This window comes from Kutzneria sp. NPDC052558 (genome assembly GCF_044547355.1).
In the GTDB taxonomy this organism is placed as follows: Bacteria; Actinomycetota; Actinomycetes; order Mycobacteriales; family Pseudonocardiaceae; genus Kutzneria.
This window is the reverse complement of record NZ_JBIUAG010000007.1, coordinates 341434-395933: the sequence shown is the minus strand read 5'-3', so window position 1 is coordinate 395933 and position 54500 is coordinate 341434. Positions and strand designations below refer to the sequence as shown.

The window sequence follows — 54500 nt, the reverse complement described above, 5'->3', positions numbered from 1 at the left end:
CGTCGGGGTCGCGGGAGCGCAGGGCGTCCACCAGGGCCGCGTGGTCGGCGACAACCTGGCGGTGCCACTCGGGATCGGCGGTGTAGACCCGGGCCGGGATGTGGCGGCTGGCCATGTCGAGGAAGCGGGCCAGCTTGCGGGAGCCGGCAGTCTTGTTGATCAGACGGTGGAACTCGAACTCCAGCGCGCTGATCTCCTGGTGCCCGCGGGCGGCGGCGAGCTCGGCGGCGACCTGCTCGGCGTGCCGCAGCTGCTCGGGGCTGATCAGCTCGGTGGCCCGGGCGGCCAGCTCGGCGGCCAGGTCGGCCTGGAGGCCGAACATGTCCTCGACGTCCCGGCGGGACAGGGGACTGACCACGAAGCCGCGGCGGGGCTCGAGCTCGACCATGTCCTCGCCGCGCAGGGCCAGCAGGGCCTCGCGGACCGGCGTGACGCTGACGCCCAGCTCGGCGGCCACGGCGTCGAGACGGACGAACTGCCCGGGCCGCAGCGCGCCGGACATGATCGCCTCGCGGAGGTGCGCGGCGACCTCGTCGGACAGCTGCGGGCGGGAGGTCAACGGTCTGGCCATAAGATATATTATATGTCCTATGGCGGCGGTCGGCGCGGCCAGGTAGGCACGACGAGGAGCGCGGACATGCGGCTCGGCACGTTCTTGCAGTACGCAGGCGACGCGGTGCGGACCGTCGACCAGGCGGTGGCCCTGGAACAGGCCGGCCTGGACGCGGTGTGGGTGGCCGAGGCCTACGGCTTCGACGCCCCGACCCTGATGGGCTATCTGGCCGCCCGCACCGAGCGGGTGCTGATCGGCTCGGCGATCCTGCCGATCTACACCCGCACCCCGGCGCTGATCGCCCAGACCGCCGCCGGCCTGGACGCGGTCTCCGGCGGCCGGGCCCTGCTCGGCCTGGGCGCGTCCGGCCCGCAGGTGATCGAGGGCTGGCACGGCGTGCGCTACGACCGGCCGCTGGCCCGCACCCGCGAGATCATCGACCTGTGCCGCCGCATGTGGCGGCGGGAAGTGATCACCAACGACGGCATCTACCAGCTGCCCTACCCCGGCGGCACCGGCCTGGGCAAGCCGCTGAAGATGCTGACCAAGCCGGTCCGTGACGAGATCCCCGTGTACGTGGCCGCCCTCGGCGACAAGAACGTCGAGCTCACCGCCGAGATCGCCGACGGCTGGCTGCCGATCCTGTTCCTGCCGGAGAAGGCGAAGTCGGTGTGGGGCAAGGCATTGGACGCCGGCCGGGCCCGTCGGACCCGCGGCCCGCTTGACGTCGTGGCCAGCGGCCTGCTGGCCATCGGCGAGGACGTGACGGGGCTGCGGGAGCTGGCCCGGGCGAACGTCGCGCTCTACGTCGGCGGCATGGGCGCGCGGGGCCGCAACTTCTACAACGACCTGATGCGCCGCTACGGCTACGAGGCCGAGGCGGCCACCATCCAGGACCTGTACCTGGCGGGCCGCAAGGAGGAGGCCGCCGCCGCGGTGCCGGCCGAGTTCCTGGAGCTGACCGCCCTGGTCGGCCCGGCCGGGCACGTCAAGGAGCGGCTCGAGGCGTTCCGCGAGGCCGGCGTGACCATGCTCAACGTGACCCCCGTCGGTCCGGATCCGATCGGGGACGTGCGCACCCTGCGCGAGTGGATGGGATAGCGCCATGGGCCGCTGGGACAACCTCCGGCGCATCCTGGCGCTGGATCCCGAGCGTGACCACCAGGAGATCTACCGGCTATCCGCGGGCTTCGAGTTTCCCTGGGACTACCAGCGTTCCATGGAGTACGCCCTGTTCCGCACCTACTGCGCGCCCTCGATCTCCCGGCTGCTGGCCGCCACCCGGGAGTTCGAGCGGCGGCCGCAGCGGCGTTACGACGACACCGCGCTGCTCATCGCCGAGATGATGGAGCACGGCTACGACTCGCTCCGGGGCAAGGCCGCCCTGCGGTCCATCAACCGGGCGCACGGCCGCTACCGCATCACCAACGAGGACATGCTGTACGTGTTGTCCACTTTCGTGTTCGAGCCTGCCCGCTGGCTCGACCGCTTCGGCTGGCGGCGGCTGTCCTCGCACGAACGCCTCGCCGCGTTCCACTTCTACCGCGCCGTCGGCGCCCGCATGGGAATCCGCGACATCCCCACCGACTACGCCGAGTACGAACAGTTCAATGTGGACTACGAGCGGCGGAACTTCATCTACACCACGGACAACGCCGCCATCGGCGGCTACACCCTTGAGCTGTTCTGCTCCTGGTACCCGAAAGCGGCCCGCCCCTTGATCCGCCCGGCTCTGCGGTCCCTGATGGACCGCCCCCTGCTGGACTCCTTCGGCTTCCGCCCGGCGCCGTCGTGGCTCACCCGGCTCTCCGAGTCCGGCGTCCGCCTCCGCTCCGCGATCGTCCGCGAGCTCCCCCCGCGCCGCCATTCCAAACTCGCCAACGACCCCCACAACCGCACCTACCCCGGCTACCCCACCGGCTACGACCCAGCCGACCTGGGCGCCGGCGAGCCACCGGCCGACATAGACCCCACCCTCCTCCGCCGCACCTGATCGCCAGCACGAGCTTGGGGGGTGCAGGGGGGCGAAGCCCGCCCTGCCTTGGGGTGTGGGGCGAGAGCCCCGCAAAACACACCGAGCGAGATGGCCAGCGCTTTCGGCTGGCATACCCCTCCCACGAGCTCGGGCGGGTCAGCGCTTCCGCTGGCCCACCTAGTCACGAGCTTGGAGGGTGCAGGGGGGCGAAGCCCGCCCTGCCTGGGGGTGTGGGGCGCGAGCCCCACAAGACGCCAGCGGGTTCCCCATGTCTGCGCTTTCCGCAGACATGGGGGTCCCAGGAACTACAGCCCGCTGCTGTGCTCGATGACGTGGTCGATGAAGCCGTAGGCGAGGGCGTCCTTGGCGGTGAACCAGCGGTCGCGGTCGCCGTCGCGGATGATGTTCTCGACCGGCTGGCCGGTCTGGCGCGCGGTGATCTCGGCGAGCTCCTTCTTCCAGAGCCCGTAGACCTCGGCGCGGATCTTGATGTCGGAGGCGGTGCCGCCGACGCCGCCGGACGGCTGGTGCATCATGATCCGGGCGTATGGCAGCGCGTAGCGCTTGCCGGGGGCGCCGGAGGAGAGCAGGAACTGCCCCATCGACGCGGCCAGGCCCATGGCGTAGGTCTGCACGTCGGGCTGCACGAACTGCATGGTGTCGTAGATCGCGAAGCCCGCGGTGACCGAGCCGCCGGGGGAGTTGATGTAGAGCTTGATGTCCTCTTCGGGGTTCTCCGCGGTCAGCAGCAGCAGCTGGGCGACGATCCGGTTGGCCACGTCGTCGTCGACCTCGGAGCCGAGCACGATGATCCGGTCGCGGAGCAGGCGCTCGTACACCGAGTCGGTGAGGTTCATCCCGGACGCTCGCGCCACGAGGTTCGCGTTGGCGTGGTGTTCCACTTCTGTCCGCCTCTTCTTGAAAGCCAGGACTCCTGATTCCTGCTGGCTACTCTAGCCGAGCGGATCGGGACGGAGTTCGGCGGCACGGCCGTGTTCGCCCACAGCAGTACGGTGATCGCCGAACGCGGCGCTGACCTGCGACGACAGGGCAGCCGCCCGGGTGCCGCAGCGTGTCGCACGCCATTCGCGGCATTTCGGCGTTCGCCTTCGGCGGAATTGTTTATCCGGCGGAATTGCCGGTCACCCGCCGGTGTAGAAGGCGATGGTCCGGTCGCCGACCTCGCGGGCCTTGGCCGGGTCGGCGCCGAAGGCGATGTCGGCCTCGGTCCACGCCTGCCCGCTGAGGGTGTGGAACTGCTTGGCCTCGGGGGTGGCCATCCACTCGGCCGCGGCCGCCTGGTCCATGCCCCCGCCGGTGGCGAGGTGGTTGGCCAGTCCCAGCAGCATGCCGTCCCAGCCGATGCCGACCGCGCCGGGCCCGTAGGTGTCCCAGTGCTCGCCGACGACGGCGATGTGGCGCAGCTCCAGCCGGGCCCCGCCGTCGACGGGGGACAGGCGCACCTCGATCCAGCTGACCTGGTCGCCCATCTCCCAGGTGGCGTCGTAGGCGCTGGGCGGCTCGCACGCGGTGACGGCGCCGCCGGCGTTGCCCTGGAGCTGGTAGCGGCCGCCGAGCCGGAGTTCGCCGGTGACCGGCAGGAACCAGCGGCCGATGCGCTCGGCGCTGGTCACGGCGTCCCACAGGTCGTCGACGTCGGTCTTGTACGTCTGGCTGAGGGTGACGGTGCGGGCCTCGCCCGCCGCCAGCGTCCGGCCGCCGACCTGCCGGCTCACGGCGTTGATCTGCTGCTTCACGTCGAACATGCCGGCAAAGTATCAGCACGAGCTTATATAAGCAACGGATGGCGGGTTACGCTGGCCAGTGGGGGCGGCGCCGTTCCGGGGAAGGGCGCCGCCCCCGCCGGCTACCGGCTACCACGCATAGTGCTCGGGCGCGGTCCGGTAGCCCGGGAAGATCTCGTCGATCGCCGCCAGGTCGTCGGCCGTCAGCTTGATCTCCAACGCCTTCAGCGCGCCGTCCAGCTGGGCCGAGGTGCGCGGGCCGATGATCGGCGCGGTCACCGCCGGCTGGTGCAGCAGCCAGGCCAGGGCCAGGTCGCCGGGCTCGTGGCCGAGCTTGTCGGCCAGGTCCTCGTACGCGCCGAGCTGCTCGCGGTGCTTCTCCAGCGACGCGGCGGCCCGCTCGCTGTAGCGGCGGCTGCCCTCGCGCTGCTTGCGCACCGCGCCGCCGAGCAGGCCCGAGCCCAGCGGGCTCCACGGGATGACGCCGATGCCGTGGGCCTGCGCCGAGGGCAGCACCTCCAGCTCCACGTGCCGGGTGAGCAGGTTGTAGTGCGACTGCTCGGCCACCAGGCCGAGGAAGTGGCGCTTGGCCGCCTCGGCCTGGGCCACGGCCAGGTGCCAGCCGGCGAAGTTGGACGACCCGAAGTAGAGGACCTTGCCCTGGGTCACCAGCGTCTCGCAGGCCTGCCAGATCTCGTCCCACGGGGTGTCCCGGTCGACGTGGTGGAACTGGTACAGGTCCACGTAGTCGGTTCGCAGCCGGCGCAGCGAGGCGTCGATGGCCCGGCGGATGTTGAGGGCCGACAGCTTGCCCTCGTTGGGCCAGTCGCCGGTGGCGCCGTAGAGCTTGGTGGCCAGCACGGTCCGCTCGCGGCGGTTGCCGCCGGTGGCGAACCAGTCGCCGATGATCTCCTCGGTGCGCCCGCGGCCGGCCTCGCCGCCGTAGACGTTGGCCGAGTCGAAGAAGTTGATGCCCTGCGCCAGGGCCTCGTCCATGATCGCGCGGCTTGTCGGCTCGTCGGTCTGCGGGCCGAAGTTCATCGTGCCAAGGCACAGCCGCGAGACGGACAGGCCGGTGCGGCCGAGGTGCGTGTACTCCATGCGATCCATCTTGCTGCGTGCCGCCCGCGAACGCAGGGGTGGGCCCGGATCCGGACCCACCCCTGCGTCACATGGAGATGCTCACACCCCGGCGGTCGACCGGATCCAGCTGCGGCTGGCCGCGACGCTGGCGTAGTTCTGCACGCCCTGGGGGTTGGAGCCGCTGTTGCCGGCGGTGGAGGCCACCCCGACCTGGACCCCGTTGGCCACCTCGGGCCCGCCGGAGTCGCCGTGCCAGGCGGCCCCGTTGATGCCGGTGCTGGCGATGGCCCGGCCGCCGTAGGCGTCCGTGCTCCGCCCGGTCACCCGGACGTTGGCGGTGCGCAGCACCGAGGCCGGCGGCGACTGGTTCAGCGTCCGGCCCCAGCCGTAGATCTGGTTGGTTGAACCGGTCGCCGGGTCGGCCGAGCCGAGCTGCATGTACGTCGTCTGCACGGCCGTGGCCAGGTGCAGCAGGGCGATGTCGCCGTTGGGCGAGGTGACCTGCCGGTCCACGGCCACGTTCGTGCCCTGGTCGAAGTTCACGTTGCCGACCTTGACGTGCATGCCGTTGCTGCTCTGGCAGTGGTGCGCGGTCATCACCCACTGCGGGGCGATGATCGTGCCCGAGCACTCGAAGCCGTCGAACTCGCTGCCGCCGCTGTTCCAGAACACCTGCGCGCCCCACGGGGCCGAGCTGACCTGGGTGCCGCCGATGATGTCGGGGCTGACGGCCGCCTCGGCCACGGGGGCGGCCAGCACGGCCGCCCCCACCAGTGCGGCCGCGATGACGCCGCGCATCACACCCCCGCGGTGTTGCGGATGAACGTCCGGCTGGCCGCGACGCTGGCGTAGTTCTGCGTGCCCTGCGGGTTGGAGCCGCTGTTGTTGCCGGTGGAGCAGACGCCGACCTGAACGCCGTTGGACACCTGCGGGCCGCCGGAGTCGCCGTGCCAAGCCGCGCCGTTGATGCCGGTGCTGGCGATCGCGGTGCCGCCGAACGCGTCGGTGCTGTGCCCGGTGACGCGCACGTTGGCGGTCTTCAGCACGGGGGAGGGCGGGTTGCTGCCCTGGGTGCGGCCCCAGCCGTAGATCTGGTTGGTGGAGCCGGTGGCCGGGTCGGCCGAGCCCAGCCGGCTGAACGTGGTGTTGATGGCGGTGGTCAGGTGCACCAGCAGGATGTCGCCGTTGGGCGAGGGGACCTGGCGGTCCACGGTGGCCCGCGTGCCCTGGCCCAGGTTCAGGCTGCCGACCAGGACGTACATGCCGGGGTTGTTCTGGCAGTGCTGCGCGGTGAGCACCCACTGCGGCGCGATGATGGTGCCGGAGCACTCGAAGCCGTTGCCGGAGCCGGCGTTGGTCCAGTAGATCTGGGCGCCGTAGGGGATGTTGCTGGCCGCGCCACCGCCGATGATGTTCGGGCTGGCACTGGCGGCGGTGGCCGGGGCCGCGGCGAGGCCGGCGGCCAGGGCCGCGCCGGCGATGGTTGCCGCGACGAGAGACTTGCGCATGATGGGATACCTTTCGGCGACTGGCAGGGACAGTCGTGCGTAAACCGAAAGCTAGCCCCGCTCGCACACCGGCGGCACCCGACGATCGTCGGTACCTTTTCCGCCGTTTTACCCGAGTTTGCGGAAGTCCCAGGAGACTACGGTGTGCGGCCGCAGGCGCAGCCACCCGTGCCGGCCGTCGTGGTGCATCTGGTCGCCGCCCATGTACTTGCGGGCGAACAACTTCTCCGGCTCCACCAGTTCCGGCACGTCCAGTCCGGTGCGGGGCGCCTCGCCGACGAACTCGACGGACCCTCGCAGCTCGGCCCCGCGCAGCTCCCCGTATTCCCGGCCGGCGTCGACCAGAACCGACACCTTGGGGTCCCGCTTGAGCTGGGCCCAGCGCTTGGCCCGGGTGATGGAGGTCAGCCACAGCGTCCGGTCGTGCCACAGGAACCACAGGGCGGTCAGGTGCGGCCCGTCGGGGCCGGACGTCGCCACCCGGCACGTCCGTTCGGCCGCCAGGAACTCGTCGAGTTCCGCGTCGCTCATGGCGATGCGTCGGCCACGCCGCTGTCCCGCTCCAAGTTCGCCAAGTCGCTGCTCTGCCACCGTTGTCCTCCGGCCAGTCCGTCGATCACGGCGCTCGCCTGGGCCACGATGCCGGTGATCAGTTCCGCACAGCTGGGCAGGTCCGTCAGCACGCCCACCACCTGGCCGGCAGCCAGCACGCCGGCGTCGGTGCGGCCCTGCACCAGCCCGGACCGCAGCAGCATCGGCGTGTTGGCGGCCATCAGGACCTGAGACCAGCTCAGCTCCCGGCCGTGCTTGAGCCGCCGCCCGTCGTCGATCATCGTCCGCCAGCTTAGCCCGGTCAACGCCCGGAACTTTCTGGCGTTGGCCAGCGCGCCGAGCAGCGACCGCAGCCGGCCGGTCCGCTCCAGCCGGTCGACCAGCTCGGTGCGCAACACCCGGTGGGGCAGGCCGTCCACTTTTGTTGTGACAACCGTTCCGTCCAGGCCTCTCACCAGGTAGAGCCGCTTGACCTCGTCCGGCACCGGACTGTCGCTGGTCAGCAGGAACCGGGTGCCCATGGCGATGCCGGCCGCGCCGTAGGCCAGCGCCGCGGCCAGGCCGCGCCCGTCGTAGAAGCCGCCGGCCGCCACCACGGGAATGTCGACGGCGTCGACCACGCTCGGTAACAGCAACGTCGTCGCGACCGCTCCCGTGTGGCCGCCGCCCTCGCCGCCCTGCACGACGACGGCGTCCGCGCCCCAGGCGGCGACCTTCTCGGCGTGCCGGACCGCGCCGATGGACGGCATCACCACGACGCCGTGGTCCTTGAGCTTGGTGATCAGATCCTTCTTGGGGGCCAAGGCGAACGAGGCCACCTTGACGCCGTGCCGGATCAGCAGGTCGACCCGCTCGGCGGCGTCGGCGGCGTCGGAGCGGAGGTTGACGCCGAACGGATTGGCGGTGCGGCGTCTGGTCTCCGCGATCGCCGCGTCCAGCTCCTCGAACGTCATCGTGGCCGAGGCGAGGATGCCCAGGCCGCCGGCGTTGGCCGTGGCCGACACCAGGCGCGGGCCGGCGACCCAGCCCATCCCGGTCTGCACCACGGGATGCCGGACGCCGGCCAGCCGGGTCAGCTCAGTCGCGAGCATGGTCGGGATCCAGCTTGTCGATCAGCTCCAGCTCCTGCCGGGACGGCTCGCGGGTGGCGCCGGCCTCGCCGATGTCCAGCGGGAACCCGGTGTTGTCCAGGACTTCGTCCACGGTGACGCCGGGATGCGTGGACACCAGCCGCATCGAGCCGTCCGGGGTGGCGAAGTCCAGCACGCACAGGTTGGTCACCACGCGGTGCACGTGGTGGAAGCCGCGGTCGTGGCCGACGCCGCTGACCACGTCGACCCGCGGCACGAAGACCCGCCGGCTGTGTTTGGGAACCCAGTAGCTGGTGCGGTGGTTGACGGTGTTGCCCGGCGCGCCACGGAAACCCAGCAGCTGCCGGGTCGGCTTCTCGTGCTCGCCGATGCAGGAGATGTTCTGGTTGCCGAAGCGGTCCAGCTGGTTGGCCCCCATCACCACGTGCCGGCGGCCGTGCGCGACGACGTCGAACACCTTGCGGTACGGCAGCCAGCCCTCGACCCCGTGCTCTCCCAACAGATACGCCTCGCCGTCGGACAACAGCAGGTCCGGCTCGCTGGTCAGCCGGGCCAGCTTGGCCCCCAGCTGCGGGACCAGGCCCATGGGGCTGGCCAGGATCTCGCCGGCGCCGAGGAACAGGTCGGCGCAGGCCGCGATGCAGACGTCGATGCGGCTCATGAGATCGCCTGCACAGCCAGTTGGTATCCGGTCTCGCCGCGGGACAGGAACCGGTCCACGAAGGAGGGCCAGAGCTCCTCGTCGGCGGCGGCTTTCGCGTAGTGGCGCTGGAAGGTCTCGTCGCGGCCGTAGTCCGGCACGCATGAGGTGAAGTGCGCGCCGTTGGGGGTTTCGACCACGCCGTCGACCATCATTCGGTTGGTGAGCAACGACTGCGGCGGCCCGTCGAGCTCGGCGGTGTCCACGATCCGTTCGCACGACAGGAAACGGCGCTTGGCCGCCATGCAGAACAGGTCGTCGAAGTACGGGTCGGGGCCGAGGTACTGGCCGTTGCCGTGCCGGTCGGCCCGGTTGAGGTGGATCAGCGCCACGTCCAGCGTCAACGCCGGCATGGCCACCAGTTCCTCGTCGTCATAAGGAGAGCGCACGGTCTTCAGGTCGGGATTGACCCGCATGACGTCGGAGCCGAGGCCGGCCCTGATCGGCAGGAACGGCAGCCGGTGCGAGGCGGCCAGCAGTCCACTGTAGAGCATGCCCTCGTCGTACTCGCCGACCTCGATGCCGCCCTGCTGGCGCAGGCGCTGGAACCAGGGGTCGTAGGCGATGCTGTCCAGGGACACGAAACCGAACACCAGCCGGCGGACTTTGCCGGCGGCGCAGAGCAATCCGACGTCCGGGCCGCCGTAGGACACGATCGTCAGGTCCCGCACGGGCGAGTCGAGAACGGCCCGCACCAGGGCCATCGGTTTGCGCCGCGAGCCCCAGCCGCCGATGCCGACGGTCATGCCGTCGGACAGCTCGGCCGCCACCTCGGCGGCGCTCATCCGCTTGTCCCGCATGTCATCCCTCCAGGAAGGCCCGCCGCGCCTCGTCGGACACGCCGGACAGGTTCAGCTCGAAGGTGAAGCCCTGCTCGTAGCGGTAGCTGCGGTGCACGTGCTGCGGGTCGATGCCGTTGAGCGCCTCCTTGGCGCAGCGGATCACCCGGGTGTCCTTGGCCGCGATCTCCTCGGCCAGCGCCATCGCCGCCGCGTCCAGGCCCGGCGGCGGCACCACCTCGTACACCGAGCCGTGGTGGTGCAGCTGCGCGGCGGAGATCCGCCGGGCCGTGTAGTACAGGGCGCGCAGGAGATGCGGCGGCACCATCCGGGCCAGGTGGGTGGCCGCGCCGAGCGCGCCGCGGTCCACCTCGGGCAGCCCGAAGGTCGCATCCGTCGACGCCACAACGATGTCCGCGTTGCCGACGAGGCCGATGCCGCCGCCGAGGCAGAAGCCGTTGACCGCGACCACCACCGGCACCTCGCAGTCGTAGACCGCCGCGAACGCCGCCGCGCAGCCCCGGTTCGCGCCGATCAGCGCGTCGAAACCGGACGTGCGCTGGATTTCCTTGATGTCCACGCCGGCGCAGAAGCCCCGGCCCTCGGCCCGCAGCACGACCGCGTGGGTTTCCGGTCTGCGGCCGGCCGCGGTGAGCGCGTCGGCCAGGTCGAACCAGCCGCGCACCGGGACCGCGTTCACCGGCGGGTAGTCGATGGTGATCACGGTGACGCCGGATCCGGTGTGGCTGCTGGAGATGCCCATCGGCACTCCTTCCCAACCTAGCGGTTGCTTGGTACGGTAACAGGCATCGGCTGACCTTGGAAGTGCCCATGGAACTGACCGGGAAAGTGGTGCTGGTGACCGGCGGCACCCGAGGCGTGGGGGCCGGCATCGCCCGGGTGTTCCGCGCCGCCGGCGCGACCGTGATCACCTGCGCCCGCCGGCCGCCCGAGCCCGGCGACCCCGACTTCCGGCCCTGTGACGTGCGGGAACCCGAGCAGGTCGGGGCCTTGGTCGACGGCATCGTCGATGCCTACGGCCGGCTGGACGTCGTGGTCAACAACGCCGGCGGGGCCCCGCACGCGGCCGCCGCCGAGGCCTCGCCCCGGTTCCACGCCAAGATCGTCGAGCTGAACCTGTTGGCGCCGCTGCTGGTCTCGCAGGCGGCCAACCGGGTCATGCAGGCCCAGCCGGACGGCGGCGTGATCGTCATGGTCGGCAGTGTCAGCGGCCGGCGGCCCTCGCCCGGCACGGCCGGCTACGGCGCGGCCAAGGCCGGCCTGGACAGCCTCACCGGCAGCCTGGCCGTGGAATGGGCCCCCAAGGTCCGGGTCAACGCGCTGGCCGTCGGGCCGGTGCGCACCGAGCTGTCCGACGTGCACTTCCCCGACCTCGCCGCCGTGGCGAAAACCGTGCCGCTGGGGCGGCTGGCCGAGCCCGAGGACGTCGGCAACTGCGCCCTGTTCCTGGCTTCCCCGCTGGCTTCCTACGTCTCCGGCGCCACGCTGCTCGTGCACGGCGGCGGCGAGTGGCCGGCTTTCCTCACCGTGCAGTCTCAATCGGACCTGGGAGATCGATGAGCAGGGTCGTGATCGTCACCGGCGCTGGGCGCGGCATCGGCCGGGCCCACGCGCTCGCCTTCGCCGCCGCCGGCTACTGCGTGGTCGTCAACGATCTCGACGACGCCGCCGAGGAGGTCGCCGCCGAGGTGGGCGGTGTGGTCAACCGCGACGACGTCGCCGACTGGGACGGCGCGGCCCGGCTGATCGACACCGCGCTGGATTCCTTCGGGCGGCTGGATGTTCTGGTCAACAACGCCGGCTTCGTCCGGGACCGGATGCTGGTCAACCTCAGCGAGTCCGAGTGGGACGACGTCGTCCGCGTGCACCTGAAGGGGCACTTCGCCCCGCTGCGGCACGCCGCCGCGCACTGGCGGGCCCGGCACAAGGCCGGCACGCCGACGGCGGCCCGGGTGATCAACACGACCTCGGGCGCGGGCCTGCTGGGCAGCGTCGGGCAGGGCAACTACTCCGCCGCGAAGGCCGGCATCCTGGGCCTGACCTTTGTTGCCGCGTCGGAACTCGCCCGCTACGGCGTGACCGTCAACGCCATCGCCCCGGCGGCCCGCACCCGGATGACCGCCGACACCTTCGCCGCCCAGATGGCCGCCCCCGAGACCGGATTCGACGCCATGGCCCCGGAAAACGTGTCGCCGCTGGTGGTCTGGCTCGGCAGCGAGGACGCCGGCGACGTCAGCGGACGGGTCTTCGAGGTCGACGGCGGCCGCATCTGCCTGGCCGACGGCTGGCGGCGTGGGCCGACCGTGGAGCGCGAAGAGCGCTGGCCCGTGGACGAGGTCGGGCCGGCGGTGCGGGCCCTGCTGGACAAGGCCGCGCCGCCGGAGCCGGTCTACGGGGCGTGATGCTCGACCGCGCACCACACCGGACGTCGTGCTGATGGACGCTGCCTAACCGACCTCGTAGGAGGTGGGCGGCCGGGTGCCGTCGACGTCGGTGAAGCCGTAGCGCTGCGACAGGGCGGCAGTGGTCTCGACGCCGCCGGTCCGCTCCAGCCGCACCGGATCTGTGGCCAGGCCGACCACCGCGCGTCCGATGAACCGCGGCGTCTCGGCCATGTTCACGTCGAGCGCCCGGCCGTCCGGGAAGTCCAGCACCTGGCGGCCGTCGTCGGTGGTGCGGGCGGCGGCGAGCAGGAACTCGGTGCGCACCAGCCCCGGCCAGAGCGAGAACACCGCCACACCGCGGAGTTTGAGCTGCGTGGCCATCTCCGCGGCCAGCCGGTCGGTGGCCGTCTTGCCGACGGCGTAGGCCACGTTCGGCACCTGCTGGCCCGGGGACGACACGGTGACGATCAGGCCGCCGGCCGGCAGCAGCGGCACCGCGTGCACCGCCGTCACGTAGGCCGCCCGGGTGCCGAGGCCGATCACCCGGTCCCAGCTGTCGATCGGCAGCTCCCAGAACGGGCGCGCCAGCCAGCCGGCCAGGTCGGGCGAGCAGAAGGCGCTGTTGACCAGGATGTCGATCTTGCCCTGCTCGTCGGAGACCCGGTCGAACAGCGCCGCCGTCTGCCCGTCGTCGAGGATGTCCGCCGGTGCCGCGATGCCGACGCCGCCGGCCGCGGTCACCGCCGCCGCGGTCTCGGCCAGCGGCTCGGCGCCGCGTGCCACCACGTACACCGTGGCGCCGGCCGCCCCCAACTCGACGGCGATTCCCTTGCCCACACCACGACTCGCGCCGGTGACCACGGCGACCTGGCCCCTGAGATCCATCCCACCAAGCTACGTGATCACGCGCCCTGTTTGCGGGCCCGCACCGAGAACGTCACCGGCGTCGCCTCGTCGCCCTCGCCGAACCGCTCCAGCGTGAAGCCGACGTCCGTGAAGGCGTTGAGCAGCTTGGACATCGGCCAGTGCGCCGCCCCCACCCGGTTGCGCACCCCCCGATCCGTCCACGACTTCTTCGTCCAGCTCCCGTCGCCGTAGCCCGCGCCGATCACGATGTTGTCCGGATCCGACCGGTCCGCGAAGTGCCCGCAGAAACACGGATGCACCCCGATGTGCACGAAGATCCCGCCCGGCCGCAGCACCCGGCGCACCTCCCTGAGCACAGTCGGATACCCCGGCATGTCGGTGTGCGCCATCACCGACACCACCGCCGGCAGCGAATCGCTCGGGAACGGCAGATGCTCGGCGTCGGCCCGCAGCACCGGCAGCCGATCCATCGCGTAGCCCAACATCCCGGTCGACAGGTCCACCCCGATCGGCGTCCACCCCAGCGCCTTCACCGCCGCCGCGTGCGCCCCCGTGCCGCACCCGACCTCCAGGCACACCCCGGTGCCCTTGCCGAGCAGGTCGACGAGCTGCCGGGACAAACCAGGCAATGACGTGAAAATCTGGGGCTCGAAAATCTGCTCGTACCAGTCGGCTATCTCGTCATATACGGCCTTCACCCCGTCCACGCTGGCGTGAACGGGGTGCCGTGGCAACCGTGTTCGCTACTGGATGACCATCACCGGCTCGGGGGTGAAGCGGATGTCGGCGAGGGCGCCGGGGCGCAGGTCGACGGCGGCGGAGCTGGGGAGGTCGCTGTCGATCTCGGAGCCGTCGGCCAGTTCCACGGTGACGCGGGTGACGGGGCCGCGGAAGCTGCTGCGGGCCACTCGGACCGTGCCGGCGGTGGCCGGTGTGAGCAGCACGGACTCGGGGCGCACCAGGGCGGTGACCCTGGCGCCGGCGGGGACCTCGGGCGGCTGGGTGACGGCCAGGCGCTGGCCGAGGACCTCGACCTCGGCGCCGGAGGCGATGGCGGCGATGCGGTTCATGGCGCCGACGAAGGCGGCCACGAACGGGGTGGCGGGACGGGTGTAGACCTCGTCGGGGGAGGCGCACTGCTCCAACCGGCCGGCGTTCATCACGGCGACCCGGTCGGACATGCTCAGGGCCTCCTCCTGGTCGTGCGTGACGAACAGGGTGGTGATGCCCAGACGTTGTTGCAGGCCACGGATCTCGTCGCGCAGCTGCACCCGGACCTTTGCGTCCAAAGCGGACAGTGGCTCGTCCAGCAGCAGCACCTTGGGCTCGATGGCCAGGGCCCGGGCCAGCGCCACCCGTTGCTGCTGGCCGCCGGACATCTCGGTGGCGTAGCGGTCGAAATGCTGGTTGAGGCCGACGAGTTCCAGCAGCTCGCCGGCGCGCTTGCGGCGCTGCGCCGGGGAAACGCCACGCAGGCGGAGGCCGAACGCGACGTTCTCGCCGGCGGTCAGGTTGGGGAACAGGCTGTAGGACTGGAACACCATGGCCATGTCCCGCTTGTTGGCCGGCACCTTGCTGATGTCCTTGCCGTCCACCAGAACCGCGCCGGCGTCGCTGTGCTCCAGCCCGGCCACGATGCGCAGCGCGGTGGTCTTGCCGCAGCCGGACGGGCCGAGCAGGCTGACCAGCTCGCCGGGCGCGATGTCCAGGTCCAGCCCGTCCAGCGCGAGCACCTGGCCGTAGCCGCGGCGCAGGCCGGCCAGCCGGACCGGACTGCCCGGCTTGGCCTCGGTGCTGGGATCGATGGTGGCGGTCATCGGGACCTCCCGGTGCGGCGGGCGCCGCGCTGCCCGAACACGGACATCAGCAGCAGCAACGCCCAGGTGACGATCAGGATCAGCATCGAGGCCGCGGTGGCGACCTCGCCGTCCTGCTGCCCGGCCTGGACCGTCCAGACCGGCAGGGTGTTCATCAGCAGCAGGTTGGCGATGGTGAACTCGCCCAGCACCATCGCCGCGCTCAGGATGGAGGCGTTGAGGATGGCGGTGCGCAGGTTGGGCACCACCACCCGCAGCAGCACGGTCAGCCAGCTCGCGCCGAGATTGCGGCCGGCTTCCACCAGCGTGGTCAGCGGAATCGCCGACAGGCCGGCGTCGAGCGTGCGATAGGTGAACGGCAGCGCCAGCACCACGTACTCCAGCGCCAGGATCACCGGAGTGCCGGTGATCCAGCTCGGGCCGCCGCGGAAGGCCACCAGCACGCCGTTGGCCAGCACCACCGCGGGGATCACCAGCGGCAGCACGCAGATCGCCTCGATCAGCCGGCGGAGCTTGGGCAGTCGCAGGTGGACCCACGCGGTGGTGGGCACCATCAGCACCAGCGTGATCACCACGGTCCCGGCGGCCAGCTCGAGGGAGGTGATCAGGTTGTCCAGGAAACCGGGCTGCCCGAACAGGTTCTCCCACGTCGACAGGTCGTGGGTGTCGTGCACGCCCCGCAGGCTGAACTCCACCGACGCGGCGATCGGCACGAGAAAGTACAGCGCGGCCAGGATCAGCACCAGCCACGCGACAACGCGTCCCCGGCCGAGCTTGCGGCGGGGACCCTGGGTGGCGACGGTCAGATCGGCAACCGCGGTCATCGCAACCACCTCGACGTCCGGCGCTGCATCCAGGCGTAGCCGGCCAGCGCCAGGCCGACGATGAGGATCATGCCCAGCCCCAGCGCGTTGCCGAGATTCTCCTGGCCCACGGCCACGTTGCCGGACATCACCGCGGCGATCTGGATCGGCACCAGGGCAATGATGCCGTTGGTCAGCGCGGCCGCCGTCGCGTACGCGGCGAAAGCGTTGGCGAACAACAACATCAGCGCGCCCAGGAACGGCGGCAGCAGCAGCGGGCCGCCGACCAGCCGCCAGTACTGCCAGCGGCTCGCGCCCAGGTTGCTGGCCGCCTCCTGCCACTGCGGACGCAGACCCTCCAGCGCCGGGAAGATCACCAGCACCATCAGCGGGATCTGGAAGTACAGGTACACCAGCGTGATCCCGGCGAAGCCGAACAGGCTGAAGCCGGTGATGTCCAGCCCCAGCGCGCCCAGCCACTTGGTCACCAGACCCTGGCTGCCGATGGCCGCGATGAAGGCGAAGGCCAGCGGCACGCCGGCGAAATAGGCCAGCACGCCGGAAGCCGTGGACACCACCTGGCGCAGCACGCCGCCGGGCGGGGAGGCGCTCACCGCGAAGGCGATGGCCAGCCCGACGACCGCGCCGATCACCGCCGTCAGCGCGGAGATCTCCGTGCTGACCACAAAAGCGTGCAGATACGGGTCGCCGACGGCGGCGCCGATGTTGCTCAGCGTCCAGCCGCCGCCGTCGTCCTGGAACGCGCCGACGACCACGGACACCGTCGGCACGCCCAGGAAAACCGCCACATAGGCCAGAAACGGCAGCAGCCCGAGCAGATCGAGCCGCCGCCGGTTCCGGAAGGCCTGGTCAGCCAACGGTCTTCGCCCAGTTGTCGGCGATGACCTTCTTGGCCGCGTCCAGCTGCGCCTCGGTCGGGAACGGCGAGTCGCCGCTGACCTGGGGCAGCGCGTCCAACAGGGTCTTGTCCACGGTGCCGGCCGACTGCATGGCGGCCAGCTCGACCGGACGGGCCCAGCCCTTCAGGAACCCGTTCTGGCCCTCGGCCGAGTACAGGTACTCCTCCCACAGCCGGGCCGCGGCCGGGTGCGGGGCGGTGGCGCTGATGGCCTGGTTGTAGTAGTTGGCGTACAGGCCGTCCTTGGGCACGGCGACCTTCCAGTCCACCTTGCCCTTCAGGGTGTTGGCCGCCGACACCTGGAGGTAGTCCCAGTCGATGGTGATCGGCGTCTGGCCGGACTGGATGGTGGCCTGGGTGGCGCCGACCGGGATGAAGTTGCCGGACTTCTTGAGCTGGCCGAAGAAGTCGATGCCCGGCTGGATGTCGTCGGCGTTGCCGCCCTTGGCCAGCGACGCGGCGAACACGCCGGCGAAGGCCGCGCCGGCCTTGGTCGGGTCGCCGTTGAGCGCCACCTTGCCCTTGTACTCGGGCTTGGCCAGGTCGGCGAAGGAGGTCGGCGGGGTGGTGATCTGCTTGGCGTCGTAGCCGATCGAGATGTAGCCGCCGTAGTCGTTGTACCAGCGGCCCTGCGCGTCCTTCTGCGAGTCCGGGATGTCCTTCCACGACGCGACCTGGTACGGGGCCAGCAGGTTGGCGCCGGCGGCCGAGAGCGCGAACGAGGAGCCCAGGTCGAGCACGTCGGGCGCGCGGTCCTGGCCCTTGAGCTGCTTGACCGCGTTGATCTCGTCCTGGCTGCTGCCGTCCGGGTTGGCGTCGGTGATCTTGATGCCGTACTTCATGGTGAAGTTGTCCATCAGGTCGCCGTAACCGGCCCAGGTGCGCGGCAGCGTGATCACGTTCAGCGTGCCCTCGGCCTTGGCCGCGGCCACCAGGGCGTCCATGCCGCCCAGGTCGGCGGCGGTCTTGGCGGTGGCGGCCTTGCTGGTGGCGCCACTGCTCGCGTTCGACGAGGAGCCGCATGCGGTGGCGGCCAGCGCGACGATCGCCAGCAGACCGGCCGCGAGGGCGGTACGGCTTCTGTTCACGGGGACTCCCAGGGAGTACGGGAAGGACTGGCGGCAGACTTGTTCACCGAACTGACCACTTGGCTAGATAAGTCGGAACATGCTTGGACAGGAAGGTGAACGGTGGATGTCGGGTTGCCCTCACCGCGGGTGACCGACCGGTTGCGGGTTACGGTGCAGGGCATGGGGACCACGCTCTACCGCCGAGTGGCCGAGGACATCAAGGCAGCCATCGTCTCCGGGGCATACCAGGCGGGAGCCCGACTTCCGTCCGAATCGGAGCTGGCCGCCCGCTACGGCGCCTCCCGCGGCACGATCCGGCAGGCCTTCGCCGCGCTGGCCGCCGACGGCGTGATCTCGTCCCGGCAGGGCGCGCGGCGCATCGTGCTCGGCGGGCCGCGGTTGCAGACGTTCAACGAGCTGGTCAGCTTCTCCCGCTGGGCCCGGGCCATCGGCGAGAAGCCGGCCGGCCGGGTGGAGCGGCTGGAGCTGCGGGCGGCCAGCGAGCAGGAGTGCGGGCAGCTGGAGGTGCCGCTGGGCAGCCGGGTCTACCACCTGACCCGGGTCCGCTCCCTGTCCGGCCGGCCGGTGATGATCGAGCGCACCGCCTACCGGGAGCCGGTCGGGGCCATGGTCGCCGGCATGGACCTGGACGTCGTGTCGATCACCGAGCGGCTGGAGGACCTCGGCGTGATCTTCGCCGACGCCGAGCACCAGATCGACGCCGTGGCCGCCACCGCCGAGGACGCCCGGCTGCTGGCCGTCCGGCCCCGGGCGCCGCTGCTGCGCGAACGCCGACGCACCGCCGACCCCAACGGCGTGATGCTGGAGTGGTCCGACGACCGCTACGTCGGCGACGCCGTGGCCTTCACCGTCCGCAACTCCGCCAGCACCAAGTCCCTGTCCAGGCTGCCGTCCCCCCGCTGACCGCGTCCCGACACTCGGCGCAGCGGCAGTTGTCCCGCAGCCACTCGGGGGATAACCCCAGACTTGTCACCATGTTCAGACCGGGTGGCAGCCACGCGAGGACCGGGCGAACGGGGGATGTCAGATGCGTTCCAGAATGCTGCCGGTGCCCAGCGCGCCGCCCGCGCACATGGAGATCAGCGCGGTCGAGGCGTCCCGGCGCTCCAACTCGTGCAGCGCGGTGGTGATCAGCCGGGTGCCGGTGCTGCCGACCGGGTGGCCGATGGCGATCGCGCCGCCGTTGACGTTGACCTTGGCCGGATCCGGCCGGTGCACCGCCTGCCAGGACAGCACCACCGAGGCGAAGGCCTCGTTGACCTCGAACAGGTCGAGGTCGCCGATCGTCATGCCGCTGCGCTCCAACACCCGGCTGGTGGCGGCGACCGGCCCGTCCAGGTGGTAGTAGGGCTCCGCGCCGACCAGACACTGCGAGACGATCCGGGCACGGGGCGTGAGCCCCAGGTCCTTGGCGCGTTCGGCGGACACCATCAGCACGGCGCTGGCCCCGTCGGAGATCTGCGACGACGTGCCGGCGGTGTGCACGCCGTCCTCCAGCACGGGCTTGAGCCGGCCCAGCGCCTCCATGCTCGTCTCGCGCAGCCCCTGGTCGATGTCGACGCCCTTCACCGGCACGACCTCGTCCCGGAACCGGCCGGCGTCCCAGGCGGCGCGGGCGAGTTGCTGCGACCGCAACCCGAACGCGTCGACGTCCTCACGGGTGATGCCGCGCCGCTGGGCGACCCGCTCCGCCGCCAGGTACTGGTTGGGCAGGTCGATGTCCCACGACTCCGGCCGCGGCGTGCCGGCGTCGGTGCCTACGTTGCTACGCAAGGGAACCCGGCTCATCGCCTCCACGCCGCAGGCGATGCCGACGTCGATCGCGCCGATGGCGATCAGGCCGGCGATCAGGTGCGTGGACTGCTGGGCCGAGCCGCACTGGCAGTCCACCGTCGTGCACCCGGCGCCCTGCGGCAGGCCGGCGTGCAGCCAGGCCGTTCGGGTGATGTTGTTCGACTGCTCTCCAGCCTGGGTGACGCAGCCGCCGATGACCTGGTCGACCAGAGCCGGATCGATGCCGGCCCGGTCGACCACCGCCTGCTGGGCCGCGCCCAGCAGCTCGGCGGCGTGCAGGCCGGACAGCCAGCCGCCGCGCCTGCCGATCGGCGTCCGCGCCGCCGCCACGATCACCGGGGTGCCCATGCCCTCAAAACTAGAACAGGTTCTCGTCCGTTGCAATGGTCATTTGAGCAGCAGGGTTCCGCTAGTTAACGCTGTATGCTAGGAACGTCGTAGAACCCGTTCCACGCACGACGAAGTGCCTGGAGGCAACGTGGTACCCGACGGCTACGACTTCACCGATCCCGACATCTACGCCAACGGCGTGCCACACCAGCATTTCGCGGAGCTGCGCAGGACCGCGCCGGTGTGGTGGAACGCCCAACCGACCGGGTGCGCCGGCTTCGGCGACGGCGGCTTCTGGGTCGCCACCCGGCACGCCGACGTGCGGGAGATCTCCCGCCGCAGCGACGTGTTCTCCTCGTGGGCCAACGGCGCGATCGTCCGCTTCGGCCACGAGATGACCGCCGAGCGGATGGACATGATCAGGCTGATCATGCTCAACCAGGATCCGCCCCAGCACACCAAGGTCCGCGGCATCGTGTCCCGCGGCTTCACCCCCAAGTCGATCAACTCCCTGCGCGACGCGCTGCGCGAGCGGGCCGAGCGCATCGTCGACGAGGCGGTGGCCCGCGGCAGCGGCGACTTCGTCACCGAGGTCGCCTGCGAGCTGCCGTTGCAGGCCATCGCCGAGCTGCTGGGCGTGCCGCAGGAGGACCGGCGCAAGATCTTCGACTGGTCCAACCAGATGATCTCCTACGACGATCCCGAGTACGAGCTCGAGCCGGAGGCGGCCAGCGTCGAGCTCATCGGCTACGCCTGGAACATGGCCGAGCAGCGCCGGGCCTGCCCGATGGACGACATCGTCACCAAGCTGGTGCAGGCCGACGTGGACGGCGAGGCGCTGGGCTCCGACCAGTTCGGCTTCTTCGTGCTGCTGCTGGCCGTGGCCGGCAACGAGACCACGCGCAACGCCATCACCCACGGCATGGCCGCGTTCCTGGAGCACCCCGAGCAGTGGGAGCGGTTCAAGGCCGAGCGCACCGCCACCGCCGCCGACGAGATCGTCCGCTGGGCCACCCCGGTGGTCGCCTTCCAGCGCACCGCCACCCAGGACGTGGAGATCGGCGGCGTGACGATCAAGGAGGGGCAGCGGGTGGGCATGTACTACAGCTCCGCCAACTTCGACCCCGACGTCTTCGACGACCCGCACACCTTCGACATCGGCCGGGACCCCAACCCCCACCTGGGCTTCGGCGGCAGCGGCACGCACTACTGCCTCGGCGCCAACCTGGCCCGGCTGGAGATCGAGCTGATCTTCAACGCCATCGCCGACCGCATGCCCGACATCCGCAAGCTGGCCGAGCCCGAGCGCCTGCGCTCCGGCTGGCTCAACGGCATCAAACACTTCCCCGTCGCCTACGGCTGACCCTCTTCCTCACGTGAGTGGCTCATTTCGCCCCAGAAGCGAAGTGAGCCACTCACGTGCGCCTTTTTGCCTCACGTGAGTGGCTCAGGTGGCGCTGGAGCGCAAGTAAGCCACTCACGTGCGTGCGGTCTGCTTTGCTCGGTCGTGAACACGAGTGCGGGGTGCGACCAAGTAGAGACGTGATGACAGCAATCGACGAGGGGGCGCCGCCGGGCCAGCTGGCGGACATCGAGCAGCTGTTCGAGGCGCATGCCGACGATCTGCACCGCTATCTGGGCAGACTCGTCGGCAGCGTGGCCGACGACCTGGTCGCGGACACGTTCGTCGCGGCGCTCAGGGGCCGCGACGGCTTCGACCCTGCTCGGGCGTCGGCGCGGGCGTGGCTGTTCGGCATCGCCAACAACCTCGCCCGCAACCACTTGCGCCGGCGCAAACGTGAACATGCGGCCGTGGCCCGGCTGATGGACGCCGCCCGGGCCGGCACGGTCCTCCTCGGTGCGCGTCGCCGTCGTGGACAAAATCGGTGTCGCGCCTCGGTAGCCTGGATTCATGGTGACGGAACGGCTCGCGCGGGCGATCGGGAGACCGGTCGTCCGCGCGACGCCGTTCGCCGGTCGGGGTTACACGCCGGCGCGGCGGATGATCGTGGAACTGTCCGACGGCACAACGGTGTTCGCCAAGCAGGGCGTGAACGAGCACACCGCCGGCTGCATCCGCGCCGAACTGCCGATCTACCGGCAGGTGCGGGGCACTTTCATGCCGGCGATGCTGGGCTGGGACGACGACGGCGGGGACGAGCCGATCCTGGTGCTGGAGGACCTGTCCCACGCGGTCTGGCCGCCGCCGTGGACGCCGGAGCGGGCGCGTCGGGTCGTGGACACCATCGTCGAGATCGGCGAGCAGCCGGTCCCGGACGGGCTCACGCCGCTGGACGCCGAGTGGGTGGCTGGCGGCTGGCGTGAGGTGGCGGAGGACCCGGAACCCTTTCTGTCGCTGGGAATGTGCGACTCGGCGTGGCTGGAGCGGGCGTTGCCGACGCTGCTGGCCGCCGCCGATGCCGCGCCGGTCAAGGGGGATCGCCTGCTGCACCTGGACGTCCGCAGTGACAACCTGTGTTTTGACGCCGACCGCACGCTGTTTGTCGACTGGAACCACGCCAGCCTGGGCAATCCCGAGGTCGACATCGCCTTCCTCATGCCCAGCATGGTGTCCGAGGGCGGCCCGCCGCTGGAGCGGGTGGCGCCGGAGCTGACCGCGGTGGTGGCCGGCTTCTTCGCCAAGTACGCGGGGCTGCCGCCGGTGCCGGGCGCGCCGGGCATCCGCGAGGTGCAGCGCGCGCAGCTGGAGGTCGCGCTGCCGTGGGCGATCCGGGCGCTAGGCCTTGGCGCGTAGGGTTTTCATCGCGCGGTCCATCTCCCAGTGCGCCCGGACCGAGCGGATCAGGCCGTCCTCGCCGATCCGGTAGACGAACACGCCGTCGGTGTCCATCACGTTGTCGCCGGGCAGGTGGATCGTGATGGTGCCGACGTTGGCGCACTCCAGGCCGTTGGCGTACGAGTCGACCATGGTGAAGTCGAAGCCCTCGGCCAGCGCGATCGCCTTGTCCCAGAAGGCCCCGATGGCCTCGTGGCCGTGGTGCCCGCGGCCGTCGGGGTCGAACGGGGAGGGCCCCACCGGGTCCTCAACGCTGCCGTCCAGGGCGAACAGGGAGATCCACTTCTCCTTGGCCCCGGCCACCACCGCCTCCATCGACCGCCAGGAGGCCAGCCGGGCCGGATGCTCCACAGTGGACGCCCGCCAGTCGATCATGCCGTCACCCGCTCGATCACGTCGTGGGTGAAGCGCCGGATGGCGTCCTGCTTGGCCTCGAGTTCGCCGTCGAAGCCGATGCCGTAGTTCATCCACGGCATCACGATCACGTCGGTGACGCCGGCCTCGAACAGGTCCCGATAGCCGTCCACGCCGAACTTGTCGATGCACACCGACTGGATCTCGAACGGCTCGTCGGCCCGCCCGCACTCGGCCCGCAGCTCGGCCAGGCGGTCGATGACCTGCCGCAGGTCGTCGAACTTGATCATCGCCGAGGTCCAGCCGTCGCCGACCCGCGCCGCGCGGCGCAGTCCGGCCTCGGTGTGGCCGCCAACGTAGATCGGCACCGGCTGTCGAGGTGCGGGGCTGATCTGGAGCTTGTCGAAGTCGTAGAACCTGCCGTGGTAGTCGACCATGCCGCCGGCCAGGATCAGTTGCAGCACCTCGATCATCTCGTCGCACCGCGGCCCCCGGTGCGCGTATTCCGTGCCGCACCAGGCGAATTCCTCCGGCGACCAGCCCAGGCCGACGCCCAGCCCGAAGCGGTCGTTCGTCAGGTTGGCCACCGAGCCCACCTGCCGGGCCAGCAGCACCGGATTGCGGGAGCCGAGCTTGAGCACCTGGGTGTAGAAGCGGATCGTGCTGGTGGCGGTGCCCATCGCCGCCGCCGCGATCAGCGGGTCCACCCACGGCGTGTCGGCGTTCCAGAACCGTGAGCCGTCCGGAGTGTACGGATAGTCGGCGGACACCTTTTCCGAGTAGAACAGGGAATCCGGCAGCGCGACCGAGGCGAAGCCGCACTCCTCGGCCGTCTTGGCCAGCTCCACCAGCTGGTCCAGCGGATTCATCGCCACCGCAAGCGTGAACTTCACCGCGCACCCGGCCTTTCCGATCCGACCACCCAGAGCGAGAAGTACTGCGAGCCGCCGCCGTAGGCGTGGCCCAGGGCGACCCGCGCGCCGTCCACCTGGTGCTCGCCGGCCCGGCCCAGCACCTGCATCGCGGCCTCGGCATAGCGCAGCAGCCCGGACGCGCCGATCGGATTGGACGACAGCACGCCGCCGGACGGGTTCACCGGCAGCCGCCCGCCGATCGCGGTCTCGCCGGCCTCGGTGAACTTCCAGCCCTGGCCCTCCTCGGTGAAACCGAGGTTCTCCAACCACATCGGCTCGAACCACGAGAACGGCACGTAGATCTCGGCGACGTCCACTTCGGACACCGGGTCCTTGATCCCGGCCTGCTTCCACAGCGCCGCCGCCGCGTCCTTGCCGGCCTGCGGGCTGACCTGGTCGCGGCCGGCGAACGTGGTCGGCTCGGTCCGCATCGCCGTGGCGTGGATCCACGCCGCCGGGCGGCCCTTGGCCGTCTGCTCGTCGGCGATCACCACCGCGGCCGCGCCGTCCGAGGACGGACACGTTTCGTCGTAGCGGATCGGGTCCCACAGCATCTTCGACGCCTGCACCGATTCCACCGTGATATCGGCCTGCCGCAGATGCGCGTACGGATTGAGCGCGCCGTTGCGGCGGTCCTTGGCGGCCACGATCGCGCCGACGTGGTTGGGCGCGCCGGACCGCCGGATGTAGGACCGCACGTGCGGCGCGAAGTAGCCGCCCGCCCCGGCGCCGACCGGCATGTGGAACGGGGGCATGACCGACAGCGCCCACATGGCGTTGGACTCGGACTGCTTCTCGAACGCCACCGCCAGCACCCGGCGGTGCACGCCCGACTGCACCAGGCTGGCCGCCACGTTGCCGGTGGAGCCGCCGACCGACCCGGCGGTGTGCACGCGCAGCAACGGTTTCCCGGTCGCGCCGAGCGCGTCGGCCAGGAACAGCTCGGGCATCATGACGCCCTCGAACAGGTCCGGGGCCTTGCCCAGCACCACGGCGTCGATGTCGGCCCAGTCGGTCCCGGCGTCGGCCATCGCCCGGTCGATCGCCTCCCGGCACAGGCCGGCCATGGACACGTCCAGGCGTTTGGCGGTGTGGTGGGTCTGACCGGTTCCGATCACGGCCGCGAGTTGCGCGCCCATCAGCGTCCCTCCAGCACGCACACGAGATTCTGTTGCAGCAGCGGGCCGCTGGTCGCGTGGGCCAGCGCCTTGTCGGCCCGGCCGGCGGTGATCTCGCCCGCCGCGGCCCCGATGCGGACCAGGCCGGCGGCGAACATCGGGTGCCCGGCCAGCGCGCCGCCGGACGGGTTGACCCGCACCTCCTCGCCCAGCCCGAATGCCTGGCGCAGCAGGATTTCCTGGTGGGTGAACGGCGCGTGCAGCTCGGCCACCTGCACGCCGTCCACGCCGGCCGCCTTGGCCGCCGCGATCGTCGATGGCGAGGTGGTCAGATCCCGCGCGCCCAGCAGGGGAGTGTCGACGCGGTGCTCGAAGCCGGTGATCCACGCCGGCCGCTCGCACAGGTCCCGGGCCCGGTCGCCCGACGCCAGGATGATCGCCGCCGCGCCGTCGGTGATCGGCGCGCAGTCGTGGGCTCGCAACGGATCCGCGAGATACGGCTGTTTCAGCAGCTCATCGGCGGTCGTCTCGCCGGCCAGCTGAGCGTCCGGATTGGACAGTGCGGCCCGGCGGCTGGCCGCCGCCACCTCGGCCATGTCGGCCTCGGTCCACAACCCGGCGTCGATCCCCAACCGGGCCTGAAGTCCAGCAACACCAACGGAATCCGGCCACAGTGGCGTCACCAGGTAGGGATCCATCTGCATGGCCAGCACCCGCCGCAGCTCGCCGGCCGAGGACTTGCCGAAGCCGTACACCAGCGCGGTCTCGACCTCGCCGGTGCGGATCTTCACCCACGCCTCGTACAGCGCCCACGCGGCGTCCATCTCCACGTGCGACTCCATGATCGGCGGGAAGGCGCCGATGGCGTCGACCGCCGCGATGAACGAGAACGCCCGCCCGGCCAGGTAGTCCGACGATCCCGAGCACCAGAACCCGATGTCCTGCTTGGCCAGGCCGGTGTCGGCGAGCAGCCGGTGGAACACCGGCACCAGCATCTCGACGCCGTTGGTGGTGCCGGATGTGCGGCGCACGTTCGGGGCCTGCGCGAAGCCGACGACCGCCACCTCGCTCACGAGGGCCTCCTAGAGATGTTGGGCGAACGACTCGTAGGGCGCGTCCGGCTCGCCGGTCGGCTCGAAGTGGTCGATGTTCTCCAGCGTGGTGCCCCACTGCTCGCGCGGCCGCCAGTGCGCGCGCACCCGCAGGCCCATCCGGACCTCGTCGGCGGCGCAGCCCAGGACCAGGTGCTGGAACGGAATGTCCGCGCCCTCCAACAGGATGTACGCGGCGACGTAGGGCGGCTTGATCCGCTGCCCCAGGAACGGCACGTTGACCACGCAGAAGGTGGTGACCACGCCGTGGTCGGGCAGTTCGACCTCGTCCTCGGTCGGGACGCCGTCGGTGGGGCAGGAGCCGCGCGGCGGGATGTAGACCTTGCCGCAGGCCGGGCAGCGCTGGCCGAGCAGCCGGCCCTCGGCCAGCCCCCGCAGGTAGCGGCTCTCCTCCGGCGAAGCGGTGTGCTGGTAGCGGAGATGGATGGGCGTGGTCAGCATCGTCACGGCGTCACCGCCGACCGGCTTGCGCTGAACCGGTTCCGAGTCAAGGGGTTCGAAGCATTCGATGTCTCGGATGCTGCCGACCGGCTCGGCCGCCCAGCGCACCCGGACCCGCATCCCGGTGCTCATCCGGTCCGGTGAGCCGGCGTCGACGGCGTGCAGCATGCCGGTGTCGGCCCCGTCCAGCTTGACCAGCGCCCAGGCGAACGCGTGCGCAAGTGGTTGCCCCGCAAGCGGTTGCGGGTTCCACGACCAGGTCTGCACGACGCCTTCGGCGGCGACGTCGACGAACTCGGTCAGCTTCTCGGCGGTCACCGGGTCGTACTCGGCCGGCGGCGCCAGCACGCGGCCGTCCGAACCGCGGACGCCGGCGATCCGGTGCTCGCGCAGACCCGTGGCGAACCGGCCCAGCACCGGCCCGAGCGAGCGGGTGTAGTCGAAGCCCACGTCCAGCGGGGCGCTCAACGGTTCCGAGCTGATCGTCACCTTCGAAGTGAAACACGTTCTCGTTTTTGCGGCAAGATGAAGCCATGAGGCTTGGACTGCAACTCGGCTACTGGACCCCCGTGCCGGCCCCGAACACCCCGGAGCTGGTCGCCGCGGCGGAACGCGGCGGCTTCGACTCGGTGTTCGCGGCCGAGGCGTGGGGCTCGGACGCGTTCACCCCGCTGGCCTGGTGGGGTTCCCGCACGTCACGGCTGCGCCTGGGCACCTCGGTGGTCCAGATGTCGGCCCGCACGCCGGCGGCGTGCGCCATGCACGCCCTGACCCTGGACCGGCTCAGCGGTGGACGATTCATCCTGGGCCTGGGCGTGTCCGGCCCACAGGTGGTCGAGGGCTGGTACGGCCAGCCCTTCGCCCAGCCGCTGGCGCGGACCAGGGAATACGTGTCGATCGTGCGGCAGGTGCTGGCCCGCGAGGCGCCGGTGGTCAACAACGGCCGGCACTATCCGCTGCCGTACCAGGGGCCCGGCGCGCTCGGGCTGGGCAAGCCGCTGAAGTCGATAGCCCATCCGCTGCGCCCGGACGTGCCGATCATGCTGGGCGCGGAGGGGCCCAGGAACGTGGCGCTGACCGCGGAGATCGCCGACGGCTGGCTGGCCATCTACTACACGCCCCGGCTGGCCCCGATGTACGACGAATGGCTGGCCGAGGGCTTCGCGCGGCCGGGTGCGCGGCGCTCCCGCGAGGAGTTCGAGATCGTGGCCAGCTGCCAGATCGTGCTCACCGACGACCGGGTGGCGGCCGTACAGGCGATGAAACCCGTGCTGGCCTTGTACATCGGCGGCATGGGCGCGGCCGGCATGAACTTCCACGCCGACGTCTTCAGTCGGATGGGCTATCCGGATCAGGTGGCCGCCATCGGCGAGCTGTTCCGGGCCGGCCGCAAGGCGGAGGCGGCGGCCGAGGTGCCGGACGCCCTGGTCGAGGACGTGGCCGTGATCGGCAACGCCGAGCAGGTGCGGAGTCGGGTCGCCGAGATGGAGCGGGCCGGCGTGACCACCCTGCTGGTCGGCTGTGCGAGCACGGCCCAGGTCGACCAGCTGTCCGCGACCCTTGTCGGCGAAGTGGAACACGTTCTAGATTGAGGTGTATGACGGCGCCTGGACTGTGGAACATCGCGGCTGCGGAACCCGGGTTGACGGCTGTCGTCGACCCCGACGGCGGAGAGGTCGGCTACGGCGAGCTGGCGGCCGCGGCGGACCGGTACGGGCGGGGGCTGCAGGCCATGGGCCTGCGGCCCGGCGACAGCGTGGTGGTGTTGCTGCCCAACGGATCCGACCTGCTGGCCATGTACTTCGCCGCCATGCAGACCGGTCTGTACATCGTGCCGGTGAACTGGCACCTGGTCGGGCCCGAGGTCGCCTACCTCGTCGCCGACTCCGGGGCCAAGGCCTTCGTTGCCTCGCAGCGGTTCGCCGACACCGCCGTGGTGGCGGGGGAGTCGCTGCCGGCCGATGCCCGCTTCGCCGTCGGCGAGATCCCCGGCTTCCGGCCGCTGTCCGAGTTGGGGGCCGGCGAACCCGTTGGCCGGCCCGACATCCGCACCGCCGGCGCGCCGATGCTCTACACCTCCGGCACCACCGGCCGGCCCAAGGGCGTGCGCCGGGCGCTCACCGGGGCCGACCCGGACGAGCTGCCGGCCGCCGGCGTCTGGTTCTTCGGCATCTTCGACCTCAAGCCGTTCGACGGGCACGTGCACCTGTGCGGCTCGCCGCTGTATCACACGGCGGTGCTGAACTTCGTCGCCCTGTCCGTCCAATTCGGACACAAGACGGTGTTGATGGACCGGTGGGACGCCGCCGAGATGCTGCGGCTGATCGAGAAGCACCGGGTCACCCACAGCCACATGGTGCCCACCCAGTTCCGCCGCCTGCTGGCGCTGCCCGAGGACGTGCGGTCCTCGTTCGACGTCTCCTCCCTGCGGGCCGCCATTCACGGCGCGGCCCCGTGTCCGCTGGAGGTCAAGCGGCGGATGATCGAGTGGTGGGGGCCGGTCGTCACCGAGTACTACGCCGCCACCGAGGGCGGCGGGACCGTCATCGAGGCCTCCGACTGGCTGCGCAAACCCGGCTCCGTCGGCCTGCCGTGGCCCGGCTCCGTGGTCAAGGTCCTCGGCGACGACGGCTCCGAGCTGCCCGCCGGCGAGGTCGGCACCGTGTACATGCGGATGGGCACGTCCACCTTCGAGTACTACCGCGACAAGGCCAAGACCGACGCCGCCCGCGTGCGCGACCTGTTCACCCTCGGTGACGTCGGCTATCTGGACGAGGACGGCTACCTGTTCCTGCGCGACCGCAAGGCCGACATGATCATCTCCGGCGGCGTCAACGTCTACCCGGCCGAGATCGAGGGCGAGCTCGCCTGCCACCCCAAAGTCGCCGACGTCGCCGTGTTCGGCATTCCCCACCCCGACTGGGGCGAGGAGATCAAGGCCGTCGTCCAACCCGCCGACGGCGTCATCGGCTCCCCGGAACTCACCGAGGAGCTCCTCGCCTTCGCCGCCTCCCGCCTGGCCAAGTTCAAGCTCCCCCGCACCGTCGACTACGTCGCCGAGCTCCCCCGCGACCCCAACGGCAAGCTCTACAAGCGCCGCCTGCGCGACCCGTACTGGCAGAACCAGGAACGCGCCATCTGAGGCCGGGCCGAGCCGCCGCTGGGGGCAGGCCGGGCGCAGTCGTGTCTCGTGCGCCCGCGCCGCGAGGTTGCCGACAGTCGGCCTGAACCCCCGCTCGCGGGGGTTGGTCAGCGGCCTTTGAAGGCGGGCTTGCGTTTGGCGGCGAAGGCGGCGGGGCCCTCCTTGGCATCGTCGCTGAGGAAGACTCGCATGCCGAGCTGGGCCTCGATGGCGAAGGCCTCGTTCTCGGGCATAGCCTCGGTCTCGCGGATGGTGCGCAGGATGGCCCGCACGGCCAGCGGGCCGTTGGCGGCGATCATGTCGGCCAGCTCCAAGGCCTTGGCCAGCGCTTGTCCGTCGGGCACAACATGACCGATCAAGCCGTAGCTCAGGGCTTCGGCGGCGGTGATGTGCCGGCCGGTCAGGAGGAGGTCGGCGGCGACGGTGTAGGGGATCTGGCGGGGCAGCCGCACGGCGGAGCCGCCGAGCGGGAACAGGCCCCAGCGGGCCTCGGACACGCCGAAGCGCGCGCTCTCGCCGGCCACCCGGATGTCGGTGGCCTGGAGGATCTCGGTGCCGCCGGCGATGGCCGGGCCCTCGACCGCGGCGATCAGCGGCTTGGTCAGGCGGCGGCCCTTGAGCAGCGGCTCGATCACCGACAGGTCCCAGCCGCCGCCGGAGAACGAGTCGCCGGGATGGCTTGAGGTCATGGCCTTGAGGTCGGCGCCGGCGCAGAACGCGCCGCCGGCCCCGGTGAGCACGCAGGCCCGGACGCTGTCGTCCGAATCGACCCGGTCCCAGGCCTCGCGCATGATCGCCATCATCGGGCCGGACAGGGCGTTGCGCGCCTCCGGGCGGTTCATCGTCACCACGAGGACCGCGCCTCGTTGGTCTACCAGGCAGTGCTCGGACTCCTGCGTCGCGGTCATCAAGCCTCCCAGGGGATTGCCCAAAACAGTAACACGTTCTAGTTTGCAGGGGTGGCCCTCAACATCGCAGACCTCGTGGAGCACGCAGCCGATCTCGTCCCCGAGCGCGCCGCGGTGATCTGCGGCGAGCGCCAGGTCAGCTACGCGCAGTTGGACGAGCGCGCCAACCGGCTGGCCAACCACCTCGCCGCGAACGGCGTCGGACCGGGCGACCACGTCGGTGTCTACTCACGGAATTCCATTGAGATGGTGGAAAGCATGCTCGCGGCGTACAAGCTGCGGGCGGTCGCCATCAACATCAACTACCGGTACACGCGCGCCGAGCTGCGCTACGTGTTCGACAACTCCGACCTCGTGGCCCTGGTGCACGAGCGCCGCTACGCGCCGCTGGTGGCCGACGTCCTGCCGGAGGTGCCCCGGCTGCGGCATGTGGTCTACACCGAGGACGGCGCGAACGAGAACGTGTCCTACTCCGCCGTCGAGTACGAGGCGGCGCTGGCCGAAGCCAGCCCGGCCCGGGACTTCCCGGAACGCAGCCCGGACGACATCTACATCCTCTACACCGGCGGCACCACCGGCCATCCCAAGGGCGTGCTGTGGCGGCAGGAGGACGTGTGGCGCGTCCTGGGCGGCGGCATCGACTTCCTCACCGGCGTGCCGATCGAGGACGAATGGCAGCAGGCCCGCCAAGGCCAGGCCTACGGGCTGGTCCGGCTGTGCGCCCCGCCGATGATCCACGGCGCCGCCCAGTGGGGCGTGTTCGGCGCGCTGTTCACCGGCAGCACCGTGGTGCTGCTGCCGCAGTTCGACGCCGACCAGGTCTGGCGGGCGGTCGAGCGGCACAAGGTGCAGGTGATGATGATCGTCGGTGACGCGATGGCGCGGCCGCTGATCGAGTCCTATCGGGACGGTGACTACGACGCGTCCTCGCTGGCGGCGATCTCCAGCAGCGCGGCCCTGTTCTCCAAGGCGGTCAAGGAACAGTACGTGGCCGCGTTCCCGAACACGGTGATCACCGACGCCATCGGCGCGTCCGAGACCGGGTTCACCGGCATCGGCGTCGTGCAGAGCGGCGCGCCGCAGTCCGGCGGCCCGCGGGTCAAGGCCGATCCGGACAGCATCGTGCTCGGTGACGACGGCCGCCCGGCCCCGCCCGGCGTGATCGGCAAACTGGCCCGCGGCGGCCATCTCCCACTCGGCTACTACAAGGACGCGGCCAAGTCGGCCGCCCTGTTCACCGAGGTCGACGGCAAACGCTATGCCGTGCCGGGGGATTTCGCCCGGCTGGAGGAAGACGGCACCGTGACCCTGTTGGGGCGCGGCAACATGTGCGTCAACACCGCGGGGGAGAAGGTGTTCCCCGAGGAGGTGGAGGGCGTGCTCAAATCGCACCCGGACGTCTTCGACGCGCTGGTGATCGGCGTGCCCGACGAGCGGCTCGGGCAGCGGGTCGGCGCCGTCGTGCAGGCCCGGGACGGGCGGACGCTGTCGTACGAGGAGCTCGACGCCCACGCCCGGCAGCAGATCGCCGGCTACAAGGTGCCGCGCAGCATCTGGGTGGTCGACGAGATCAGCCGGCTGCCCAGCGGCAAACCCGACTACCGGTGGGCGCAGGCGCTCGTCGCCGACCGGGCGCCGACCGTCGAGGTGCGGACCACCGCCGGGCTGGGAGGCACCCGTGCGCACGGACCTGTGTGATCGCTTCGGCATCGAGTACCCGATTTTCGGCTTCACGCCGTCCGAACACGTCGCCGCGGCGATCAGCCGGGCCGGTGGGCTCGGGGTGCTCGGCTGCGTCCGGTTCAACGACCCCGGCGAGCTGGACGAGGCCCTGACCTGGATGGACGAGCACACCGACGGCCGGCCCTACGGCGTGGACGTCGTGATGCCGGCCAAGATCCCCACCGAGGGCGCCGCCGTCGACCTGGACGCGCTGATTCCCCTGGAGCATCGGGAGTTCGTCGAGCGGACCCTGACCGAGCTCGGCGTTCCCCCGCTCGACTCCCACGGTTCCGGGGTGCTGGGCTGGCTGCACTCGGTGGCACGGTCCCATGTGGACGTTGCCCTGCGACACCCGATCCGGCTCATCGCCAACGCCCTGGGCTCGCCGCCCGTCGACGTGATCGAGCTGGCCCACCGGCACGACATCCCCGTCGCGGCCCTGGCCGGCAAGGCCGAGCACGCCCGGCGGCACGTGGCCAACGGCGTCGACATCGTTGTGGCGCAAGGATATGAGGCCGGCGGCCACACCGGCGAGATCGCCAGCATGGTGCTCGTGCCCGAGATCGTCGACGCCGTCGATGTGCCCGTGCTCGCCGCCGGCGGCATCGGCAGCGGCCGCCAACTCGCCGCCGCCCTCGCCCTCGGCGCGTCCGGCGGCTGGCTCGGCTCGTGCTGGCTGACCACCTCCGAGTACTCCGAGGGGCTGCCCGCCTCCGCCACCCAGGCCGCGCTGCTGGCCGCCGGCTCCTCCGACACCGTCCGCAGCCGCATCTACACCGGCAAACCGGCTCGGCTGCTCAAAACCCGATGGACCGAGGCCTGGGCCCAGCCCGACGCCCCCGCGCCGCTGCCCATGCCCCTGCAGAACCTGCTCGTCGCCGACGCCCACCAACGCATCATGCGCTCCGGCGATCCCACCGTCGTCTCCATGCCCGTCGGGCAGATCGTCGGCCGGATGAACGAGATCCGCCCCGTCGCCGCCGTCATGGCCGATCTCCTGCGAGAGTTCGACGACACCCTCACGCGCCTGGACAAGCTCCGCTGACCCACTCCGCCAGCCGGGCCAGCGACTCCCGGCTGTGCGGGTCCATTCCCCGCTTCGACCGCCCGCAACCCTTACACCGGCGTCGTGGCCAGGGCCGCTCCGAGGTGCCGGAGGTGGGTGGTAGCCCCGCCCAGCGCGAACTCCACCCGCTTGGCCGCCGTGAAGTACCGGTGCAGCGGATGGCTGACGTCGATTCCCATTCCGCCATGGATGTGCACGGCCGTGTGGCCGACGTAGTGTCCGGCCTCGGCGGCCCAGAACTTGGCGGTGGCCAGCTCGGTCTCGCAGGGTAGCCCCTCGCTCAGCCGCCAGGCGGCTTGCCACAGCGTCAACCGGACGGCCTCGACCTGGATGTACGCGTCGGCGAGACGTTGCGACACCGCCTGGAAGCTGCCGATGGGCCGGTCGAACTGCTGCCGTGTCCGGGCGTGCTCGGTGGTCATCTCCAGGGCCCGTTCCACCACCCCGAGTTGCAGCGCGCACAGCCCGATGATGCCCCGGTGCAGCGCGTACTGGACGGCGGCGCCGTCGAGGACGTCGGCCTCGCCGACGGAGACGTCGGCCAGGTCGAGCTGGACGGTGTCCCCGTCGACGAGTTCCTGGGGCTGCGCGCAGACCTGGCCGGATTCGACCAGGAACAGCCGCAGGCCGTCGGGGGTGGTGGCCGGCACGAGGTAGAGATCGGCCGGCGGGACAAGCGTTTTCGTGCCGGACAGGCGCCAGGTGCCGGAAATCTGGGCTGCGCGCGTAACCGGGGTGAGGGGATCGTCGTTGTTCTCTTCGGACAAGGCGACCGACAGCGTGGTCGACCCGGTCAGTGTCGGCCGCACCCAGCGGTCGACGTGCTCGGCCGTGCCGAACCGGGCCACTGTCGCCGCCGCCTGCACGATCGAGGGCAGGTACGGCGCCGGCGAGACGGCACGGCCGAGTTCGACCAGCACGCTGCACTGCTCCAACAGTCCGAAACCGTTGCCGCCGGCCGATTCCGGCAGGGCGGCGGCCAACACGCCGGAGGCCGCCAAGTCAGTCCACTGTGGATGATCACGCACCATCGTGGCGAGATCCCGCTGCACTTGCGACAACTCGAAGTCCACCGGAGGTTCCCCCTCAGCGCCGGCCGACGGGCAGGCCGAGGCCCACCGCGGCGATGATGTCCCGCTGCACCTCGTTGGTGCCGCCGCCGAACGTCAGGATCAGTGACGACCGATGCATCCGCTCGATCCGCCCGTGCAGCAGCGCGCCGGCCGATCCCTGGCGCACCACGGCATTCGTGCCGAGCACCTCCATCAGCAGCCGGTAGGCCTCGGTGGCGAACTCGGTGCCGTAGACCTTGGTCGCCGACGCGTCGGCCGGGCTGGGCGACTGCTCGACACCCCAGGCGATCCGCCAGTTCATCAGCTTGAGGAACTCGGCCTTGGCGTGCACGCGGGCCAGGTGCAGCCGCACCCATTCCTGGTCGATCACCCGGTTGCCGTCGGGCAGCTTGGTGCGCTGGGCCCAGGCGATCACCTCGTGCAGCGCGGTCAGCACGGGCGCGGCCGAGGTCAGCGCGACCCGCTCGTGGTTGAGCTGGTTGGTGATCAGCGGCCAGCCCCGGTGCTCCTCGCCGACCAGGGCGGTCGCCGGCACCCGCACGTCCTGGTAGTACGTGGCGCTGGTGGTCGGCCCGGCCATGGTGTGCACCGGCGTCCAGCTGAAGCCCTCGGCGTCGGTGGGCACGATGAGGATGCTCAATCCCTTGTGCTTCACCGCGTCCGGATCGGTGCGGGCGGCCAGCCACACGTAGTCGGCGTACTGGATGAGGCTGGTCCACATCTTCTGGCCGTTGATCACGTAGTCGTCGCCGTCGCGGACCGCCCTGGTCCGCAGCGACGCCAGGTCGGTGCCGGCCCCTGGCTCGGAGTAGCCGATGGCGAAGTGCAGTTCGCCGGCGGCGATCCGGGGCAGGAACCGGGCCTTCTGCTCGGGCGTGCCGTACCGCATGATCGTCGGGCCGATGGTGTTGAGGGTCAGGAACGGCACCGGCACGCCGGCCGCCGCCGCCTCGTCCAGGAAGATCAGCTGCTCCAGCATGGACCGGTCCTGGCCGCCGTGCTCGCGCGGCCAGCCGATCACCAGCCAGCCGTCCCGGCCCAGCTGGGCGACGACTTCCTTGTACGCGAGGCCGTCGCCGTACTCGCCACCGGCGGTGGTCAGCGCCTCCCGCCGCTCGGGCGTCATCAGCTCCGCGAAGTAGGCCCGCAGTTCGGCGCGCAGCCGCTCCTGCTCGGGGGTGTACGCGATCCGCATCCGGCCTCCCGGCTCGGCGAGGTGGAACGTGTTCTAGTAACCGTAGCACGGTGTTACCGTGAACCGCGTTCCTGCGGACGGACGGGAGGCCCCCGTGGCGGTGGAAGTCGATCGGGACCTGTGCGAGGCCAACGGGCTGTGCGCCGCGGCCGCGCCCGAGGTATTCGAGCTGGACAACAACGACGAGCTGGTGATCCACCAGCCGCCGCAGGGCGACGAGCTGGCCCGGCGGGTGGCGGTCGCGGTGGCCGGCTGCCCGCGTTACGCGCTGCGCGTGACCGGCTGATCGGTCTTGCCCGGAACGAGAACAGATTCTAGTGTGAGCGGGATGACGGTGCGTGGGTGAACTCGACGGGGAGTGACGCTCGTGGATCTGAACGGCCCGAAGCTGGACGGCAAGGTCGCGATCGTCACCGGCGCGGCGGCCGGCCTTGGCCGGGCCGAGGCGCTCGCGCTGGCCGCGGCCGGGGCGTCGGTGGTGCTCGGCGACGTCGCCGACGCGTCCGGTGTGCTGGCCGAGATCGAGGCCCTTGGCGGTAAAGCGGAGATCGTGCCCGGCGACGTGGCCGACCGCTCCACCGCCGACGCCCTCGTGCAGGCGGCGGTGGAAGGCCTGGGCGGCCTGCACATCGTGGTGAACAACGCCGGCGTGCTGCGCGACCGGATGCTGTTCACCATGTCCGACGACGAGTGGGACACGGTGATCCGCGTGCACCTGCGCGGCCACTTCCTGCTGTCCCGCAACGCCTCGGCCTACTGGCGACAGCAGTCCAAACAGGACGGCAAGCCGGTGTACGGCCGGGTGGTCAACACCTCCTCCGAGGCCTTCCTGCTCGGCTCCGCGGGCCAGCCCAACTACGCCGCCGCCAAGGCCGGCATCGTCGCGCTGACCCTGGCCACCGCCCGCGGCATGGCCCGCTACGGCGTGAAGGCCAACGCGATCTGCCCCCGCGCCCGCACGGCCATGACCGCCGGCGTCTTCGGCGACGCGCCCGAAGGCGAGGATCCCCTTTCCCCCCAGCACGTCGCGCCGTTCGTCGCCTACCTGGCTTCGCCGGCCGCCGATCACATCAGCGGCCAGCTCTTTGTCGTGCACGGCGGCATGGTGGCCCTGATCGCCGCCCCGGCCGTCGAGCGGACCTGGCACGCCGCCGACGGCGACTGGGCCGAGGTCGGCGGCTACTTCACCGACCGCGATCCGGCGTTGACCTTTGCCTGCACCGAAGTTATGACCCTCAGTTAGGAGAAGGCCATGACCGGGCGACTGGACGGCAAGATCGCGCTGATCACCGGCGCGGCCCGCGGACAGGGCGCGGCGGCGGCGCGGCGGTTCGTCGCCGAGGGCGCGCGCGTGATCATCGCGGACGTCAACGACGACGCCGGCAAGGCGCTGGCCGACGAGCTCGGCGACGCGGCCGACTACCGGCACCTGGACGTCGGCTCCGAGGACGAGTGGGCGCAGGTCACCGCCGAGCTGGACCGGCTGGACGTGCTGGTCAACAACGCCGGCGTGCTGCACTTCTCGCCGCTGCCCAAGACCACGCTCGCCGACTACGAGCGGGTGATCCGGATCAACCAGATCGGCACCTTCCTGGGCATGCGCTCGGCGGTGCCGCTGATGAAGGACCGCGGCGGCTCCATCGTCAACGTGTCCTCCGTGGAGGGTCTGGCGGCGATGCCCCTGCTGGTGGCCTACTCCGCCTCCAAGTTCGCCATCCGCGGCATGACCAAGGTGGCGGCGGTGGAGTTGGGCCGCAAGAACATCCGCGTCAACTCGGTGCACCCGGGCGCGATCGACACCGACATGGTCAAGACCGCGCTGGGCGGCATCGAGATGGACATGACGCCGGTGCTGAAGAAGCTGGCCATCCAGCGGGCCGGCCGGCCCGAGGAGGTCGCCAACCTGGTGCTGTTCCTGGCCAGCGACGAGAGTTCCTACTGCACCGGCGGGGAGTTCTCGGTCGACGGCGGGGCGGCGGCCACCCACGCGCTGGCCCCGTCGTGATCGTCGCCTTCCGCCAGGTCGGGCGGATCTCCCTGCTGGGCTGGGATGTCGTGCGGGCGGTGCCGCAGCGGCCGTTCCAGTGGCGGGAGCTGGTCCGCCAGGCCTGGTTGTTCGCCAGCGTCACCATCCTGCCCACGGCGATGGTGGCGATCCCGTTCGGCGCGGTCATCTCGCTGCACCTGGGCTCGCTGACCAAGCAGATCGGCGCGCAGTCGTTCACCGGCGCGGCCAGCGCGCTGGCGATCATCCAGCAGGCCAGCCCGCTGATCACCGCGCTGCTGGTGGCCGGCGCGGGCGGCTCGGCCATGTGCGCCGACGTCGGCGCGCGGACCATCCGCGAGGAGATCGACGCCATGCGGGTGCTGGGCGTGCCGCCGGTGCAGCGCCTGATCGTGCCCCGGGTGCTGGCCGCGATGTTCGTCTCGATCCTGCTCAACGGCCTGGTCAGCGTGGTCGGCGTGCTGGGCGGCTACTTCTTCAACGTGATCATGCAGGGCGGCACGCCCGGCGCGTACCTGGCCAGTTTCAACGCCCTGGCCCAGCTGCCGGACCTGGTGATCAGCGAGATCAAGGCGGTGATCTACGGCTTCATCGCCGGCGTGGTCGCCGCCTACCGCGGCCTCAACCCGTCGGCCGGTCCCAAAGGCGTCGGCGACGCCGTGAACCAGGCCGTGGTCATCACCTTCCTGTTGCTGTTCCTGGTGAACGTGGTGCTGACCGGCATCTACCTGCAACTCGTCCCGCCGAAGGGCATGTGACGTGAGCGCTCCCGCCGCTCAGCTCGAGCAACTCGGCCGCCAGATGGCGTTCTACGGCCGAGCCATCGCCTGGGCGCCGCAGGCGATCCGGCGCTACCCGCGCGAGGTGTTACGCCTGCTGGGCGAGGTCAGCTTCGGCAGCGGGGCGCTGGCGGTGATCGGCGGCACGCTCGGCGTGATGATCGGCATGACCCTGTTCACCGGCACCGTCGTTGGCCTGCAAGGCTATTCGGCGCTGAACCAGCTCGGCACCTCGGCGCTGACCGGTTTCATCTCCGCCTACTTCGACACCCGCGAGGTCGCCCCGCTGTCGGCCGGCCTGGCGCTGTCGGCCACCGTCGGCTGCGGCTTCACCGCCCAGCTCGGCGCGATGCGGATCTCCGAGGAGGTCGACGCGCTGGAGGTGATGGGCGTGCCGAGCCTGCCCTACCTGGTCACCACGCGGATGCTGGCCGGTGTCGCCGCGGTCATCCCGTTGTACGTCATTGGCCTGCTCTGCTCCTATCTGGCCTCCCGTGAGATCACCGTGCTGTTCTACGGCCAGTCCGCCGGCACCTACGACCACTACTTCGCGCTGTTCCTGCCGCCGGAGGACGTGCTGTGGTCGTTCGGCAAGGTGATGGTGTTCAGCATGGTGGTGATCCTCGTGCACTGCTACTACGGCTACACCGCCAGCGGCGGACCGGCCGGGGTCGGCGTGGCCGTCGGCCGGGCGGTGCGGGCCGCGCTGGTGTCGCAGGTGGTGCTGGACTTCTTTCTCAGCCTGGCGATCTGGGGATCGTCCACCACGGTGCGGATCGCCGGATGAACCGGTATCACGTGTTCGGCGCGGCCTTCCTGGTGGCCATCGTGGCCTTCCTGTCGTTCACGGTGGCCGTCTACGAGAAGGCGTTCACGCCGGCCGTGCACGTGACGCTGGAGACCGACTCGGTCGGCAACCAGCTCAGCCCCGGCTCGGATGTGAAGGTGCGCGGGGTGCTGGTGGGGGAGGTGCGGTCCGTCCGCACCGACGGCGGCGTGGCCTCGCTCGACCTTGCGCTGCAACCGGATCTGGTCGATCAGGTGCCCTCGAACGTGACGGCCCGGCTGCTGCCGAAGACGTTGTTCGGCGAACGCTATGTGGCGCTTCAGGTTCCGCCCCGGCCGGCGGCCCCGATCGAGTCCGGGGCGGTGATCGGGCAGGACCGCAGCAGCTCGGCCATCGAGATCAGCAAGGTGTTGGACGACCTGATGCCGGTGTTGCAGGCCGTGCAGCCGCAGAAGCTCGCCGGCACCCTGACCGCCCTGTCCCAGGCGCTGGACGGCCGGGGCAAGCAGCTGGGGGAGGTGCTGACCCAGGCCGACTCGTACCTGCGGCAGCTGGCCCCCTCGCTGCCGGACCTCAACGCCGACCTGGCGTCCCTGGCCCGCGTGGCCGACACGTATTCGACCGCCGCGCCCGAGTTCCTGCACGCCCTGGCCGATCTCACCACCACCAGCCGGACCATGGTCGACCAACGGTCCCAACTGGACACTCTGTACTCGGTCGTCACCACCACGTCCGTCGACCTGGACAGCTTCCTGCGGGTCAACCAGGCCAACGTGATCGGCCTGGCCGCGTCGGCCGAGCCGACCTTGGCCGTGCTGGCCAAGTACGCGCCCGAGTACCCGTGCGTGCTGGGGCAGTTGGCCGATCAGTTGGCCAACGCCGACTTCACCTTCGGCAAGGGCACTGACCACCCCCAGATGGGCAAGTTCACGCTCACGATCACCGCCAGCCGCGGCGCGTACCAGCCGGGCGTGGACACCCCCAAGTACCTGGATACCCGCGGGCCCCAGTGCTACCAGAAGGCCAGTGGTGGCAACCTCTTCCCGCAGTATCCGCCCGGCGGCCCGATCCAGGACGGCTCGACCCATCCGCCGGCCGGCTCATCGACGAACGCCTCGACCCACCCCGCAAGCGCTTCCGTCGCCGGCTCGCCGGCCGAGCAGCAGCTCCTCAATCTCCTTGAGGCGCCCCAACTCGGCCTGATGCCGCAGCAGACGCCGGGCTGGAGCGCCCTGCTGATCGGCCCGCTGCTGCGCGGCTCGGAGGTGACGCTCAAGTGAGGTCCACCCTCGGCACGGGAGTGAAGATCACGATCTTCACGGTGGTCACCGTGGTGCTCACCGGCATGCTGGCCGCGACCATCGTCAATGCCAGCCTCGGCAACACGGCCACCTATCACGCGGTCTTCTCCGACGTCACCGGCCTCAACAAGGGTGACGACGTCCGCGTCGCCGGTGTCCGAATCGGACAGGTCGACGACATCACCTTGGTGGACAACAAGAACGCCGAGGTGACCTTCGAGCTGGCCGCCGACCGCAAGCTGCCGGCGGCGACCACGGCCTCGATCAAGTACCGGAACCTGGTGGGGCAGCGGTACGTCTCGCTCGGCACCGACGTCGGCGACGCGAACGCCGTGCTGCAACCCGGCACCACCATCCCGCTGGACCGCACCCAGCCGGCGCTCAACCTGACCGCCCTGTTCAACGGCTTCAAGCCGCTGTTCCAGGCCCTCTCGCCCCAGGACGTCAACCAGCTCTCGTACGAGATCATCCAGGTGCTGCAAGGCGAAGGCGGCACGATCAGCGACCTGCTCGCGCACACCGCGTCCATCACCTCGGCGATCGCCGGGCGGGACAAGGTGATCGGGCAGGTGATCGACAACCTCACCGCCGTGCTGGCCACCATCAACGGCCGCGGCGCCGAGCTGTCCACCCTGATCTCCACGGTGCAGCAGCTGGTCAGCGGGCTGGCCGCGGACCGGCAGCCGATCGCCGACGCGATCACCGCGCTGGACGGCCTGACCAACGCCACCGCCGGCCTGCTGGCCCAGGCCCGGCCCTCGCTGCAACAGGACATCGGCAATCTCGGGCAGGTGTCCTCGCTGCTCAACCACGCCGACCCGTCGCTCGACACCTTCCTACAGAAGCTGCCCGGCGATCTCCAGGCCTTCACCCGGACCGCCAGCTACGGCAGCTGGTTCAACTACTACCTGTGCCGGCTGTCCGGCACCGTCAGCATCGGCTCGCTGGGCGTGTCGGTGCCGATCGTGCCGTTCCCGGTGTCCCAGATGCCGGCGAGGTGTGGCCCATGAGGCGGGAAGTGCTGGTCGGTGTGGTCACCGTGGTGATGCTGGTGCTCGGCGTGCTGGCCGCGTTCAACGCCGACGACCTGCCGATCATCGGCGGCGGCACCACGTATTCGGCCTACTTCGGCGAGTCGGCCGGGCTGGTGGCCGGCAGCGAGGTCAGCGTGGCCGGCGTGAAGGTCGGCCAGGTGCGGCGGGTGTCGTTGGCCGGCAACAAGGTTCGGGTGGAGTTCCGGGTGTCGGACGTGTTCCTCGGCGACAGGACCAGCGCCTCCATCCAGATCCGCACCGTGCTCGGCGACAAGTACCTTGCCCTGCAACCGGATGGCTCAAGCGCCCAGGATCCCCGGCAGACCATTCCCCGGTCCCGCACCCTGTCCCCGTTCGACGTGACCGACGCGATCGACCAGCTCGGCCAGACCGTCGGCCAGATCGACCCGAACCAGCTGGCCACCAGCTTCCAGGTGATCTCCGACGCCTTGAAGGACACGCCGGAACCGTTGAAGCAGGCCGCGTCCGGGCTGTCGTCACTGTCAATGACCATCGCCTCCCGTGACGATCAGATCGCCGGCATGCTGGCCGGCGCCAATCAGCTGAGCTCGACCGTGTCGGCCCGGGACGCCGAGATCAGCAAGCTGCTCGACGACGGCAACCTGCTGCTTTCCGTGGTGCAGCAACGCAAGCAGGCCATCGCCCAGCTGCTCACCGGCACCCGGGAGCTGGCCGAGCAGCTCAGCGGGCTGGTCACCGACAACCAGGACCAGTTGCAGCCCGCCCTGGACCAGCTGGACGAGGTCACCGCCGTGCTGGCCCGCAACCAGGACAACCTCAACCAGGCCCTGGCGTCGCTGGCCCCGTTCGTGCGGGTGTTCAACAACACCATCGGCACCGGCCGCTGGTTCGACGGCTACATCTGCGGACTGCTGCCGCCGGCCCAGACCACCGCCGGCCTGGAGTTCAATCCCGGCGGCTGCTCGACGCCGCTGGCCGATCCGAGCCTGGGGTCGAAATGACCCGCATCCTGGCCGTCGCCTGCGTCGCCGCCCTGGTCCTGGCCAGCGCTTTCCTGTGGCTGGCCCCGACTTCCGGCACGATCGTCACGGCCTACTTCGACAAGGCCATCGGCCTCTACGCCGGCTCAGCGGTGCGGGTGCTCGGCGTGCAGGTCGGCAGCATCGACTCCGTGACCCCGGTCGGCGGCCAGGTGAAGGTTCAGTTCACTGTGGACCGTGACGTGCGGATCCCGGCCAACGTGCACGCCGTCGTGATCGCCCCCAGCCTGGTCAGCGACCGCTACGTCCAGCTCACTCCCGCCTACGACGGCGGCCCGGAGCTGCCTCCGAACTCCACGCTCAGCCGGGACCGCACCGCCAGCCCGGTGGAGCTGGACCAGTTGTTCACCAGCGTCGACCAGCTCAGCCAGGCCCTGGGTCCCAACGGGGCCAACAAGAACGGCGCCCTGTCCAACGTGATCGACTCCGCCGCCGCCACCCTGTCCGGCGCCGGCGACGCGTTGAACAACACCGTCAAGCAGCTCAGCCAGGCCGCCGGCGCCCTGGACAACTCCAAGGGCGACCTGTTCGGCGCCGTCGACAACCTCAGCAAGATCACCTCGACCCTGGCCGCGAGCGACCAGCAGGTGCACGACCTCAACGGCCGCCTCTCCGACGCCACCGGCTTCCTGGCCGACAACCGCCAGCAGCTCGGCGCGGCCGTGTCCGCCTTGGCCGCCGCCCTGACCAAGGTGCAGAAGTTCCTCACCGACAACAAGGGCCTGATCCAGACCAATGTGGACAATCTGGCCGCCATCACCAAGACCCTGGTCGACCAGCGCGCCGCCCTCGCCGAGGTACTCGATGTCGCGCCCACCGCCGCCACCAACTTCGTCAACGCCTACGACGCCAAGTCCGGCTCCATCGCCGTGCGAGGCAACATCAACGAGCTCACCTACCCGCCGGTCATGATGGTCTGCCAACTGTTGCAGCGCAGCACCCCGACCCAGATCCCCGCCACCCTGGCCGACCTCTGCCAGCAGATCGCCCCTCTCCTCGACGGCACCCTCAACCTCCCCTCCGCCGCACAGGTCTTGTCGGCCCTGCAACAGGGAAAGCTGCCACCCCTGCCACTTCCCTTGTTGGGCGGGGGAAAATGAAGCGCTCCTTGGTCATTCTGCTCCCGTTACTGCTGGTCTCCGGGTGCAGCCTCTACGACACCCCGCTCCCCGGCGGCGCCGACCTCGGCGATCACCCTTACCACGTCACCGTGCAGTTCGCCGACGTCCTGGATCTGGTTCCGCAGTCCAGTGTCAAGGTCGACGACGTGCCGGTCGGCCGCGTCGACCGCGTGGATCTCGCCCCGGACAACAAAACCGCGCTGGTCGACGTGCTGATCAACGGCTCGGTCCGACTATCCGCCAACGCCGGCGCCCAGCTCGGGCAGTCGAGTCTGCTGGGCGAGAAGTACGTGGAGCTGACCGCGCCCGCCCAACCCGACGGGCAGCTGCGGGACGGGGCCGTGATCACCAAGGACCGCACCAACCGCAGCCCCGAGATCGAGGAAGTGCTGGGGGCGCTGTCCCTGCTGCTCAACGGCGGCGACATCGGCCAGATCCAGAGCATCGTGCGGGAGCTCAACGCCGCCATGACCGGCAACGAGCCGCAGATCCGCTCTTTCCTGTCCCAAGTGGACAATCTGGTTCGTGACCTCGACGGCCAGAAGGACACCATAGTCAAGGCCATCGACGCCATGAACCGCCTGACCACCACTCTCGCCGGCCAGCGCGACAACATCGCCACCGCCCTGGACCGACTCGGCCCCGGGCTCCAGGTGGTCACCCAGCAGCGCAACGAGCTGACCAGCATGCTCAACTCCCTGGACCATCTGTCTTCGGTGGCCGTCGACACCATCAACCGCAGCCGCGACGACCTGGTCGGCGATCTCCAGAAGCTACAGCCCGTGCTCCAGAAGTTGGCGGAGACCGGTGCCAAACTGCCCACCGCGTTGGAGTATCTCGCCACCTATCCGTTCAGTGACTACGCCGCCAACGACGTGAAGGGCGACTACTTCAACTCCGACATCCGCTTCAACCTGGACCTGAGCTCGCTGCTGGGCCCGCAGTCGCCGATCATCGGGGGTGTGGGATGAGACTGCGTCTTCAACTGGCCTTGTTCCTGGTCATCGCCCTGGTCGCCATCGTCGGCCTGTACCGGTTCTTGCAGACCCCCGGCTATCAGATCACCGTGCGGCTCAGCGATTCCGGCGGGGTGTTCCCGAACGCCGAGGTGTCCTACCGGGGCGTGACCGTCGGGCGGGTCAACCAGCTCAAGCTGTCGCCCGGCGGAGTCCAGGCCCTGCTGACCATCGACTCCTCGGCCCCGGCCATTCCCGCCAGCGCCAAGGCCGTGGTCGCGAACCGGTCGGCGGTGGGGGAGCAGTACATCGACCTCGAACCGTCCGACGACAACGGGCCCTACCTGGTCCAAGGATCGACGATTGCCCAGGACCGAACTTCGCTGCCGCCCACTCCCGACCAGGTTCTGTCCAATCTGGACTCCTTGGTGAAGAGCGTGCCGGCCGACAAGCTCAAGGTCGTCGTCGACGAGTTGGACAAGACCTTCACCGGCACCGGGCCCGACCTCCAGAAGCTACTCGACGCCAGCCGTGACCTCACCGCCGCCGCGTCCGCGCACCTGCCCCAAACCAAGGCCTTGCTCTCCGACGGCAAGACCGTCCTGGACACCCAGTCCCGTGACGCCGCCGACATCACTTCGTTCGCCACCTCCCTGAACCAGATCGCCGCCCAGCTCAAGGCTTCCGACCCCGATATCCGCTCGCTGATCACCGCGACGCCGGCGGCCGCCCAGCCCGTGGACGACCTCCTGCGTTCCTCCGGCCGCGATCTCAGCGTCGTGTTGGCCAACCTCTACACCACCACCGCCATCACCTCGTCCCGCACCGCCGGCATCGAGGAGCTTTTGGTGGCCTATCCCGTGATCACCGCCTTCACTCCCGGTCTCTCGCCCGACGGCACCGGCCACCTGGGCCTGATCCTCAATTTCTTCAACCCTTTCCCGTGCACCAAGGGCTACGAGACCACCCAGGAGCGTCCGGCCAACAACACCGCTCCCGTCGCGGCCAACAGCCAGGCCTACTGCGCCGAGCCGCCCAACAGCCCCATCGACGTCCGTGGCTCGCAGAACGTCCCGCGTGGCAACACTGCCCGCCTGCCCGGCGCCTTGGGCACCACCCAGACCACTCCTTCCCCCACCAACATGGCTCAGCTACTGGGGCTGCCGGGATGACTCGGGCCCTCTCACTCCTTGCCGTGCTGGCCGTGCTCGGCGCTGCCTGGTCCGGCTGGACCTGGTGGCAGTCCTCCCATTCGTCCGACGTCGTCTACGCCCAGACCCGCGACTTGGTGCTCGCCACCGCCTCTTCGCAGATCGCCACCCTCAACTCCGTCGACTACCGCCGGGCCGACGAGGACCTGACCCAGTGGCAACGCGTCACCACCGGCAATCTCCTGACCCAGCTCACCAACCAGCACGACAGCGACGTCACCGCCACCAAGTCCCAGAAGACCAAGTCCAGCGCCAAGATCCTGTCCGCCGCCGTCAGCACCCTGGACACCCGCGCCGGCTCCGCCACCGTCCTTGTCGCCGTCGAGGTGACCATCAGCCAGGCTGACGGTCAGCCTTCCGTACGAAAATCCCGCGTGGACGCCGTGCTCACTCGCACCGCCGACGGCTGGAAGACCGCCACCGTCCAGGTGATCGAATGAAGCCCGCCATCGCGATCATCGTCGTCGCGTTGGCCGCGACGGCGTGGTTCCTGCTCAACCAGTCCCCGCCCGTGCCCAACGCCGCCCTCGTCGACCCCGCCGCCACCGCCCAGGTCGAGGCGCAGGTGAAGTCGGCCGTGGAGAACTCCTTCTCGTACGACTACACCGACACCGCCCGCACCGAACGCGCCGCCCATGCCGCCCTCGTCGGCGACGCCATCCGCGAGTATGAGCAGCTGTTCTCCCAGGTCCGCGCCCAAGCCTCTCAGCGCCAGCTGGTCCTGGTCAGCACCGTCCGCGCCATCGCCGTCCGGTCGCTCGCCGGCCTCGACGCCACCCTGCTGCTGTTCGTCGACCAGCAGTCCGTCCGCACCGGCGACAACACCAACACCTCCACCTCCGCCCAGCTCACCGTCACCGCCCACCTCTCCGGCAGCTCGTGGCAGATCACCACCCTGACCGTCCTCTAGCACCGGGGTCGACTCCTTTCACCGCCCGTGCCCGTTGCTGAACTCCGGCAGGCCGCCGTTGATCTTCACCGTCCAGCCGCCGTGGTGAATCAGCCGGTGGTCGCGTGAGCAGAGCAGCACAAGGTTGTCCAGGCTGGTCGGTCCCCCGTCAGCCCAGTGAACTAGGTGGTGCGCCTGGCATTGCCGTGGTTTTCTTCCACAGTCGGGAAAGGCGCATCCCTTGTCTCGGATGATCAACGCTCTCCGTATCGCGTTGGGGATCGTCCGGGATGTTCGTCCGATGTCGAGGACTTCGGACTTGGCTCCCAGGATCACCCGGAGGACTTTGCTGTCGCACGCGATCCGTCGTACCGAGGCGGCGTTGAGCGGCCCCAGGTTCTCCACGTCGGCGGTGCCCTTCTGCTCCTGGAAGTCCTTGAAGGACATCGTCAGGTTCAGGTGCGGCTTCTCGCCACCCTCGTCGGGTAGTTGGTCGCTGCCGAGGGCGATTTCGATGATCTCGGCGAGGGCGTCGCCTTGGCGCTGAGGGGTGGTGCGGGTGTCGTTGGCCGAGGTGGGCTTGGACTTCGACGCGATGGCCGCTTCCAGCATCGCCCCGGTCTCCGGGTCGACGTGCCCGTGGATGTGGAAGGAGCCGTTCGCGCGGCGGGTGATGTAGAGCTCCCGCGTGGGCTGGGCCAACTCCCGGTCATCGGGGGCTTTGCCGTCTTGGTCGAGCAGGTACAGGAGGTGCTTGGCAAGGTCGTGGAACTTGACCGTGTCGAACTGTGGCGCGTTTTCCACCAACGCCGCTTCGACGTCGTCGCGATCAGCCTCCGGCGCTGCGCTCAGGGTCGTGTCGATGATGTTGAGATGCTGCTTGCTCAGCGTCTCCTCGACCGCCACGTCCCGGACCGCGTTCCGCTCGAACAGCTCCGCGAACCGCACCAGATCCCGCGCCTCACCCCGGGTGATCTTCCACGTCACCGTCAGATAGGCGAGCAGCGCGTTCCGGTCGTCCTTGGTCCGACTGCTGCGGTTCCAGCGTTCCCGTACCACCGCGATCTCTCGCAGGTAGTCCGTCTTGCGCCGCTCCTCGATCAGCACGCCGACCTCGCCCAGCGCCCCGTCACTCAGTCGCCACCATTCGGTGTCGACCGGCATATCGAGGTTCGCTGACATACACTCATATTACCACATTCCGAAGCCGGATTCTCGTTGCCAGGAAACGGTTACCTCCCTGTATCCCTCCTGAAGATTCCTTCAGGAAAGCGCTTTCCGATCTTGAAAACCGCCACCCTCCCACCCGCAACCGAACAACGAAAGCCGCGCCCCCTCCCACGTCCTAAGCCCTCTGTAAACCGCACCGCCCACCCCTCTGACGCCGCGCCTACGGACCCCGCCACCCACCTGACTCGCGGCAACCGACCCAGGAAGGGGATGGCGGGCAGGAAATCCGGCGGGCAGAGCACCCGACGGGCAGGAAACGCGACGGGCGGCTAACCCACCGCGACGAGCCCGCAAACCCGAGGAACACCGACACACACCCGCGCGCTTGACACACCCCATATAGTCGGATCCGAACAGTCGGAACCGAGGATTGGTGGAGTTCGGGTGGCCAGGAGAAGCCGGAACACGCTCGCCCTAGCCGTGCTGGGGCTGCTGATGGAACGGGCGTCGCATCCATACGAGATGGCGCAGACGTTGAAGGAGCGGAACAAGAACACCAGTTTCAAGGTCACGACCGGGTCGCTCTACGACGTGGTCGAGGGGCTGGAGCGGGACGGCTGGATCCGCTCGGTGGAGACGGTGCGGGACGGCAACCGGCCGGAGCGCACGGTGTACGAGTGCACCGAGCTGGGGCTGGGCGAGTTCCAGAAGTGGATCGACGAGCTGGTGCGGGCGCCGGTGAACGAGTACCCGAAGTTCATCGCGGCCGTGAGCTACGTCGGGGTGCTGGGGCCGGAGGGCGCGGTGGATGCACTGACGGAGCGCGCGGAGCGGCTGGTCAAGACGATCGACGAGACCGATGACCAGGTGCGATCACTGTCCGTGCCAAGGCTGTTCATGATCGAGGTCGAGTACGCCCAGGCGATGCGTCGCGCCGAGGTGGAGTGGCTGCGGCGCACGGCCGCGGAGATGACGGCCGGCGAGATCACGTGGCCGAAACCGGGGGAGTTCTAGTGCGTGCGGACGTTGTGATCGCCGGCGCCGGCCCGGCCGGCCTGATGCTGGCCTGCGAGCTGGCGACGGCCGGCGTGGCGACGGTCCTGCTCGAGAAGCAGGCCGAGAGACCCGGCTTCTGCCGTGGGTTCAACCTGAATGCCCGGAGCCTGGACGTGTTCGACCGGCGGGGCATGGCGGACCGGTTCATCAGCGAGGGGCACAAGGTGCCGGTGACGGGCTTCGGCGGTCTCCCCACGCCACTCGACATCGGCAGCCTCGGGTGGGATCACCCGTACACGCTGGGCATCCCGCAGACCCGCGTGGAGGAGATCCTGGAGCAGCGGGCGATCGAACTGGGGGTGGAGATCCGCAGGGGCGAGGAACTCCGCACGTTCGGGCAGGACGAGGACGGCGTCACGGTCAACGGGGCGATCCGCGCCCAGTACCTCGTCGGCTGCGACGGCAGCCGCAGCGCGGTCCGCAAGCTGGCCGGAATTCCCTTCCCCGGCACGGAGAACTCGCGCTACACGCTGCTCGGCGACGTCGAGGCGGACATCGCCTACGGCGTGCACGAGGGCGGCGTGTTCGTGATCCCGCGTCCGGGCTACGTCCGCATCGTGGTCGCGGACCCGGTGTTCGACCGCACGGAGCCCGTGACCCTGAGCACGCTGAGCTCCACTGTGGACGAGGCGCTCAAGCGGCACGTGGAACTGAGCAATCCCCGCTGGCTGACCAGGTTCGGGGACGCGGCGCGGCAGGCGGAGCGCTATCGCAGCGGCCGGGTGCTGCTGGCCGGGGACGCGGCGCACATCCACCCGCCGGCGGGGGCGCAGGGGGTCAACCTGGCGATCGCGGACGCCATGAACCTGGGGTGGAAGCTTGCCGCGGCGGCACAGGGCTGGGCGTCGCCGGAACTGCTCGACACGTACCATTCCGAGCGGCATGCGGCGGGTGCGCGCGTCCTGCTGCACACGCAGGCGCAGGCGTTGCTCGGCGGCGACCGGGTCGGCCCGCTGCGCGAGTTGTTTGTCGAACTGAATGAACTCGACGGCGTCGGAAAATACCTCGCGGAACTGGTGACCGGTGTGGAAACCTGTTACCCCATGGGGGAATACACCACGCATCCCTGGCTTGGCCGAATGGCGCCGGACGTCGCGGTCGCCGTCGACGGCCGGCCGACCAGTGTCGCCCGGCTGCTGCGGGCCGGCCGGGGAGTGCTGCTCGACTTCGGCGCGCTCGACCACCCGCCGCTGGACCGGGTCGACGTGATCAGGGCGGAGCCGGTGGACGAGGTCCCCGCGAGCGCGCTGCTGATCCGTCCGGACGGCCACGTCGCCTGGCTGGCGACCCCGGACGGCCGCGAGGAGCCGGGGCTGCTGACCGACGCGCTGGCCCGCTGGTTCGGCCTGGTGACGGTGTGACGCCCGAGGAGCTGCGCGGCATCCAGGAGCTGACGCAGCGGACCTGGTCGCACGACAGCCCGTGCCACATCGGGGACATGGCCTGGCAGCGCTACATGCACAGCGACCGCGAGGGCGAGTGGTCGTGGCGGCTGTGGGAGGTCGACGGGCAGGTCCGGGCCTGGGGCTGGTCACAGGCGCCGGGCGACCTCCAGATCGGCGTCGACCCGGCCCACCCGGAGCTGGCCGACGAGGTGATCGTCCACTTCGGACCAAAGACGGTGACCACGCTCGACCGGCAGCCCGTGGTGCAGGAGGCCTTGCGGCGCAACGGATACACCCGAACGGACGGTCCGTATCTGGCCTACCACTCGCGTTCGCTCGACCACCTGCCGGAACCGGTGCTGCCACCGGGTTTCACGGTCCGCGCGGTGACGGCGGACGACCTGGTGCGCCGGGTCGCGGTGCACCAGGCCGCCTGGCCGGGCACGAAGGTCACCGAGCAGAGCTACCGCACGGTGATGGCGGCCTGGCCGTACCGGTCGGACCTGGACTGGGTCGCGGTCGCGCCGGACGGCTCCTTCGCGGCGAGTTGTCTGATCTGGCTCGACGAGGCCAACGGGGTCGGCCTGCTCGAGCCGGTCGGCGCCGACCCCCGGTTCCGGCGGCTGGGCCTGGGGCGGGCGGTGTGCCTGGCGGCGATGCGGGCGGTGCGTGCGGTGGGCGCCCGCGAGGCCGTGGTGTACCCCACGGTCGGGGGTTCGGCGCACCCGGGCGCCTTGGCGCTGTACCGGGCGTTGGGCTTCGCCGGCTACGCCCGCAGCGTCGACTTCCGGCGCTGAGCGGCCGGTGGCGAGGGGGGACGCCACCGACCGCCGAGGGGACAGATCAGCATTGCTTCCACTCGAAGTGATAAGTGGAGTGAATGCTGCCGTCCGTCGAGTCCATGGCCATGAAACTCGTGCTGGCCGGATCGGAGCTGCCGGCGGACACGCGCAGCTCGGTGTTGACATTGAGCAGGCGGTCGACGCCGCACGGCGCGAACACCAATGCGGCGACATCGGTCGCGTCGACCGTCTCCCAGTCATCCTGGAACGGTCCCGAGAACTTGTGGGGGACCCGGACCGTCGGCGCGGTGCCCTGGAAATAATAGTTGGCCTGTTCCATGCCCGACGCGCCCGAGGACAGCGCGGCGAAGCCGCGGTAATCGGCCTCGGCGATCGCGTAGGTGAAGCCCTGGGGCACGTGGACGCGCAGCGCCAGTTGGCAGTTCTTGCGAATGTCGGTCGGCGAGGACTGGGGGCCGACCTGGGCCAGGTAGTTGCTGTAGGTGACGGTGAACGCGGTGTTGTCCTTGGCCACGGCGACGGCGGCGGTTCCGGCGGGGCACCCGGAGCCGAGGACCGTGACGACATCGACAGTGATCTGGCCGGAAGGCGGCGGGGAAGCGGGAGCGGAAACACCGGAAGTGATCAACGATAAAGCCAGTCCGGTGGCCGCCATCGTAGTAAGCATGGGTTTCCTTCCCAATACTTTTCACGACAAGGATCGCACGCGTGGCTCACCGTAGCGCCAAGCGTAACAACGCGGCACCCACTGAACGGTGCAACATGAAAACACCCCGTTGTCCGATCGTGGGATGAATTGACGCCGGACGGTTTCCGGTGCGGAAACCGCATTGGCTGATTTAGCGCGTACGGGCTATCGGAACACGCTCACGCCGGTGCTGCGACCGCCGAAACGCGATGGCTCCGTTCGGCCGAGACGTTTGACTCGGCGCCGGCGGGGTAACCGCTGGCCATCGGCCCGGACGGGCCCAGTGGAGGTGAACGGCCATGATCGTCGGAATCGTGCTGGTCGTGCTGTCGGTCGCCGCCGGGGTGGCGGCGGTCGCGTTCAACAGCGGCGGCCCGACCCGCGAGATCACCGCGTTCGGGCAGCATGTGGCCAATGCCGATGCCACGCAGATCTTCATCGGCGGCATCGTGATCGGCCTGGTGTTCTGCGTGGGCGTGTGGATGGTCTCGGTCGCCGGCAAGCGCCGGCGGGCGCTGCGGGCGGAGTTCCGCGCCGCGAGGCGGGAAGCGGCCGACGCCAGCCGTGAGCGCGACCGGCTCGCCGAGCAGTTGAGCACGCAGCAGGAGATCACCCAGCGGGAGCAGGAGACCACGGTGATCGGGCGGCATCACGACCGCGAGGTCACTTCCTGAGTTCCTTGCGCCACACGAACTTCAGCCCCGACCAGTCCTCGGACAGGGCCGCCACCTTGACGTCGACCAGGCCGGTCGGCAGCAGGAGTTCGCGCACCAGGTTGTCCGTGATGTCGCTGCGGTGCCCGCCGGCGCGGCGGGGCCAGCAGACCCACAGCGACGACGCCACCGCCAGTCCCGACGCAAGGGCGGTGACGTCGTCGCCGAGGTCGGCGTGGCGGCGGTAGAAGGCGAGGACGACATCTGCCCCGGCGATGTCGTCCTCGACCATTTCCACGTGACGCAGCGGTGAATCCCCTTGGGGCCATCCCGACGGGGCATGCCGCAGCGTCACCCGGTGGCCCGGCTTGACGCCGAGCTTGCGGTCCAGCGGCGTGCCCTCGACCATCCGGCGATTCTAGGCGGTTCCGGCCGCGGCGGACGGGGCCCAACGGGCGAGTTCGGCGCGGGCGGCGGCCAGCTGGCTGTCGCCGGGGGTCGAGGACGGCTCGGCGACCAGGGCGTAGTGCAGGCCGGGGGAAGCCGCCAGCAGCAGCCGGTCACCGCTGCGGGTTGACGTCACGTCCGAGACGACGGTCGCGTTCATGCCGGCCGGCACGTGCAGCTCGGTCGGCGCGGCCAGGGCCGAGCCCTGCCAGACCAGCACCCCGTAGCGACCGCTGCCGACGATCGCCGAGGTGGCGGGCATCGAGCTGGGCACCGGGTTCCAGGTCAGCACCTGGCTGCCGTCACGGGAGCGGTCCTCGTAGGTGAAGGCCAGCGTGTGGCCGGCCACCGCCGCCGGGTACAGCCGGTCCAGCAGCCGCGCGTCCTGGCGGAGCTGGCCGCCCTGCACTGACGAGTAGTCCTCGCCGTTCCAGCCGTCGCCGGTGGTCTGGACCTTGCTCGGGTTGTCGTTCATCAGCTCGTGGTGCTGGCCGCTGTAGGTGTCCCAGTGCCACTGCGTGCCCGACAGCACCGGGCCGGACTGCGCCGGGTGGCTCCACCAGTTCGCGCCGGACAGCCGCGAGTCCAGCGCCTGGTACATCGCCTTGTCCACGGTGGGCGTCTTGTCCGAGGTGTAGCCGGTCAGCGGGTGCCCGAACTCGGTGACGATCGCCGTGGTGCCCAGCGCCGTGGCGCGGTCCCTGATCGTGCCGAAGTCGGTGCTGTACTGGCCGTCGCCGGCCTTGCCCGGCATCAGCACGCCGGACTGGGCCAGCTCGTCGTAGAAGTGCGTGTTGAAGACGTAGCGCGAGCCGATCGCGCCGGTGTCGAGGAAGCCGCCGGTCTGCCGCTCGAAGGAGATGTTGGCGTTCCAGAACATGCTCGGCTCGACGAAGGCCGGCTTGTCCTGCCAGCCCGCGGTGTCCATGGCCTGGCGGAAACGCTGGAAGAACGGCCACAGCACACCCTGTTCCCAGGTCTGGCTGTTCTGGTTGGCGTCGTAGCGGCCGGCGTAGGGCTCGTTCCACGGGTCCATGCCGGCGATGCCGGCGAACTCGTCGGCGGTCAGATGGTCGCGCAGGTACTGCATGGTCTGCGTGGCCTGGCTGACGAACTCGTCCTGAATGCCGTTGGCGTTGTGCCAGAAGTCGCTGGTGGCGTCCTGCACCGCGCCGTTCTGGGTCACGTTCTGTCCCCAGTGGACACACGCGCCGCAGTTCTCCTGCGGGTAGTGGCCGAGGTCGGTCACCCACTTCGGCGCGCCGTCGCCGCTGTACCAGCTGCCGGGGTTGAACAGGTAGCGGGAGTAGAGGTCCTGGTGGTAGTCGGGCAGCACCTC

58 protein-coding genes and 1 pseudogene (2 of these 59 only partly in view) are annotated in these 54500 nt (G+C 70.3%); 29 read left to right on the top strand and 30 right to left on the bottom strand.

Features of this window, described 5'->3' with window-relative positions:
• Positions 1-571, bottom strand: partial view of a GntR family transcriptional regulator gene (locus ACIG5F_RS16090; RefSeq protein WP_396518462.1) — the 5' portion only. It extends 149 nt beyond the left edge of the window; the window shows 571 of its 720 coding nt (coding positions 1-571); the start codon lies at positions 569-571; its stop codon lies beyond the left edge, outside the window.
• Between the two features lie 66 nt (positions 572-637).
• Between ACIG5F_RS16090 and ACIG5F_RS16085 the strand changes: the two genes are divergently transcribed.
• Positions 638-1654 (top strand): LLM class F420-dependent oxidoreductase, encoded by a 1017-nt coding sequence (locus ACIG5F_RS16085; RefSeq protein WP_396518461.1) that lies wholly within the window; start codon positions 638-640, stop codon positions 1652-1654.
• Positions 1655-1658: 4 nt separating this feature from the next.
• Positions 1659-2546, top strand: a complete 888-nt coding sequence (locus tag ACIG5F_RS16080; RefSeq protein WP_396518460.1) for an oxygenase MpaB family protein — start codon at positions 1659-1661, stop codon at positions 2544-2546.
• 287 nt (positions 2547-2833) lie between these two features.
• Here ACIG5F_RS16080 and ACIG5F_RS16075 read toward each other — a convergent pair whose 3' ends face one another.
• The 10 genes from ACIG5F_RS16075 to ACIG5F_RS16030 form a co-directional block, all read right to left on the bottom strand.
• Positions 2834-3430 (bottom strand): ATP-dependent Clp protease proteolytic subunit, encoded by a 597-nt coding sequence (locus ACIG5F_RS16075; RefSeq protein ID WP_396518459.1) that lies wholly within the window; start codon positions 3428-3430, stop codon positions 2834-2836.
• Between the two features lie 240 nt (positions 3431-3670).
• Complete coding sequence (locus ACIG5F_RS16070) at positions 3671-4294, bottom strand: SRPBCC family protein (protein ID WP_396518458.1); 624 nt, start codon at positions 4292-4294, stop codon at positions 3671-3673.
• A 108-nt stretch (positions 4295-4402) separates the two neighbouring features.
• Positions 4403-5374, bottom strand: coding sequence for an aldo/keto reductase (locus tag ACIG5F_RS16065; protein ID WP_396518457.1), 972 nt, complete (start codon positions 5372-5374; stop codon positions 4403-4405).
• Positions 5375-5455: 81 nt separating this feature from the next.
• Positions 5456-6154: a S1 family peptidase gene (locus ACIG5F_RS16060; protein ID WP_396518456.1), complete on the bottom strand. Its 699-nt coding sequence runs from the start codon at positions 6152-6154 to the stop codon at positions 5456-5458.
• A complete protein-coding gene (locus ACIG5F_RS16055) occupies positions 6154-6864 on the bottom strand; it encodes a S1 family peptidase (RefSeq protein WP_396518455.1) in 711 nt (236 codons plus the stop codon). Before ACIG5F_RS16055 ends, ACIG5F_RS16060 begins: the two co-directional genes overlap by 1 nt.
• 108 nt (positions 6865-6972) lie before the next feature.
• Positions 6973-7395: a pyridoxamine 5'-phosphate oxidase family protein gene (locus ACIG5F_RS16050; RefSeq protein WP_396518454.1), complete on the bottom strand. Its 423-nt coding sequence runs from the start codon at positions 7393-7395 to the stop codon at positions 6973-6975.
• On the bottom strand, positions 7392-8507 hold the full coding sequence (locus ACIG5F_RS16045) for an NAD(P)H-dependent flavin oxidoreductase (RefSeq protein ID WP_396518453.1): 1116 nt from the start codon (positions 8505-8507) through the stop codon (positions 7392-7394). Before ACIG5F_RS16045 ends, ACIG5F_RS16050 begins: the two co-directional genes overlap by 4 nt.
• A complete protein-coding gene (locus ACIG5F_RS16040; protein WP_396518452.1) occupies positions 8494-9168 on the bottom strand; it encodes a CoA-transferase subunit beta in 675 nt (224 codons plus the stop codon). The genes ACIG5F_RS16045 and ACIG5F_RS16040 overlap by 14 nt, the downstream gene beginning before the upstream one ends.
• The gene (locus ACIG5F_RS16035) at positions 9165-10007 is read right to left on the bottom strand and encodes a CoA transferase subunit A (RefSeq protein WP_396518451.1); all 843 of its coding nucleotides are present in this window, start codon (positions 10005-10007) and stop codon (positions 9165-9167) included. Before ACIG5F_RS16035 ends, ACIG5F_RS16040 begins: the two co-directional genes overlap by 4 nt.
• Before the next feature lies 1 nt (position 10008).
• On the bottom strand, positions 10009-10749 hold the full coding sequence (locus ACIG5F_RS16030; RefSeq protein ID WP_396518450.1) for an enoyl-CoA hydratase family protein: 741 nt from the start codon (positions 10747-10749) through the stop codon (positions 10009-10011).
• A gap of 68 nt (positions 10750-10817) precedes the next feature.
• Here ACIG5F_RS16030 and ACIG5F_RS16025 point away from each other — a divergent pair, with 68 nt between their 5' ends.
• Complete coding sequence (locus ACIG5F_RS16025; RefSeq protein ID WP_396518449.1) at positions 10818-11567, top strand: SDR family oxidoreductase; 750 nt, start codon at positions 10818-10820, stop codon at positions 11565-11567.
• The gene (locus tag ACIG5F_RS16020; protein WP_396518448.1) at positions 11564-12409 is read left to right on the top strand and encodes an SDR family oxidoreductase; all 846 of its coding nucleotides are present in this window, start codon (positions 11564-11566) and stop codon (positions 12407-12409) included. The genes ACIG5F_RS16025 and ACIG5F_RS16020 overlap by 4 nt, the downstream gene beginning before the upstream one ends.
• Positions 12410-12454: 45 nt before the next feature.
• On the opposite strand, the gene ACIG5F_RS16015 is transcribed toward ACIG5F_RS16020, so the two are convergent.
• The 6 genes from ACIG5F_RS16015 to ACIG5F_RS15990 are packed head-to-tail and all read right to left on the bottom strand — an operon-like array spanning position 12455 to position 17885.
• Positions 12455-13276 carry an SDR family NAD(P)-dependent oxidoreductase gene (locus ACIG5F_RS16015; RefSeq protein WP_396518447.1) on the bottom strand — a complete coding sequence of 274 codons (822 nt, stop codon included), beginning with the start codon at positions 13274-13276 and terminating at the stop codon, positions 12455-12457.
• Between the two features lie 17 nt (positions 13277-13293).
• Positions 13294-13956 carry a class I SAM-dependent methyltransferase gene (locus ACIG5F_RS16010; protein ID WP_396518446.1) on the bottom strand — a complete coding sequence of 221 codons (663 nt, stop codon included), beginning with the start codon at positions 13954-13956 and terminating at the stop codon, positions 13294-13296.
• A gap of 45 nt (positions 13957-14001) precedes the next feature.
• Positions 14002-15075: an ABC transporter ATP-binding protein gene (locus ACIG5F_RS16005; RefSeq protein WP_396518445.1), complete on the bottom strand. Its 1074-nt coding sequence runs from the start codon at positions 15073-15075 to the stop codon at positions 14002-14004.
• Positions 15072-15899 carry an ABC transporter permease gene (locus ACIG5F_RS16000; protein WP_396518444.1) on the bottom strand — a complete coding sequence of 276 codons (828 nt, stop codon included), beginning with the start codon at positions 15897-15899 and terminating at the stop codon, positions 15072-15074. The genes ACIG5F_RS16005 and ACIG5F_RS16000 overlap by 4 nt, the downstream gene beginning before the upstream one ends.
• Positions 15896-16756, bottom strand: a complete 861-nt coding sequence (locus tag ACIG5F_RS15995) for an ABC transporter permease (RefSeq protein WP_396518443.1) — start codon at positions 16754-16756, stop codon at positions 15896-15898. The genes ACIG5F_RS16000 and ACIG5F_RS15995 overlap by 4 nt, the downstream gene beginning before the upstream one ends.
• Positions 16749-17885, bottom strand: a complete 1137-nt coding sequence (locus tag ACIG5F_RS15990; RefSeq protein WP_396518442.1) for an ABC transporter substrate-binding protein — start codon at positions 17883-17885, stop codon at positions 16749-16751. The genes ACIG5F_RS15995 and ACIG5F_RS15990 overlap by 8 nt, the downstream gene beginning before the upstream one ends.
• 162 nt (positions 17886-18047) lie before the next feature.
• On the opposite strand from ACIG5F_RS15990, the gene ACIG5F_RS15985 reads away from it, so the two are divergent.
• Positions 18048-18791, top strand: a complete 744-nt coding sequence (locus ACIG5F_RS15985) for a GntR family transcriptional regulator (RefSeq protein ID WP_396518441.1) — start codon at positions 18048-18050, stop codon at positions 18789-18791.
• Positions 18792-18911: 120 nt separating this feature from the next.
• On the opposite strand, the gene ACIG5F_RS15980 is transcribed toward ACIG5F_RS15985, so the two are convergent.
• Complete coding sequence (locus ACIG5F_RS15980) at positions 18912-20030, bottom strand: steroid 3-ketoacyl-CoA thiolase (RefSeq protein ID WP_396518440.1); 1119 nt, start codon at positions 20028-20030, stop codon at positions 18912-18914.
• Between the two features lie 130 nt (positions 20031-20160).
• Between ACIG5F_RS15980 and ACIG5F_RS15975 the strand changes: the two genes are divergently transcribed.
• The 3 genes and pseudogenes from ACIG5F_RS15975 to ACIG5F_RS15965 all read left to right on the top strand — a co-directional run bounded on the left by ACIG5F_RS15975 (position 20161) and on the right by ACIG5F_RS15965 (position 22767).
• Positions 20161-21375: a cytochrome P450 gene (locus ACIG5F_RS15975; RefSeq protein ID WP_396518439.1), complete on the top strand. Its 1215-nt coding sequence runs from the start codon at positions 20161-20163 to the stop codon at positions 21373-21375.
• 182 nt (positions 21376-21557) lie between these two features.
• Positions 21558-21800 (top strand): annotated as a pseudogene (locus ACIG5F_RS15970) (RNA polymerase sigma factor); the annotation flags it as partial.
• Positions 21801-21924: 124 nt separating this feature from the next.
• The gene (locus ACIG5F_RS15965; protein WP_396518438.1) at positions 21925-22767 is read left to right on the top strand and encodes a phosphotransferase; all 843 of its coding nucleotides are present in this window, start codon (positions 21925-21927) and stop codon (positions 22765-22767) included.
• Here the strand turns inward: ACIG5F_RS15965 and ACIG5F_RS15960 are convergent.
• The 5 genes from ACIG5F_RS15960 to ACIG5F_RS15940 are packed head-to-tail and all read right to left on the bottom strand — an operon-like array spanning position 22750 to position 27237.
• The gene (locus ACIG5F_RS15960) at positions 22750-23184 is read right to left on the bottom strand and encodes a nuclear transport factor 2 family protein (RefSeq protein ID WP_396518437.1); all 435 of its coding nucleotides are present in this window, start codon (positions 23182-23184) and stop codon (positions 22750-22752) included. The two genes, ACIG5F_RS15965 and ACIG5F_RS15960, sit on opposite strands and share 18 nt — an antisense overlap.
• Entirely contained in the window at positions 23181-24056 is an 876-nt protein-coding gene (locus ACIG5F_RS15955) for a TIGR03619 family F420-dependent LLM class oxidoreductase (RefSeq protein WP_396518436.1), read from the bottom strand. Before ACIG5F_RS15955 ends, ACIG5F_RS15960 begins: the two co-directional genes overlap by 4 nt.
• Positions 24053-25216, bottom strand: coding sequence for a thiolase domain-containing protein (locus tag ACIG5F_RS15950; RefSeq protein WP_396518435.1), 1164 nt, complete (start codon positions 25214-25216; stop codon positions 24053-24055). Before ACIG5F_RS15950 ends, ACIG5F_RS15955 begins: the two co-directional genes overlap by 4 nt.
• Positions 25216-26268, bottom strand: a complete 1053-nt coding sequence (locus ACIG5F_RS15945) for a thiolase domain-containing protein (RefSeq protein ID WP_396518434.1) — start codon at positions 26266-26268, stop codon at positions 25216-25218. Before ACIG5F_RS15945 ends, ACIG5F_RS15950 begins: the two co-directional genes overlap by 1 nt.
• 9 nt (positions 26269-26277) lie before the next feature.
• Positions 26278-27237 carry a Zn-ribbon domain-containing OB-fold protein gene (locus tag ACIG5F_RS15940; RefSeq protein ID WP_396518433.1) on the bottom strand — a complete coding sequence of 320 codons (960 nt, stop codon included), beginning with the start codon at positions 27235-27237 and terminating at the stop codon, positions 26278-26280.
• A 44-nt stretch (positions 27238-27281) separates the two neighbouring features.
• On the opposite strand from ACIG5F_RS15940, the gene ACIG5F_RS15935 reads away from it, so the two are divergent.
• Together ACIG5F_RS15935 and ACIG5F_RS15930 are read left to right on the top strand one after the other, a co-directional pair.
• Complete coding sequence (locus ACIG5F_RS15935) at positions 27282-28340, top strand: LLM class F420-dependent oxidoreductase (RefSeq protein WP_396518432.1); 1059 nt, start codon at positions 27282-27284, stop codon at positions 28338-28340.
• 5 nt (positions 28341-28345) lie between these two features.
• Positions 28346-29890 (top strand): acyl-CoA synthetase, encoded by a 1545-nt coding sequence (locus tag ACIG5F_RS15930; RefSeq protein ID WP_396518431.1) that lies wholly within the window; start codon positions 28346-28348, stop codon positions 29888-29890.
• Positions 29891-29997: 107 nt separating this feature from the next.
• Here the strand turns inward: ACIG5F_RS15930 and ACIG5F_RS15925 are convergent, their stop codons facing one another.
• Positions 29998-30798, bottom strand: a complete 801-nt coding sequence (locus ACIG5F_RS15925; RefSeq protein ID WP_396518430.1) for a crotonase/enoyl-CoA hydratase family protein — start codon at positions 30796-30798, stop codon at positions 29998-30000.
• 51 nt (positions 30799-30849) lie between these two features.
• Here ACIG5F_RS15925 and ACIG5F_RS15920 point away from each other — a divergent pair, with 51 nt between their 5' ends.
• Both ACIG5F_RS15920 and ACIG5F_RS15915 read left to right on the top strand, forming a co-directional pair.
• On the top strand, positions 30850-32496 hold the full coding sequence (locus ACIG5F_RS15920) for an acyl-CoA synthetase (protein ID WP_396518429.1): 1647 nt from the start codon (positions 30850-30852) through the stop codon (positions 32494-32496).
• Positions 32477-33565: an NAD(P)H-dependent flavin oxidoreductase gene (locus ACIG5F_RS15915; protein ID WP_396518428.1), complete on the top strand. Its 1089-nt coding sequence runs from the start codon at positions 32477-32479 to the stop codon at positions 33563-33565. Before ACIG5F_RS15920 ends, ACIG5F_RS15915 begins: the two co-directional genes overlap by 20 nt.
• Positions 33566-33636: 71 nt before the next feature.
• On the opposite strand, the gene ACIG5F_RS15910 is transcribed toward ACIG5F_RS15915, so the two are convergent.
• Positions 33637-34659 carry an acyl-CoA dehydrogenase family protein gene (locus ACIG5F_RS15910; protein WP_396518427.1) on the bottom strand — a complete coding sequence of 341 codons (1023 nt, stop codon included), beginning with the start codon at positions 34657-34659 and terminating at the stop codon, positions 33637-33639.
• Between the two features lie 13 nt (positions 34660-34672).
• Positions 34673-35854, bottom strand: a complete 1182-nt coding sequence (locus ACIG5F_RS15905; RefSeq protein ID WP_396518426.1) for an acyl-CoA dehydrogenase family protein — start codon at positions 35852-35854, stop codon at positions 34673-34675.
• A 94-nt stretch (positions 35855-35948) separates the two neighbouring features.
• Here ACIG5F_RS15905 and ACIG5F_RS15900 point away from each other — a divergent pair, with 94 nt between their 5' ends.
• The 13 genes from ACIG5F_RS15900 (at position 35949) to ACIG5F_RS15840 (ending at position 46980) form a co-directional block, all read left to right on the top strand.
• Positions 35949-36140 (top strand): ferredoxin, encoded by a 192-nt coding sequence (locus ACIG5F_RS15900; protein ID WP_396518425.1) that lies wholly within the window; start codon positions 35949-35951, stop codon positions 36138-36140.
• Between the two features lie 81 nt (positions 36141-36221).
• Positions 36222-37097, top strand: coding sequence for a 3-oxoacyl-ACP reductase (locus ACIG5F_RS15895; RefSeq protein WP_396518424.1), 876 nt, complete (start codon positions 36222-36224; stop codon positions 37095-37097).
• Positions 37098-37106: 9 nt separating this feature from the next.
• Complete coding sequence (locus tag ACIG5F_RS15890; RefSeq protein WP_396518423.1) at positions 37107-37859, top strand: glucose 1-dehydrogenase; 753 nt, start codon at positions 37107-37109, stop codon at positions 37857-37859.
• Positions 37856-38617, top strand: coding sequence for an MlaE family ABC transporter permease (locus ACIG5F_RS15885; protein WP_396518422.1), 762 nt, complete (start codon positions 37856-37858; stop codon positions 38615-38617). Before ACIG5F_RS15890 ends, ACIG5F_RS15885 begins: the two co-directional genes overlap by 4 nt.
• A gap of 1 nt (position 38618) precedes the next feature.
• Positions 38619-39425, top strand: a complete 807-nt coding sequence (locus tag ACIG5F_RS15880) for an MlaE family ABC transporter permease (RefSeq protein WP_396518421.1) — start codon at positions 38619-38621, stop codon at positions 39423-39425.
• Entirely contained in the window at positions 39422-40705 is a 1284-nt protein-coding gene (locus tag ACIG5F_RS15875) for an MCE family protein (protein ID WP_396518420.1), read from the top strand. The genes ACIG5F_RS15880 and ACIG5F_RS15875 overlap by 4 nt, the downstream gene beginning before the upstream one ends.
• Complete coding sequence (locus ACIG5F_RS15870; RefSeq protein ID WP_396518419.1) at positions 40702-41736, top strand: MCE family protein; 1035 nt, start codon at positions 40702-40704, stop codon at positions 41734-41736. Before ACIG5F_RS15875 ends, ACIG5F_RS15870 begins: the two co-directional genes overlap by 4 nt.
• Complete coding sequence (locus ACIG5F_RS15865; protein ID WP_396518418.1) at positions 41733-42743, top strand: MCE family protein; 1011 nt, start codon at positions 41733-41735, stop codon at positions 42741-42743. Before ACIG5F_RS15870 ends, ACIG5F_RS15865 begins: the two co-directional genes overlap by 4 nt.
• Positions 42740-43882 carry an MCE family protein gene (locus tag ACIG5F_RS15860; RefSeq protein ID WP_396518417.1) on the top strand — a complete coding sequence of 381 codons (1143 nt, stop codon included), beginning with the start codon at positions 42740-42742 and terminating at the stop codon, positions 43880-43882. Before ACIG5F_RS15865 ends, ACIG5F_RS15860 begins: the two co-directional genes overlap by 4 nt.
• Entirely contained in the window at positions 43879-44874 is a 996-nt protein-coding gene (locus ACIG5F_RS15855; protein ID WP_396518416.1) for an MCE family protein, read from the top strand. The genes ACIG5F_RS15860 and ACIG5F_RS15855 overlap by 4 nt, the downstream gene beginning before the upstream one ends.
• Positions 44871-46031: an MCE family protein gene (locus ACIG5F_RS15850; RefSeq protein WP_396518415.1), complete on the top strand. Its 1161-nt coding sequence runs from the start codon at positions 44871-44873 to the stop codon at positions 46029-46031. The genes ACIG5F_RS15855 and ACIG5F_RS15850 overlap by 4 nt, the downstream gene beginning before the upstream one ends.
• Entirely contained in the window at positions 46028-46510 is a 483-nt protein-coding gene (locus ACIG5F_RS15845) for a hypothetical protein (RefSeq protein WP_396518414.1), read from the top strand. The genes ACIG5F_RS15850 and ACIG5F_RS15845 overlap by 4 nt, the downstream gene beginning before the upstream one ends.
• Positions 46507-46980 (top strand): hypothetical protein, encoded by a 474-nt coding sequence (locus tag ACIG5F_RS15840; RefSeq protein WP_396518413.1) that lies wholly within the window; start codon positions 46507-46509, stop codon positions 46978-46980. The genes ACIG5F_RS15845 and ACIG5F_RS15840 overlap by 4 nt, the downstream gene beginning before the upstream one ends.
• Positions 46981-46998: 18 nt before the next feature.
• On the opposite strand, the gene ACIG5F_RS15835 is transcribed toward ACIG5F_RS15840, so the two are convergent.
• Positions 46999-48141, bottom strand: coding sequence for a DUF222 domain-containing protein (locus ACIG5F_RS15835; RefSeq protein ID WP_396518412.1), 1143 nt, complete (start codon positions 48139-48141; stop codon positions 46999-47001).
• Between the two features lie 432 nt (positions 48142-48573).
• Here ACIG5F_RS15835 and ACIG5F_RS15830 point away from each other — a divergent pair, with 432 nt between their 5' ends.
• The 3 genes from ACIG5F_RS15830 to ACIG5F_RS15820 are packed head-to-tail and all read left to right on the top strand — an operon-like array spanning position 48574 to position 51367.
• Positions 48574-49143 (top strand): PadR family transcriptional regulator, encoded by a 570-nt coding sequence (locus ACIG5F_RS15830; RefSeq protein WP_396518411.1) that lies wholly within the window; start codon positions 48574-48576, stop codon positions 49141-49143.
• Positions 49143-50546 carry an FAD-dependent monooxygenase gene (locus ACIG5F_RS15825; protein ID WP_396518410.1) on the top strand — a complete coding sequence of 468 codons (1404 nt, stop codon included), beginning with the start codon at positions 49143-49145 and terminating at the stop codon, positions 50544-50546. Before ACIG5F_RS15830 ends, ACIG5F_RS15825 begins: the two co-directional genes overlap by 1 nt.
• Positions 50543-51367, top strand: a complete 825-nt coding sequence (locus tag ACIG5F_RS15820; RefSeq protein ID WP_396518409.1) for a GNAT family N-acetyltransferase — start codon at positions 50543-50545, stop codon at positions 51365-51367. Before ACIG5F_RS15825 ends, ACIG5F_RS15820 begins: the two co-directional genes overlap by 4 nt.
• Before the next feature lie 46 nt (positions 51368-51413).
• On the opposite strand, the gene ACIG5F_RS15815 is transcribed toward ACIG5F_RS15820, so the two are convergent.
• Positions 51414-52040, bottom strand: a complete 627-nt coding sequence (locus ACIG5F_RS15815; protein ID WP_396518408.1) for a DUF4360 domain-containing protein — start codon at positions 52038-52040, stop codon at positions 51414-51416.
• A 320-nt stretch (positions 52041-52360) separates the two neighbouring features.
• On the opposite strand from ACIG5F_RS15815, the gene ACIG5F_RS15810 reads away from it, so the two are divergent.
• The gene (locus ACIG5F_RS15810) at positions 52361-52735 is read left to right on the top strand and encodes a TRAP transporter large permease subunit (RefSeq protein ID WP_396518407.1); all 375 of its coding nucleotides are present in this window, start codon (positions 52361-52363) and stop codon (positions 52733-52735) included.
• Here ACIG5F_RS15810 and ACIG5F_RS15805 read toward each other — a convergent pair.
• Both ACIG5F_RS15805 and ACIG5F_RS15800 read right to left on the bottom strand, forming a co-directional pair.
• Positions 52725-53123, bottom strand: a complete 399-nt coding sequence (locus ACIG5F_RS15805) for a DUF3052 family protein (RefSeq protein WP_396518406.1) — start codon at positions 53121-53123, stop codon at positions 52725-52727. The genes ACIG5F_RS15810 and ACIG5F_RS15805 overlap by 11 nt on opposite strands.
• Before the next feature lie 9 nt (positions 53124-53132).
• Positions 53133-54500, bottom strand: the 3' portion of a protein-coding gene (locus ACIG5F_RS15800; RefSeq protein ID WP_396518405.1) for a cellulase family glycosylhydrolase. It continues 375 nt past the right edge of the window; the window shows 1368 of its 1743 coding nt (coding positions 376-1743); its start codon lies off the right edge, out of view; the stop codon is at positions 53133-53135.

Bases quoted from the DNA above. Each gene is read 5' to 3' on its own strand.
- ACIG5F_RS16085 (WP_396518461.1), top strand. From the start codon at position 638: ATGCGGCTCGGCACGTTCTTGCAGTACGCAGGCGACGCGGTGCGGACC.
- ACIG5F_RS16080 (WP_396518460.1), top strand. From the start codon at position 1,659: ATGGGCCGCTGGGACAACCTCCGGCGCATCCTGGCGCTGGATCCCGAG.
- ACIG5F_RS16070 (WP_396518458.1), bottom strand. From the start codon at position 4,294: ATGTTCGACGTGAAGCAGCAGATCAACGCCGTGAGCCGGCAGGTCGGC.
- ACIG5F_RS16065 (WP_396518457.1), bottom strand. From the start codon at position 5,374: ATGGAGTACACGCACCTCGGCCGCACCGGCCTGTCCGTCTCGCGGCTG.
- ACIG5F_RS16060 (WP_396518456.1), bottom strand. From the start codon at position 6,154: ATGCGCGGCGTCATCGCGGCCGCACTGGTGGGGGCGGCCGTGCTGGCC.
- ACIG5F_RS16055 (WP_396518455.1), bottom strand. From the start codon at position 6,864: ATGCGCAAGTCTCTCGTCGCGGCAACCATCGCCGGCGCGGCCCTGGCC.
- ACIG5F_RS16050 (WP_396518454.1), bottom strand. From the start codon at position 7,395: ATGAGCGACGCGGAACTCGACGAGTTCCTGGCGGCCGAACGGACGTGC.
- ACIG5F_RS16045 (WP_396518453.1), bottom strand. From the start codon at position 8,507: ATGCTCGCGACTGAGCTGACCCGGCTGGCCGGCGTCCGGCATCCCGTG.
- ACIG5F_RS16040 (WP_396518452.1), bottom strand. From the start codon at position 9,168: ATGAGCCGCATCGACGTCTGCATCGCGGCCTGCGCCGACCTGTTCCTC.
- ACIG5F_RS16035 (WP_396518451.1), bottom strand. From the start codon at position 10,007: ATGCGGGACAAGCGGATGAGCGCCGCCGAGGTGGCGGCCGAGCTGTCC.
- ACIG5F_RS16030 (WP_396518450.1), bottom strand. From the start codon at position 10,749: ATGGGCATCTCCAGCAGCCACACCGGATCCGGCGTCACCGTGATCACC.
- ACIG5F_RS16025 (WP_396518449.1), top strand. From the start codon at position 10,818: ATGGAACTGACCGGGAAAGTGGTGCTGGTGACCGGCGGCACCCGAGGC.
- ACIG5F_RS16020 (WP_396518448.1), top strand. From the start codon at position 11,564: ATGAGCAGGGTCGTGATCGTCACCGGCGCTGGGCGCGGCATCGGCCGG.
- ACIG5F_RS16015 (WP_396518447.1), bottom strand. From the start codon at position 13,276: ATGGATCTCAGGGGCCAGGTCGCCGTGGTCACCGGCGCGAGTCGTGGT.
- ACIG5F_RS16005 (WP_396518445.1), bottom strand. From the start codon at position 15,075: ATGACCGCCACCATCGATCCCAGCACCGAGGCCAAGCCGGGCAGTCCG.
- ACIG5F_RS16000 (WP_396518444.1), bottom strand. From the start codon at position 15,899: ATGACCGCGGTTGCCGATCTGACCGTCGCCACCCAGGGTCCCCGCCGC.
- ACIG5F_RS15985 (WP_396518441.1), top strand. From the start codon at position 18,048: ATGGGGACCACGCTCTACCGCCGAGTGGCCGAGGACATCAAGGCAGCC.
- ACIG5F_RS15980 (WP_396518440.1), bottom strand. From the start codon at position 20,030: ATGGGCACCCCGGTGATCGTGGCGGCGGCGCGGACGCCGATCGGCAGG.
- ACIG5F_RS15965 (WP_396518438.1), top strand. From the start codon at position 21,925: ATGGTGACGGAACGGCTCGCGCGGGCGATCGGGAGACCGGTCGTCCGC.
- ACIG5F_RS15960 (WP_396518437.1), bottom strand. From the start codon at position 23,184: ATGATCGACTGGCGGGCGTCCACTGTGGAGCATCCGGCCCGGCTGGCC.
- ACIG5F_RS15950 (WP_396518435.1), bottom strand. From the start codon at position 25,216: ATGGGCGCGCAACTCGCGGCCGTGATCGGAACCGGTCAGACCCACCAC.
- ACIG5F_RS15935 (WP_396518432.1), top strand. From the start codon at position 27,282: ATGAGGCTTGGACTGCAACTCGGCTACTGGACCCCCGTGCCGGCCCCG.
- ACIG5F_RS15930 (WP_396518431.1), top strand. From the start codon at position 28,346: ATGACGGCGCCTGGACTGTGGAACATCGCGGCTGCGGAACCCGGGTTG.
- ACIG5F_RS15925 (WP_396518430.1), bottom strand. From the start codon at position 30,798: ATGACCGCGACGCAGGAGTCCGAGCACTGCCTGGTAGACCAACGAGGC.
- ACIG5F_RS15905 (WP_396518426.1), bottom strand. From the start codon at position 35,854: ATGCGGATCGCGTACACCCCCGAGCAGGAGCGGCTGCGCGCCGAACTG.
- ACIG5F_RS15890 (WP_396518423.1), top strand. From the start codon at position 37,107: ATGACCGGGCGACTGGACGGCAAGATCGCGCTGATCACCGGCGCGGCC.
- ACIG5F_RS15875 (WP_396518420.1), top strand. From the start codon at position 39,422: ATGAACCGGTATCACGTGTTCGGCGCGGCCTTCCTGGTGGCCATCGTG.
- ACIG5F_RS15865 (WP_396518418.1), top strand. From the start codon at position 41,733: ATGAGGCGGGAAGTGCTGGTCGGTGTGGTCACCGTGGTGATGCTGGTG.
- ACIG5F_RS15860 (WP_396518417.1), top strand. From the start codon at position 42,740: ATGACCCGCATCCTGGCCGTCGCCTGCGTCGCCGCCCTGGTCCTGGCC.
- ACIG5F_RS15855 (WP_396518416.1), top strand. From the start codon at position 43,879: ATGAAGCGCTCCTTGGTCATTCTGCTCCCGTTACTGCTGGTCTCCGGG.
- ACIG5F_RS15850 (WP_396518415.1), top strand. From the start codon at position 44,871: ATGAGACTGCGTCTTCAACTGGCCTTGTTCCTGGTCATCGCCCTGGTC.
- ACIG5F_RS15845 (WP_396518414.1), top strand. From the start codon at position 46,028: ATGACTCGGGCCCTCTCACTCCTTGCCGTGCTGGCCGTGCTCGGCGCT.
- ACIG5F_RS15840 (WP_396518413.1), top strand. From the start codon at position 46,507: ATGAAGCCCGCCATCGCGATCATCGTCGTCGCGTTGGCCGCGACGGCG.
- ACIG5F_RS15835 (WP_396518412.1), bottom strand. From the start codon at position 48,141: ATGTCAGCGAACCTCGATATGCCGGTCGACACCGAATGGTGGCGACTG.
- ACIG5F_RS15815 (WP_396518408.1), bottom strand. From the start codon at position 52,040: ATGCTTACTACGATGGCGGCCACCGGACTGGCTTTATCGTTGATCACT.
- ACIG5F_RS15810 (WP_396518407.1), top strand. From the start codon at position 52,361: ATGATCGTCGGAATCGTGCTGGTCGTGCTGTCGGTCGCCGCCGGGGTG.
- ACIG5F_RS15805 (WP_396518406.1), bottom strand. From the start codon at position 53,123: ATGGTCGAGGGCACGCCGCTGGACCGCAAGCTCGGCGTCAAGCCGGGC.